Below are 57,108 nucleotides of genomic sequence, written 5' to 3'. Positions count from 1 at the left end.
CTGATCCCGTCGGCCGGTGCCCCCCAGCACCGGTGGCAAAGGACCGTCCGGCGGTCTCCCTCCCGCCGCCGGACGGTCCGTGCCGCATCTAGAGCCGCGTCACCTCGAAGGCGTCCAGGACGAACTCGGCCGTCCCGTCGTCCCCGGTCTTGCGCAGCCCGACCCATGCCTCGCCCGTCGCGGGCGCCGTGAACTCGTACGCGTGGACGGCCGGTTCGGTCGCCTCCGCGAGCGGCGCCCGGCTCAGTTCGCGGGTGGCCGCGCCCTCGTCGACGGCCGTGATCCAGGCGTACTGCCCGGCCTTCTCGCAGACGTGGCGGAAGGTCACGCGATAGCGCTTACCCGGGAGGAACCGGACAGTGAACGGCACGGTCCGGTAGACCAGACCCTCGTTCTCGCCGCGCGACTTGAGCGACTGGCCGCCGTCGACCACGTCGTCGACCGCTTTCCCGTTCCAGCCGCGCCGGGTGTACGGGGAGTGCCGCTGCGCGATGTGGGTGCGCGGGTCGGTGGCGCCGCCCGCGTCGCCCTTGACGAAGACGCCCCAGCCCTGCGGCACGTGCTCGAAGTCCTCGTACGCCACGGTCCCCGCCCTGGCCGTGGGCCGGGCCGGGACCACCCGGACGTTGTCGAAGCGCACCCGGGCCCGCCCCGCCGCCGCGCGCAGGGTCAGCCGGACCGGGCCGCCGCCCTCGGGGACCGTGAAGTGGGCGGACATCCGCTGGAAGCGGGTGCCGTGCTTGCGGTCGGCGGCCACGAAGTTGCCCGCCGTGGACGTCTCGGTCCAGGCCCGCGCGGTGACCCCGTCGGCGGTCTCGACCTCCAGGGCCGCCAGGCGCCGCTCGCCCGGCTCCTCCCCCACCTCGACCTGGACGGACGCCGCGTAGCTGCCGGGGGCCAGCCGGCGCAGCCGCTGGCCGACGGAGGCCGCCGCGCCCGCGCCGATCACCAGCTCGTGGTCGCCGAGACCGCTGCGGCGCACCGAGGCCGGTCCGGTGACCGTCCACCCGTCGAGGGAACCGGAGTGGAAGCCCGGGTCGTGCAGCGCGGTGCCCTGGCCCCAGCCGGGGCTCTGCGTCCGCGCCCGCGCGCGGACCACGACGTGGGGCACCCCGGCCGCCACGTCCTCGACGGTGACCGCGCCGGAGCGGACCGGCAGTTCGCCCGCCTCCGCCCGGCCCTGGTCGGTGAGCCGGTACAGGACCACCGAGCGGGCCCCCGACCAGCCGCGCGGCAGCCGCCAACTCGTGCTGCCGCCCCGGGGGTTGTAGTGGTAGAGCTTCGCCGGGTCGCCCGCGCGGCGGGGCTCCCAGGGCAGCAGATAGGCGCCCCCGTCGTAGACGAGCCGCCCGTCCGTGGTGATCCGGCGCACCCCGCCGGTGTCGGTGACGGCGGTGGCGTACGGCCCGAAGAAGGTGACCTCGTGGTCGCTCCAGCGCCGGATCGGATACGCCTGGAGGTACTTGGCGGGCAGCGAGTGCGTCCAGAGGAGGTCGTAGAAGGCGCTCCAGTCGGTCTTGCCGACCCAGCCCTCGAAGTTGCCCATCCGCGCGTGGCCCAGCAGGGTCGGCCACTTGTCGGCGAACACGTCCTTCTGGTGGTGGCGCACGAACCGGATCAGCCGGGAGTTGATGCCGCGCGAGGTGTCGCCGCCGTAGTCCGTCTCATTGGCCCAGTGCGACCAGAGCGAGGAGCGCTCCAGGCCGTGGCCCCACTCGGAGGTGACCAGCCAGCCCTGGTCGCGCAGGGCGCGCTGGAGGCGGTCGGAGGTCCAGCCGGACTCGCGGAAGACGTCGATGTACAGGGCGTTCAGCGCCGGGTCCGCTTCGCGCCGCAGCGCCGCGAAGCGCCGCACGATGTCGCCGGAGACCAGGTCGCGGCGCTGGTCGATGCGGTACGACTGGTCGAGCCAGTCCCACTGCCGGTCGTTCTTGTCGACCAGGGTCTCGGAGAAGGCGCGGGCGACCGGGTAGGACTCGGTGGCGTTGACGTGGACGGCGAAGTCGCTGTTCCACTTCCGGCCCTCGCGGACCAGGAAGTTGAGGTCGTCGAGGCCGCCCGCGCGCTCGTTGTAGTTGCCCGCGTAGTCGGGGTGGGCCGAGTCGTGGCCCTCGGACTGGTACCCCTTGAGGATCGTGTACTGGCGCAGCCCGTCGGTGGCCAGCGAGATCCGCTTGACGTCGTCGAGGGTGGCCAGGAACGGGTTGGTGGCCTGCGAGGCGAAGTTGAAGGGGATGTGGGGCACCACCCGCAGGTGCTGCTCGTCCGCGCCGAGCGGGTTCACCATGATGTCCCGGAACGCGATGGCCGCGTCCTGCCAGTCGACGGTGCCGTCCCCGTTGCGGTCACCGGTGACGATCACGGTGGCGTACGGGAGCGGCTCGGTGTCCTCGACGGCGGCGGTGGCGGCCCGGTGCGTCCACTGCCCCGGCGCCAGCCGCGCCTCGACGTATCCGTCCCGCTTCAGCGTCTGCCGCCACAGCCGCCCGTTCTCCCAGGTGGTTCCGGCCGCGCCGTCGGGCTTGTCGTAGCAGGTGTTGGTCTCCACGGCGCCGCCGAGGGCGTCGTGGGCGACGACGGCGTAGGCGCAGCCGGTGGGGCCCGGGTCGGCCGGGGTGTCCGGGGCGAGCGTGACCAGGGTGTCGCCGCTCTTCGCCTTGTCCAGCTGGATCCGGGCGGCGAGCAGGGCGGCGCCCGGCTGGTCGCTGCGGACGGAGAGGAGGGCGAGGCCGGGGATCTGGAGGGTGCCGACGCGGAGGGCGGGCGTGTCGTGGATGCGGGTCACCCGCCAGTCCACCTTCAGTCCGCCGACCCGGATCTCCACGTCCAGCTCGGTGCCGCCGTCCAGGGCGAGGGTGTACGCGGCCCGGTCGCGCCCGAACCGCGCGGTGACCCGGGGCGTGTGCGCGACCCCGTCGACCAGGACGGTGGTGACGGCGTCCTGCTGCCCGTACAGCACGGCGCCGCTCGCGCGGTGGGTGTACGAGACCACGCGCGGGAACGCGGTGGCGACCCGCACCGCGAGGTCGCGCGAGGCCAGGGTGTGCTCGGGCGCCCCGGCGGCCGAGGCGGCCCCGGGCACTCCGAGCGCGGCGGAGGCCCCGGCCAGCGCGGTGGCCGCGACCACCGTCCTCCGCTTCGGTCCGCGTACGTCAGCGTTCACGCCGGCATCCTCCTCGTGACGGGGTCCACTGCCAGGTCACGATGGGCCGCGCGGCACGGGCACGCCCATGGACGGAAGGGGGGCGGATGTTGGACTTAGCGTTCGCGCGCGGGACGGCGAGTGGCCTCCGGGGCGGGTCCCGGGCCCGGCGGCCCGCAAGCGTCCGCCAGCCGGCGGGTGCCCGCTCGGGCGGATCCCCGGCCCTGTCGCCCCATGCGTCCGCGAGCCGGCGAGTGGCCGCCCGCCCGGATCCCCTGGGCCAGGTCGCGCCGTCCGCCCCCTACCCGTCCGCCGACAGCGGCAGTGTCGCCAGTACCAGCCAGCCGCCCTCCGTCGCCGGTCCGGCCGTCAGTTCGCCGCCGAGCGCCGTCACCCGCTCCCCCAGCCCCGCGAGGCCGAAGCCCCCGCCGCGCGCCCCGGGCGCGAGCCGCACCCCGTGGGAGCCGTCGTCCGCGACCCGGACCTCCAGGCCGCCCGCGCCCAGCCGCAGCCCCACCCGTACCGCGCTCGCGTCCGCCGCGTGCTTGCGCACGTTCGTCAGCGCCTCGCGCACCACGTGGTGGGCCGCCGCCGCGACCTCGGCGGGCAGCGCGTCCTCCAGGCCCGCCTCGACGTAGAGCACGGCGGGCGGGCCGGTGAGCGAGAAGCGGTCGGTGAGTTCGCGCAGCTGGGCCAGGCCCGCGACCGGCTCGGTCTCGGCCTCGCCCTCGCGCAGCACCCGCACGAGACGGCGCATCGCGCTCAGCGCCTCCCCGCCCGCCCGCTCGATCCGGCCGAACGTCTCGGCGGCCCGGGGCCCCTCGGCGGCGGTGTAGCGGGCGGCGCTCGCCTGGACGACGATGCCGGTGACGTGGTGGGCGATCAGGTCGTGCAGCTCCCGGGCGAGCTCCAGGCGCTCGGCGGTGCGGACCGCCTGGAGGTCGCGCACCCGCTGCCAGGACTGGGCGCGCAGCAGCAGCGAGTACGCGCTGACGACGACGGTGAGCACCGCGAAGAGCAGGGTGAAGCGGCCGGGCGAGGCGTCCCGGACCGGCACCGCCATGCAGCCGAGGCCGAGGACGGGTCCGAGGACGGCCGCCGTGCGCGAGGGCGCCCGCAGCAGCACGGCCGCGAGCAGGACGAGCAGGGCCAGCGCCTCGCCCATCCCCCACACCACTTCGGGGCGGTCCAAGAACATCAGGCCGGTCGCGGCCCAGGTGACGGTGGCGGCGGTCCAGGCCCGTACCGTCAGGGGGATCCGGGGCCAGGGCAGCGCGCACAGGCAGACCAGCAGGCCCGAGGACCAGACGATGGCGTGCGGCAGGCTGGGCTGCCGGGCCAGTGCCAGGCCCTCGAAGACGACCAGGCCGACCAGGACGGCGGCGAGCGCCGCCCGACCGGTCTCCTGCCAGTGCGGATGGCCGCGGAGCCAGGTGCGCAGGGGGCTCACGGCGTCCCCGTGGCCAGTCCGCTCTCCCAGGCCCAGGCGGCGATCTCCACCCGGTTGCGGGCGCCGAGCTTGCCCTGCACGTTGGCGAGGTGGGTCTTGACGGTGGAGAGGGAGACATAGAGCTCGGCGGCGATCTCGGCGTTGGTGGCGCCGCGCGCCAGGCACCGTACGACGTCGCGCTCGCGGTCGGTGAGGGGTTCGGCGGGCCGCCCCGGGGACCCGGCGGGGCGGGCGCTCGCCAGCTCCCTGAGCAGCCGTACGGTGATGGCCGGGGAGACCAGCGAGTCCCCGGCCGCCGCCGCCCGGACCGCCTCGACCAGCATCTCGGGGCTGGCGTCCTTGAGGAGGAAGCCGGAGGCGCCGCCGTGCAGGGCGGCGTGGACGTACTCGTCGAGGTCGAAGGTGGTGACGATGACGACGCGGGGGCGGTCCCGGCCGGAGAGGCGGCGGGTCACTTCGAGGCCGTCGAGGCCCGGCATGCGGATGTCGAGGAGCAGGACGTCGGGGTCGAGCCGTTCGACGGCGTCGAGCGCGGCCGGGCCGTCGGCGACGTCGTCGAGGACGTCGACGTCGGGCCGGCTCTCCAGGATCAGGCGGAATCCGGTCCGGACCATCTCCTGGTCGTCCGCGATGACCACCGTGATCGACATGTCCCTATATGACCAGGTTGGGCCGGGCGCCCGCAAATCCCCGGACGCCCGGCCCGCCGCTGCGGCGCGCGGGTACTAGAGGGTGGCCGCGGCCCGGGCGATGTCGGCGGCGAAGGTCGAGACCTCGCTGTAGACGCCGGGGTAGCCGGGCTCGGCGCAGCCCTGGCCCCAGCTCACTATGCCGACCTGGATCCAGGCGTTGTCGTTGTCCTTGCGGAACATCGGGCCGCCGGAGTCGCCCTGGCAGGTGTCGACGCCGCCCTGCTGGACGTATCCGGCGCAGATCTCGTCGCCCGGCACGAGCTCGCTGCCGTACGCCTGCTGGCACTGGGCGTCGGAGACGAAGGGCACGGTCGCCTTGTAGAGGTAGCGCTGCTGGCCGCCGCCCTCGCTGCGGGCGCCCCAGCCGGCGATGGTGAAGGTGCCGTTGTTGAACTGGGTGGTGGTGGCGATCTTGAGGGTGGGCTGGTTGACCGGCTTGGCCAGCTTGATCAGCGCCCAGTCCTTGCCCTTGCCGTTGTAGCCGGGGGCCTGGAGGACCTTGGTCGACTTCACCTTGACCGCGCTGCCGCTCTGGAGGTCGACGACGCCGGCGGTCGCGGTGATGGAGGTGTTGTTGCCGGAGCCGTCCACGCAGTGGGCGGCGGTGAGCACGATCTGCTGGGTGTAGAAGGCGCCGCCGCAGCCCATGGAGAGGCGGACCATGAACGGGAACTCGCCCTGGGCGGCGCGGGTTCCGCCGACGACGGGCGCCGGGGAGGCCGAGGCGCCGGTGCCGGGCTGGAGCGTGAAGGCGGCGAGGGTGACCGCGGCGACGGCCACGCATCTCTTGAGCGCGCGCACGATGCTGTTGTTCAAGGGACTGCCCTTCGTGGGGGGTTGGGGTTCCGCACCCCGGTGCGCCGGGACGTCGGGGGCCTCTTCCATGACCCCCTCATGACATGGGCGCGTCAAGGTGCGTCCTCGGATTATCCGAAGCGGCCACCGGCGCTACAAGGGAGGGTTTCCGGCCAACCGCGCCGGGCGCCGCAAGGTCTGCGGGCCGTACAGTGGAGGCCGGTTCACCGTCGTACGGGGGTGCCAGCGTGACCCATGAGCGCACGGCCAAGGGCAGCCCGGTCGTCCACGGGTATCCGCACCTCGACACCGTGCGCGCGGCCCTCACCGCGCTGCACAAGCGGCTCTCGCCGGAGGCGCTGCGGGCGTACGCCACCAGCGTGCTCCCCGCCGACGTCGCCTTCGCCGACACCGACGACCTGCACCTGGGCGCCCAGCGGGTGGCGCACGCCCTGGTCCAGCACCTGCGGCTGCCGGACGCCCGGATGATCGTGGGCTTCCGCGAGATGCGGCACGCGGCATCGGTCGAACTGGCGGCGGGTCCCGAGTACTTCATCGAGCTCAACGACCGCTTCCGGGAGCACCGGCGGGACATCGGCGCGGCGCTGGCGCACGAGATCACCCATGTGCTGCTGCACCGGCTCGGCCTCGACTTCCCCGGCACCCGCGACAACGAGATCCTCACCGACACCGCCACCACGTATCTGGGGGCGGGCTGGCTGCTGCTCGACGCGTTCCGCGAGTCCGCGCTGACCAGCCAGAAGCTCGGCTATCTGACGCCCGAGGAGTTCGGGTACGTCCTGGCCAAGCGGGCGGCGCTGTTCGGGGAGGACCCCGCCCCGTGGTTCACCAGCCCGCAGGCGTACCCCGCGTACACCGCGGGCCTCGCGCTGGCCCGCGAGGACGCCCGGCGGCCCCCGCTAGCGGCGGCGGGGTGGGCCGGGCGGCGGCGGTACGCGAAGGACCGCCGCCGGGCGGCCGGGCGCGGCGGCACCTGGCCGGCGCCGGACGCGCCCTACGCCTTCGAGGCCGGGCCGGACGGCCCGCGCGTCACCTTCCCCTGCCCCACCTGCCACCAGCGGATCCGGGTCGGGGTGCGGGGACCGGTACGGGTGCGGTGCGCGCCGTGCGGGTCCGTACTGGAATGTGACACCTAGGGCCCAGGGACGGTCCGGCGGCGGTCGGTGACTGTTCCGGGTGGCGGCGAGTACGCGCCACCCCGGCCGAAAAGCACCCCCATCCGCCCTCCACTGGCATGCCCGCGGTCGCCCCCCGTTCACCGTCAGGCCACACGTCACCCCCGTAATGAAGGAGTTGTCTGTACAACAGTTGGCTGTACAACTCGCCCCCTCATGGAGCCCTCGTGACGACCGCCCCTCGTATACGCACCGCCGGCCTCGGCCTCGCGCTCACCGCCGCCGTCTTCTCGCTCGCCGCCTGCGGGGCGAAGAGCGACGACGCCAAGACCGTCGGGTCGGGCGGGAAGTCCATGGCGACCGCCGCCTCCGCCGCCGACGCCGGGGGGATGGACGCCCTGGTCGCCGCCGCCAAGAAGGAAGGCACCCTCAACGCCATCGCGATCCCGCGCGACTGGGCCAACTACGGCGCCCTCATCGACGGGTTCGAGAAGAAGTACGGCATCAAGGTCGCCGTCGAGAATCCCGACGGCACCAGCCAGGACGAGATCAACGCCGTCAAGACCCGCAAGGGCCAGGACCGCGCCCCCGACGTCCTCGACCTCGGCGCCTCCTTCGCGCAGGCCGCGGCCCAGCAGGGGCTGACCGCCCCGTACAAGGTGGCCTCGTACGACAAGATCCCCGAGGGCCAGAAGGCCGCGGACGCGCGCTGGTTCAACGACTACGGCGGCTACGTCTCCATCGGCTGCGACGCCAAGCGCGTCAAGCAGTGCCCGCAGACCTTCGCCGACCTCCTCAAGCCCCAGTACAAGGGCCAGGTCGCGCTCAACGGCAACCCCACCAAGTCCGGCTCGGCCTTCGCCGGGGTGTACGCGGCCTCCCTCGCGAACGGCGGCTCCTTCGACGACATCCAGCCCGGCCTCGACTTCTTCGGCAAGCTGAAGAAGAGCGGGAACTACAACCCCGTCGAGTCCACCCCGGCCACCGTCGAGAAGGGCGAGACCCCGATCTCCATCGACTGGGACTACCTCAACGCCGGTTACGGCGAGGAGTTCAAGTCCAAGGGCCTGGACTGGAAGGTCGCCGTGCCCACCGACGGCGTGTACGCGCAGTACTACTCCCAGGCCGTCAACAAGGACGCCCCGCACCCCGCCGCCGCCCGGCTGTGGCAGGAGTACCTCTACTCCGCCGACGGCCAGAACCTGTGGCTCAAGGGCCACGCCCGGCCCGTCCTGATGGGCGCCATGGCCGCCGACGGCTCCCTGGACAAGGCCGCCGCCGCACAGCTGCCGAACGTCGAGGGCACGCCGAAGTTCCCCACCGAGGCGCAGACCGCCAAGGCCAAGCAGACCCTCGCCGCCGGCTGGTCCAAGGCCGTCTCGGGCTGATCTGAACCATGACCCTGCTCACCTCCTCCTCGCCGGGGGCCGCGACCGCCCACGAGGCGCGCGGGCCCCGGCCCCGGGCCCGGTGGCGTCCCGGCCCCTGGCTGGCCGCCGTCCCGCTGCTCGCCTTCGTCGCCCTCGCCTTCGGACTGCCCGCGCTCGCCATGCTCAACGGGGCGCTCTCCAAGGGCGGTTCGTACGGCCTGGACAACCTCGGCGAGTCCGTCCAGGGCGCCTACCGCACCGCCCTCGTCGGCAGCCTCAAGCTCGCCGCCACCACCGCCGCCCTCGGCTCGGTGCTCGGGCTGCTGCTCGCCCAGGCCGTCGTCACCTCGCGCGGCCGGGCGCTGCGCGAGGCCGTGCTGACCGCCTCCGGCGTCCTCGCCAACTTCGGCGGCGTCCCGCTCGCCTTCGCCTTCGTGGCCACCCTCGGCAACGCCGGTGTGCTCACCACCCGGCTCGGCCTGGACCGGCACGGCTGGAGCCTCTACAGCTTCTGGGGGCTCGCGCTGACCTATCTGTACTTCCTGGTGCCGCTGATGGTGCTCACCGTCGCCCCCGCGCTCGACGGGCTGCGCCCGCAGTGGCGCGAGGCGGCCCTGAACAACGGCGCCAGCACCTGGCAGTACTGGCGGCACGTCGGCATCCCGGTGCTGCTGCCGACCCTGCTCGGCGGGTTCGTGCTGCTCTTCGGCAGCGCCTTCGCCGCCTACGCCACGGCCGCCGCGATCGTCGGCAGCTCGGTGCCGCTGGTGACCCTCCAGATCGCGGACGCGCTCTCCGGCAACGTGCTGATCGGCCAGGAGAACGTGGCGCTCGCCCTCAGCCTCGACATGGTGCTGGTCGCGGCGCTGGTCATGGCCGTCCATCTGCCGCTGCAGCGAAGGAGCGCCCGATGGCTCGCCTGATCCCCGCCGGACTCCGCCCCTGGCGCGGCGCCGTCCTCGGCATCGCCGCGCTCTACTTCCTGGTGCCGCTGCTGGCCGCCGCCGTCTTCACGGTGGACGTGCCCGGCCAGGGCCTCACCCTCGACTCCTACGCCCAGATCTTCGCGGCCGACGGCTTCACCACGGCGCTGCTGCTCTCGCTCGGGCTCGCCCTCACCACGGTCGCGCTCGCGCTGCTGCTGACCCTGCCCGCCGCCCTCGCGGTCCGGCTCTCCGGCTCGGGACGGCTGCGCGCGGTGCTCGAAGTGGTCTGCACCCTGCCGCTGGTGGTGCCGCCGGTGGCGCTGGTGGCCGGGATCGGGACGGTCCTGAAGTGGGGGCCGGACCATCTGTCCACCACCCCGCTCTACGACACCTTCGTGGCCGTGCAGAACCCCGGCTTCCCCCTCGTGCTGGTGCTCGCGTACGTGGTGATGGCGCTGCCGTTCGTCCACCGCTCGCTGGACGCGGGGCTGCGCGCCGTGGACGTCCGCACGCTGGTGGAGGCGGCCCGGGACCTGGGCGCCTCCTGGCCCCGGGCGATCTTCTCGGTGGTGCTGCCGAACCTGCGCACCGCGCTCCTGAACGCCTCGTTCCTGACGCTGGCGCTGGTGCTCGGCGAGTTCACGGTGGCGCAGCTGCTCGGCTTCCAGCCGTTCGCGGTGTGGATCGTGCAGGCGTCCGGCTCCAACGCCCAGCTGTCCGTGGCGGTCTCCCTGCTCAGCCTGGTGCTGACCTGGGTGCTGCTGCTCGTGCTGACCGCCGTCTTCCGTACCCGCGCCGACCGTTCGGCGCGTACCCCCCGCAGTGACAAGAAGAAGAAGGAGGCGGGCGCGTGACGATCACCGCTGCCGCTCCGCGCACCGGGACCGCCCTCCAGATCCGGGGGCTGCGCCGCACCTTCGGCTCCGCCGTGGCGCTGGACGGGCTGGACCTCGACGTCGCCCCGGGCGAACTGCTCGCCCTGCTGGGCCCGTCGGGCTGCGGCAAGACGACCGCGCTGCGGGTGCTGGCCGGGTTCGAGCGGCCGGACTCCGGCCGGGTGCTGCTCGACGGCGAGGACATCGTCGCGGTGCCCGCCAACCGGCGCGACACCGGGATGGTGTTCCAGTCGTACAGCCTCTTCCCGCACCTCACGGTCACCGACAACGTGGCCTTCGGGATGCGGATGCGCAAGGTCGCGGCGGCCGAACGCCGTTCGCGCGCCGCCGAGTTGCTGGAGCTGGTCGGCCTGCCCGAGCACGGCGGACGCTATCCGCACCAGCTCTCCGGCGGCCAGCAGCAGCGGGTCGCGCTGGCCCGCGCGCTCGCGCTGCGCCCCCGGCTGCTGCTGCTCGACGAGCCGCTGTCGGCGCTGGACGCCAAGGTGCGGGTGAACCTGCGCGAGGAGATCCGCCGCCTCCAGCTGGAGCTCGGGATCACCACCGTGTTCGTCACCCACGACCAGGAGGAGGCGCTGTCGATGGCCGACCGGGTCGCGGTGATGCGCGGCGGGCGGCTGGAACAGTGCGCGACCCCGGCCGAGCTGTACGACCGGCCCGCGACCCCGTTCGTGGCCTCCTTCATCGGCACCATGAACCGGATCCCGGGCCGCCCGGCCGGGGACGGCACTGCCGAGGTGCTCGGCGTGACCCTGCCGGTGGACGGGCCGGCGAGCGGCGCCACCGCCTTCCTGCTGCGCCCCGAGGCCCTGGACGTTTCGGCCGACGGGCCCGACGTGGTGACCGGCAGCTCCTTCCACGGGGCCAGCACCCGGCTGCGGATCCGGCTGGCGGACGGCACCGAGGTCAAGGCGGACCTGCCCTCGCACACGGCGGGCGCGTTCGGCACCGGCGCGGCCGTGACCGTACTGCCGCAGCGGCGTCCGGTGCTGGCGGCGGGTGAGGAGGCGTGAGCGCGCTGCGGGCGGTGCTGTTCGACATGGACGGCACCCTGGTCGACACCGAGGAGACCTGGGTCGAGGTCGTGGAGCGGGTCGCGGCCCGGCACGGCCACGCCCTGGTCGGCGCCGGGCGCCGGGCGGTGTACGGGCGGTCCGTCGAGGACACCGCCGAGATGCTGTACGAGCCGCTGGGCGCGGAGCGCGCGGCGCTCGCGGCCGAGCTGGGCGAGGGGTTCGCGGCCCGGCTCGCCGAGGGGGCCGAACCCCGGCCGGGGGCGCTGCGGCTGCTGTCCGCGCTGCGCCGCGACGGGGTGCCGACCGCGCTGGTGTCGGCCTCGCCGCGCGCGGTGGTCGACCGGGTCGCCGCCTCCCTGGACGGGCACCGCTTCGACGCGGTGTACGGCGCGGAGGACACCCCGCGCACCAAGCCCGCGCCCGACCCCTATCTGGCGGCGGCCCGCGCCCTCGGCGCCGAGCCCGCGCAGTGCGTGGCGGTCGAGGACACGGTGACGGGGGTGACGTCGGCGGAGGCGGCCGGCTGCGCGGTGCTGGCGGTGCCCTCGGTGGAACCGATCGCGCCCGCGAGGGGCCGCACGGTGCTGGCTAGTCTTGAGGAGGCGGATCTCGCACTGCTCCGCTCGCTGATCAGCGCCGGATAGAAGGCAGTTGAGGGGGAATCGGACGTGGCAGGCAAGGCGCCGCTGTACCGGAAGGTGGCCGGCGATCTGCGGGCCGCGATCACCGCGGGGGAGTACGGATCGGGGGCGCGGCTGCCCGCCGAGGACGAGCTCGCCCGGCGCTACGGCGTGTCCCGGGGGACCGTCCGCCAGGCGCTGGGCGCGCTGCGGGCCGACGGTCTGGTGACCTCGCGGCGCGGGGCGCGCCGGGTGGTGCTCGGCGGGGGCGGCGGGGCGCGGCTGCAGAGCTTCGAGGAGCTGCGCTCCTTCGCCCGGTGGGCCCGCTCGCAGGGCGAGGAGCCGGGCGGCCGGACGGTCGCGGTGGATCCGGCCGGGGCGGACGAGGAGGAGGCGTACTACCTCCAACTCCCGGTCGGCACCCGGGTGTTCCGGGTGCTGCGGGTGCGCACGCTGTCCGGTTCGCCGGTGATGGTGGAGCGGACGACCTATCCGGAGCGGGTGGGCGCGCTGGTGGCGGCGATGGACCCGGGCCTCGCCTCGCACGCCGACGAACTGGAGGCGCACGGCGTGCTGTTCACCGACGCCCACCACACCATCGACGTGGTCCCGGCGGACGCGGCCGACGCGGAGCTGCTCGGCTGCCGGGCCGGTGAGGCGCTGCTGCGCGAGCGGCGCCGCTCCACCGACCCGGCGGGGCTCCCGGTGGAGTGGTCCCAGGACCGCTATCTGCCGGGGACGGTGGCCTTCACCGTACGGAACTCGACGGGGTCGCGGGCGATGGGCCGCAGCCTCGGCGGCTAGAACCCATCGCCCCACGGCCGTCCGACGGCTTCAGCAGCCGAAGTCGATCAGGTCGAAGGTCGCGTAGTGGTCCCCGGTGTAGTAGTCCTCGTCGGCCTGCTGTCCGGTGACGATCCGGCGCGCGCCGCGCGTCGGGGAGCCGGGCGTCTTGACCGTGTACTCGTGGTAGTAGCCGTTCGGCTCCGACGGCAGGACGTGCTCGCGGTTCTGGAAGACGACGCCGTCCTGCGCGTACGGGAACGGGCCGCCCCGGGCGATCAGGTTCAGGGTGTCGTCCGCCTGCGGGGGCAGTGCGGAGTGGCAGATGGTGCCGGTGGTCTGCACGGTGGCGGCGGCCGGGAGCGCGGCGGGGCCCGCGAGCAGGGCGGCGGCGAGGGCGGCGGTACCGGCGAGCGTCATGACGCGTGGGGGGATTCTCATGCGCCACATGATGACGCGCGTAGATCGGACCCGGTCAACGCCAATTCCGTTGAATTTCCCATGAGTTCACCTTCCGCACCGGCGCGTAACGGAGGCGACTTCTCTACTTTGCCGTCTTGGGCGGAAATTGGCCATTCTTTCGTTTAAGCAAACTAAACGCCTTGGTACCCTCTCCCGCCATGGACCAGAGCATCGCTGCCGACCGCGCCAAGGCGGTCGAAGACCTTCTGGACGTGGCGCGCGAACACAGCGGCGCCACGGTCATGTTCCACACCGCCGTCGCCGCCCGGCAGGGGCTCGGCGCCTCGGAGACCAAGACGCTCGATCTCCTCGAACGGTTCGGCCCGCTCACGGCGAAGGAGCTGTCGCAGCACACCGGGCTCGCCCCCGCCTCGGTGACCGGCCTGGTCGACCGCCTGGAGGCCAAGGGGTTCGTGCGGCGCGCCAAGCACCCCACGGACAAACGGCGCGTGCTCATCGAGATCCGCTGGGAGAACGTGGCGGGCCTGAAGAGGTTCTTCGCGGACTGGTCGCACGAACTCGCCGCGCTGTGCGACGAGTTCACCACCGAGGAACTGGCCACGGTGATCCGGTTCCTGGCGGGCGCGAGCACGCTCCAGCGCAGGACGGCGGCGGGGTTGACCCCCTAGCGCCCACCCCCGCCTCACCCCGCCCCGTACACCGCCCCCGGCGCGGACGACCGTTCCACCAGCTTCCGTGCCGTCGCGCCCGCCTCCGCCGGGGTCCAGCGGGCGCCCTTGTCCGCCGTCGGGCCCGCGCGCCAGCCCTCCATCACGGTGATCCGGCCCGCCTCCGCCTCGAAGACGCGGCCCGTGACGCCCTCGCTGGCGGGCGAGCCGAGCCAGACGACCAGCGGCGACACGTCCTCGGGGGCGGCGGCGAGATCCGCGAAGGTCCGCTCGGTCATCCGGGTGCGGGCCGCCGGGGCGATGGCGTTGACCTGCACCCCGTACCGCGCGAGCTCCGCCGAGGCGACCAGGGTGAGGCCGACGATCCCGGCCTTGGCCGCCGCGTAGTTGCCCTGGCCCACGCTGCCGAGCAGCCCGGCCCCGGACGTCGTGTTGACGACCCGGGCCACCGGGCGGCGCCCCGCCCTGGACTCGGCGCGCCAGTGGGCCGCCGCCGCCCGCAACGGCAGGAAGTGGCCGGTGAGATGGACCCGCAGCACCGCGTCCCAGTCCTCCTCGCCCAGGTTGACGAGCATCCGGTCCCGCAGGAAGCCCGCGTTGTTCACCAGGGCGTCCAGCCGCCCGAAGGCGTCCAGGGCCGCCTCGACGAGGGAGGCCGCGCCCCGGGCGGTCGCGATGTCCCCGCCGTGGGCGACGGCCTCGCCGCCCGCCGCGCGGATCTCGGCCACCACCTCCTCGGCGGGGCTCCCGGCGCCCCCGGGGCCGCCGTCGAGGCCGACGCCCAGGTCGTTGACGACGACCCGGGCCCCCTCGGCCGCGAACGCCAGCGCGTGCGCGCGGCCCAGCCCGCGCCCGGCGCCGGTCACCACGACGACCCGGCCCGCGCCCATCCCGTTCGTCCCGCCCCCGCCGTCCCTGTCCGCGTCCACTGTCTGCCCCTACTCCCCGTCCCCGGACGGCTTGTTGACGGTCGCCGCGTCCAGGAAGGCGGGACGTTCTCCCCCGCCGTGGACGAGCAGCGACGCACCGGTGATGTACGCGGCCCGCGCCGAGGCGAGGAAGACGGCCGCCTCCCCCACGTCCGACGGCTCGGCGAGCCGCCCGAGCGGCACGGTCCGGGCCACGGCCGCGACGCCCTCCTCGTCCCCGTAGTGCAGCCCCGCCAGCTCCGTGCGGACCAGGCCGGGGACGAGGGTGTTGACCCGGACGAGGGGCGCCCACTCCACCGCCATCGAGCGGGCCAGGCTCTCCAGCCCGGCCTTGGCGGCGCCGTACGCGGCGGTGCCGGGCGAGGGGCGCGTACCGCTGACGCTGCCGATCATCACCACCGATCCGCCGGACGCCCGCAGGTGCGGGTACGCGGCGAGCGAGGCGGTCAGCGGCGCGGTGAGGTTGAGTGCGAGCACGCGCGCGTGGCGCTCGGCGCCGCACTCGCCGAGCAGCCGGTGGGGCGTGCCGCCCGCGTTGTTGACGAGCACGTCCAGGTGGCCGCGGTCGGCCGCGACCGCGTCGAAGAAGTCCTGGACCGCGTCCGGTTCGCGCAGGTCCAGCGGGTGGAACACGGCGGTGCGGCCCGCCGCGCGGACCGGTTCGCGCGGCGGCCTGCGGGCGCAGACCACCACGTCGGCGCCCGCGGCGAGGAACGCCCGCGCGATGCCCGCCCCGACGCCCCGGGTGCCTCCCGTGACGACCGCCGCCTTCCCGGCCAGCTCCATTCGCTGCTACCTTCCTGACCTAACAAACGTTTGGTGGAAAGGTAGCTGATCCGCCCATGGGTGTCTCCACCACCGGCCCCGAGAAGGGGATATCGCTCGTCACCGTCGACTTCCCGCCCGTCAACGCCCTGCCCGTACGGGGCTGGTTCGAGCTGGCCGACGCCGTGCGCGCGGCCGGGCGCGACCCGGCCGCGCGCTGTGTGGTGCTGGCCGCCGAGGGGCGCGGGTTCAACGCCGGGGTCGACATCAAGGAGCTGCGGCGCGACCCCGGCCACGACGCGCTCCTCGGCGCCAACCGGGGCTGCTACGAGGCGTTCGCTGCGGTGTACGAGTGCGAGGTCCCGGTGGTCGCGGCGGTGCACGGGTTCTGCCTCGGCGGCGGGGTGGGCCTGGCGGGCAACGCCGACGCGATCGTGGCGAGCGAGGACGCCGTCTTCGGGCTGCCCGAGCTCGACCGGGGCGCGCTCGGCGCCGCCACCCATCTGGCCCGGCTCGTCCCCCAGCACCTGATGCGCGCGCTGTACTACACCTCCCGCACGGTCACGGCCCGGGAGCTGCACGCGCACGGCTCGGTGTGGCGGGTGGTCCCGGGCGGCGATCCGCGCGCCGCCGCGCTGGAGCTGGCCGGGGAGATCGCCCGCAAGGACGGCTCGCTGCTCCGGCTCGCCAAGTCCGCCATCAACGGCATCGACCCCGTCGACGTGCGCCGCAGCTACCGCTACGAGCAGGGCTTCACCTTCGAGGCCAACCTCAGCGGGGTGGCGGACCGGGTCCGCGCCGCCTTCGGCGACGGGCCCGCGAAGGAACGGCAGGGGGAGGTACCGGCATGAGCGACAAGACCATGACGCCCGAGGACGTGGTGGCGCGGCTGCGCAGCGGAATGACCGTCGGCATCGGCGGCTGGGGATCGCGCCGCAAGCCGATGGCGCTGGTCAGAGCGGTGCTGCGGTCGTCCGTGACCGATCTGACGGTCGTCTCCTACGGCGGCCCGGACGTGGGGCTGCTGGCCGCCGCCGGACGGATCGGGCGGCTCGTCGCCCCGTTCGCCACGCTCGACTCGATCCCGCTGGAGCCGCGTTTCCGGGCGGCGCGCGAGGCCGGGGCGTTCGCGTTCACCGAGCTCGACGAGGCGATGTTCATGTGGGGACTGCACGCCGCCGCCAACCGGCTGCCGTTCCTGCCGGTGCGGGCCGGGCTCGGCTCGGACGTCATGCGGGTCAACCCCGGACTGCGCACGGTGACCTCGCCGTACGAGGACGGGGAGACGTTCGTGGCGGTGCCCGCGCTGCGCCTGGACGCGGCGCTGGTCCACCTCAACCGCGCGGACCGCCTCGGCAACGCCCAGTACCTGGGCCCCGACCCGTACTTCGACGACCTGTTCTGCGAGGCCGCCGACGCCGCCTATGTCTCCTGCGAGCGGCTGGTGGACGGCTTCGCGGACGCGGCGGTGCAGACCCTGCTGGTCGGGCGGCACTCGGTCACGGGGGTCGTCGAGGCGCCCAACGGGGCGCACTTCACCTCCTGCGCGCCGGACTACGGGCGCGACGAGCCGTTCCAGAAGCTGTACGCGAGCACGCCCTGGCCCGAGTTCGCCGCGCGCTTCCTCTCCGGGCCCGACGAGAAGTCCTACCAGTCGGCGGTCCACGCCTGGCACGAGGAGACCGAGTGATCAGCCGCGCCGAGTACTGTGTGATCGCCTGCGCCGAGGCGTGGCGGGGCGACGGGGAGGTGCTGGCGAGCCCGATGGGGCTGATCCCGGGGATCGGCGCCCGGCTCGCCCGGCACACCTTCTCCCCCGACCTGCTGCTCACCGACGGCGAGGCGACCCTGGTCGGCCCGGACGGTACGGCCGAGGGCTGGCTCCCGTACCGCAGGCATCTGACCCTGGTCACCGGCGGACGGCGGCACGTGATGATGGGGGCGAGCCAGCTCGACCGGTTCGGCAACCAGAACATCTCCTGCGTCGGCGACTGGGCGGCGCCCGCCCGCCAGCTCCTCGGGGTGCGGGGCGCGCCCGTCAACACCCTGAACAATCCGGTGAGTTACTGGGTGCCCCGGCACTCGCCCCGGGTGTTCGTCGAGCGGGTCGACATGGTGTGCGGGGTCGGCTACGACCGGGCGGCCGGGATCGGCGCCCGCTACCACCGCATCCCGCGCGTCGTCAGCGACCTCGGCGTCTTCGACTTCGCCACCCCGGACCACTCGATGCGCCTGGTGTCGCTGCACCCGGGCGTGAGCGTGGAGCGGGTGCGGGCGGCGACCGGGTTCGAGCTGGCGGTGGCGGACCGGGTGCCCCTCACCCGGGACCCCACCGGGGAGGAACTCCGGCTGATCCGCGAGGTGCTGGACCCCCGGGGACAGCGCGAGCGGGAGGTGCCGGCCTGATGGAGACCGCGCTGACCCGGCTGACCGGGGTGCGCCACCCGGTCGTGCAGACCGGGATGGGCTGGGTGGCCGGGCCGCGCCTGGTGTCGGCCACCGCCCGCGCCGGGGCGCTCGGCATCCTCGCCTCGGCGACGATGAGCCCGCAGGCGCTGCGCTCGGCGGTGCGGGAGGTCAAGTCCCGTACGGACGCGCCGTTCGGGGTGAACCTGCGGGCGGACGCGGGCGACGCGCGGGAGCGGGTGCGGATCATCGTGGCGGAGGGGGTGCGGGTGGCGTCGTTCGCGCTCGCCCCCTCCCGGGAGCTGATCGCCGAGCTGAAGGACGCGGGCGTGGTGGTCGTGCCGTCCGTCGGGGCGCGGCGGCACGCCGAGAAGGTGGCGGCGTGGGGCGCGGACGCGGTGATCGTGCAGGGCGGCGAGGGCGGCGGGCACACCGGCGACGTGGCGACGACGGTCCTGCTGCCGCAGGTGGTGGACGCGGTGGACATCCCGGTGATCGCGGCCGGGGGCTTCCACGACGGGCGCGGCCTGGTGGCGGCGCTGGCCTACGGGGCGGCCGGGGTCGCCATGGGCACCCGGTTCCTGCTCACGGCGGACTCGACGGTGCCGGACGCGGTGAAGGCCCGCTATCTGGCGGCGACCGTCAAGGACGTGACGGTGACCCGGGCGGTGGACGGCCTGCCGCACCGGATGCTGCGCACCGAGCTGGTGGACGCGCTGGAACGGGCGGGCCGGGTACGGGCGCTGGCGCGGGCGGTGCGGCACGCGGCGGCGTTCCGCTCGCTGTCGGGGCTGTCCTGGCCCCGGATGCTGCGGGACGGGCGGGCGATGAGGCACGGCAAGGACCTGACGTGGAGTCAGGTGCTGCTCGCGGCCAACACCCCGATGCTCCTGAAGGCGTCCATGGTGGACGGCCGCACCGACCTCGGCGTGATGGCCGGCGGCCAGGTGGCGGGCGTCATCGAGGACCTGCCCAGCTGCGCCGAGCTGGTGGAGCGGGTGATGCGCGAGGCGGAGGAGGTCCTGGCGGCCCTGCGGGCCCCGCTGTGACCTCCGCCCGCGCCCCGGTGGACGGGCTCGTGCGAGCCCGTCCACCGGGTGAGGACCTGCCTAGGCGGTCGCGCCCCGGCGGCCGCCGCCCTGGGGACGGCCGCCGCGCCGGGCGCCGCCGCCCGCCGCGCGGGCACCCTGCGGCTGACCGGACCGGCTGCCCTGGGCCCCGCCCTGGGCGCGCGCGCCCTGCGACTGGCCGGAGCGGGAGGCGGACTGCGTCCGGGTGCCCTGGGACTGGCCGGAGCGGGCCGGGGCGCCGGACTGCGTGCGGGCGCCCTGCGACTGGCCGGAGCGGCCCGAGGAGCCGCGCGCGCCCGAGGAGCGCGAGCCACGGCCGCGGCCACGGCCGCCGCCCGAGGCGGGAGCCTGCTGCTGGACCGGGACCTCGACGACGACCGGGACGCCGGACGGCTCGCGCGCGCCCGTGACCCGTACGAGCTCCTCGTCGCTCGACTTGACCTCGGCGGTGCGCGGACGGATGCCCGCGAACGACATCAGCCGGCTCATCTCGCGCTTCTGCTCGGGCAGGACCAGCGTGACCACGCTGCCGGACTCGCCCGCGCGGGCGGTGCGCCCGCCGCGGTGGAGGTAGTCCTTGTGGTCGGTCGGCGGGTCCACGTTGACGACCAGGTCGAGGTCGTCGACGTGGATGCCGCGGGCCGCCACGTTCGTCGCGATCAACGCGGTGACCTGGCCGTTCTTGAACTGCTCCAGGGTGCGGTTGCGCTGCGGCTGGGAGCGTCCGCCGTGCAGGCCCGCGGCCAGGACGCCGCTCGCGAGCAGGCGCTTGACGAGGCGGTCCACCGAGCGCTTGGTGTCCATGAACATGATCACGCGGCCGTCGCGCGCCGCGATGCGGGCGGTGACGGCCTTCTTGTCGGTCTCGTCCTGGACGTAGAGCACGTGGTGCTCCATCGTCGTGACCGCGCCCGCCGAGGGGTCGACCGAGTGGACCACCGGGTCGGTCAGGAACATCCGGACCAGCCGGTCGATGTTCTTGTCCAGGGTCGCCGAGAACAGCATCCGCTGGCCGTCCGGCTCGACCTGCTTGAGCAGCGCCGTGACCTGCGGCATGAAGCCCATGTCGGCCATCTGGTCGGCCTCGTCGAGGACCGTGACGCGGACCCGGCCCAGGTCGCAGTCGCCGCGGTCTATGAGGTCCTTGAGGCGGCCGGGGGTGGCCACCAGGACCTCGGCGCCGCGCCGCAGCGCACCGGCCTGCTTGGTGAGCGAGAGGCCGCCGACGACGGTGGTGAGCCGCAGGTTGACGGCGGTCGCGTACGGCGTGAGCGCGTCGGTGACCTGCTGCGCCAGCTCCCGCGTCGGCACCAGCACCAGCGCGAGCGGCGCCTTCGGCTCGGCGCGGTGCCCGGCGGTGCGGGCGAGCAGCGCGAGGCCGAAGGCGAGGGTCTTGCCGGAACCGGTGCGGCCCCGGCCGAGGATGTCGCGGCCGGCCAGCGAGTTCGGCAGGGTGGCCGCCTGGATCGGGAACGGCTCGGTGACGCCCTGCGCGGCCAGCGTCTTCAGCAGCCCGGCGGGCATGTCGAGGTCGGCGAAGGCGGCCACGGCGGGGAGCGCGGGCGTCACGGTCTCGGGCAGGGTGAACTCACCCTGCGGCTGTACGGTCCGGCCGCGCGCGGGCTTTGCCGAGGGCTTGGCGGAGTTGGAGCTGGAGCGCTTGCGGGAGGTCGTGCGCGTCATGAGGAAGTGCCTTCCTGGGCCCGGGGGACGGACAGCACGCAAGCCGGGACCCGCACCTCGCGGTGCGGGCCCCGGCTGCGGAATTCGCCGAAGATCAGGCGGGAACGATGTTCTCCGCCTGCAGGCCCTTCTGGCCCTGGGTGACCTCGAAGGAGACCTTCTGGCCCTCCAGGAGCTCACGGAAGCCGGAGGAGGCGATGTTCGAGTAGTGGGCGAAGACGTCCGGGCCGCCGCCGTCCTGCTCGATGAAGCCGAAGCCCTTTTCCGAGTTGAACCACTTCACGGTGCCAGTAGCCATGTCATTCTCCTGAATAGGTAGGGGCCCCATCCGGAGAAAGCCGGAAAAACAATAATGCGCCTGAGTCGGAACATTCCGGTCAGGCGCACATAAAGTCTATGGGTACCACAACTGCAACGCCCAAACTGTACCACGTCCCTCATCCGGCCTGCTCAGAGCCGCTCTATGACCGTGACGTTCGCCTGGCCGCCGCCCTCGCACATGGTCTGGAGCCCATACCTTCCGCCGGTGCGCTCCAGCTCGTGCAGCAGCGTCGTCATCAGCCGCACCCCGGTGGCGCCCAGCGGGTGGCCGAGCGCGATGGCGCCGCCGTTGACGTTGACCCGGTCCGGGTCGGCGCCGGTCTCGCGCAGCCAGGCGAGCACCACCGGCGCGAACGCCTCGTTGATCTCGACGAGGTCGATGTCGTCGATGGACAGACCGGTCCGGCGCAGCGCGTGCGCGGTCGCCGGGATCGGGGCCGACAGCATCCGGATGGGGTCCTCGCCGCGCACCGAGAGGTGGTGGATCCGGGCGCGCGGGGTGAGCCCGTGCTCGCGCACCGCCCGCTCGCTCGCCAGCAGCATCGCGGCGGCGCCGTCCGAGATCTGGGAGGAGCAGGCGGCCGTGATCGTGCCGCCCGCCACGACCGGCTCGAGCGCCGCCATCTTCGCCGCGCTGGTGTCGCGGCGCGGCCCCTCGTCCGCGTCCACCTCGCCGTAGGCCACGCTCTCGCGGGCGAAGCGGCCCTCGTCGAGTGCGCGCAGGGCCCGCCGGTGGGAGCGGAGCGCGAACTCCTCCTGGGCCTCGCGGGTGATCCCCCACCGCTCGGCGATCAGCTCGGCGCCGTGGAACTGGTCGACGGGCCGGTCCCCGTACCGCGCCCGCCAGCCCGCCGAGCCCGCGAAGGGGCCCTCGGTCAGGCCGAGCGGTTCGGCGGCCCGCCGGGAGGCGAAGGCGATGGGGACCATCGACATGTTCTGGGTGCCGCCCGCGACCACCAGGTCCTGGGTGCCGGAGAGCACGCCCTGCGCGGCGAAGTGCACGGCCTGCTGGGACGAGCCGCACTGGCGGTCGACGGTGACGCCGGGCACCTCCTGCGGCAGCCCGGCCGCCAGCCACGCGGTGCGGGCGATGTCGCCGGCCTGCGGCCCGACCGCGTCCAGGCAGCCGAAGACGACGTCGTCGACGGCGGCCGGGTCGATCCCGGTGCGGGCCATGAGCGCGGTGAGGACGTGCGCCCCCAGGTCGGCCGGGTGGACCCGTGCGAGTCCGCCCCCGCGCCGCCCCACCGGGGTGCGGACCGCTTCGACCACGTATGCCTCGGACATTCCGGCTCCTTCGCGTGCGGGCTGGCTACTCGCGTACGGCGATTCCGTCCAGGACCATCGAGAGGTACTGGCGGGCGATCTCCTCCGGGCCGTGCTGGCCACCGGGCCGGTACCAGGACGCGGCCACCCACACCGTGTCCCGCACGAACCGGTAGGTGAGGCGGACGTCCAGGTCCGCCCGGAAGGCCCCGGCGGCCACCCCGCGCTCCAGCGTCCCGAGCCAGGCCCGCTCGAACCTGCGCTGCGAGTCGGCGAGATAGTGGAAGCGGGGCAGCGCGGCGAGGTGGCGGGACTCCTTCTGGTAGATCGCGACGGCGGCCCGGTGCCGGTCGATCTCCCGGAACGACTCGGTGACCAGCGCCTCGATCGTCTCCCTGGGCCCCAGCCCGGCGGCGAGCACGGCGTCGTACCCGTCCCACAGCTCGGTCAGGAAGGTCGAGAGGATCTCGTCGAGCATCGATTCCTTGGAATCGAAGTGGTAGTAGAGGCTGCCCGCGAGCATGCCCGCCTCGTCCGCGATACGGCGGACGGTGGTGGCGTTGTAGCCCTGGGCGGCGAACACCTCGGCCGCGGTGGCCAGGAGTTCGTCGCGCCGCTCGGCGGCGGCGGTCACCTGCTGCTTCTTGTTCTTCGGCACGGGCCCATTGTCGTCAACGCCCGGCGCTAGGGGTGCTGGCTGCTGACCGAGACGACCTCTCCGGTCAGATACGAGGAGTAGCCGCTGGCCAGGAAGACGATCACGTTGGCCACCTCCCAGGGTTCGGCGGGCCGGCCGAACGCCTCCCCCGCGGCGAGCTCCGCCAGGAGTTCGGCGGAGGTGACCTTGGCCAGGTGGGGGTGCAGGGCGAGGGAGGGCGCGACCGCGTTGACCCGCACCCCGTACGCGGCGGCCTCCACGGCCGCGCACCGGGTGAGCGCCATGACGCCCGCCTTGGCGGCGGCGTAGTGGGCCTGCCCGGCCTGGGCGCGCCAGCCGACGACGGACGCGTTGTTGACGATCACGCCGCCGCGCCCGGAGTCCCGGAAGGCGCGCAGGGCCGCCCGGGTGCAGCGGAAGGTGCCGCCCAGGGTGGTGTCCAGGACCTTGTCCCACTGCTCGTCGCTCATGTCGACGAGGGCCGCGGTGCCGCCGAGGCCCGCGTTGTTGACGACGACGTCGAGGCCGCCGTGCAGCCGTACGGCCTCCGCGAACACCGCGCCCACCTGGCGCTCGTCGGTGACGTCGCAGGGCAGCGCGGCCACGGCCGCGGCCCCGAACTCCTCGGCGAGGGCCCGTTCGCTCTCCTTGAGGCGGCGGGCGTGGGCGTCGCTCAGCAGGACGCGCGCGCCCTCCTCCAGGAGGCGGCGGGCGGTCGCGCCGCCGATCCCGGCCCCGGCGGCGGCGGTGACGACGGCGGTGCGGCCGGCGAGCAGGCCGTGCCCGGGGACGTACGGAACCTTGTTGTCGGTCACCCTCGGAGGCTAACCTACCAAACACTTGTTAGGGAAGGTCGACGGAGGGCGGACCGCGCCATGGACCTGGACCGCACGGCCGAGGACGAGGCGTTCCGCGCCGAGGCGCGGCGGTGGCTGGCCGCACACGTGCCCGCCGCGCCGCTGCCGTCGCTGGAGACGGCGGAGGGCTTCGCCGCCCACCGGGCCTGGGAGGCCGAACTGCACGCGGCGCGCTGGGCGGTGGTCTCCTGGCCGCGGCGGTACGGGGGGCGGGACGCCGACATCTTCCGGTGGCTGGCCTTCGAGGAGGAGTACTGGGCGGCGGGCGCGCCCGGCCGGGTCACCCAGAACGGGATCAGCCTGCTCGCCCCCACCCTCTTCGACCACGGCACGCCCGAGCAGCGGGCCCGGGTGCTGCCGGACATGGCGAGCGGTGCGGTGGTGTGGGCGCAGGCGTGGTCGGAGCCGGAGTCGGGGTCCGACCTCGCCTCGCTGCGCTCGCGCGCGGTGCGCACGGCGGGCGGCTGGCTGCTGTCGGGCCAGAAGACCTGGTCGTCGCGGGCCGCCTTCGCCGACCGGGCCTTCGGGATCTTCCGCACCGACCCGGCGGCGGCCCGGCCGCACCAGGGCCTGACGTATCTGATGTTCGACCTGCGGGCCCCCGGGGTGACGGTCCGCCCGATCGGCCGCCTGGACGGCCGACCGGCCTTCGCCGAGCTCTTCCTGGACGAGGTGTTCGTACCCGACGAGGACGTGATCGGGGACCCCGGGCAGGGCTGGCGCATCGCCATGTCCACCACCGGCAACGAGCGCGGGCTGACGCTGCGCTCCCCCGGCCGCTTCCTCGCCTCGGCCGACCGGCTGGTGCGGCTGTGGCGCGGGCGCGGGGCGGACCGGGGCGTGCGCGACCGGGTCGCGGACGCGGTGATCGGGGCGCGGGCCTACCAGCTGTTCACCTTCGCGCACGCCTCGCGCTTCGCGGCGGGCGGCGAGATCGGCGCGGAGTCCAGCCTGAACAAGGTGTTCTGGTCCGAGTACGACATCGCGCTGCACGAGACCGCGCTCGAACTGCTGGGCGCCGACGGCGAGCTGGCGCACGACGGGGACGGCTGGGCCGAGGGGTACGTCTTCGCCCTCGCCGGGCCGATCTACGCGGGCACCAACGAGATCCAGCGCGACATCGTCGCCGAGCGCCTGCTCGGCCTGCCCAGGGGCCGCGCGCCCCGGGCCCCCGGGGACGGGCGCGCCGAGGGGAGGACGGCATGAGGTTCCTGGCGACCGCCGAGCAGCGCGACTTCACCCGCGCGCTGGACGCGCTCCTGACGGCGGCGGACACCCCGTCGGCGGTACGGGCCTGGTCCGCCGGGGACCACGGCCCGGGCCGGGCGCTCTGGCACCGGCTGGGCGGGGCGGGCACGTGGTCCCTGGCGGCCCCGGAGGCGTACGGGGGTCCCGGCCGCCTCCCGGTCGAACTCGCCTTCGCCCACCGCGAGTTGGGCCGTCACGCGGTGCCCGGCCCGGTGGTGGAGACGGCCGCGGCCACGGCGCTGCTGACCCGGCTCGCCGAGCTGGGCGAGCCGGGCCCGGCCGCACGCCTGCTGCCCGCGCTGCTCACCGGCGAGGCCGTGGTCACCCTGGGCCTCGCGGCGAGCGGACCCCGGGTGCTCGACCCGGACGCGGCCGACGCCGTGCTGGTGGCCGACGCGGCCGGGCTCCGCCTCGCCCCGGGCCACGGCCCCCTGCGCGCCTCGTCCGACCCGGCCCGGCGCCTCGCGGAGCCGGATCCGGGCGGCGAACTGCTCGCCAAGGGGCCGCAGTTGGCCGAGGCGGTGGCGTACGCCGTGCGCTGGGCCAGACTGGCGGCGGCGGCGCAGGCGCTCGGGGTCGCCGAGGAGCTGCTGGGGCGGACCGTGGCGCATGTGAAGCGGCGCACCCAGTTCGGCGTCCCCATCGGCTCGTTCCAGGCGGTCAAGCACCGCCTCGCCGACACCCTGCTGGCCGTCGAGTTCGCCCGGCCGCTGGTGTACGGGGCGGCGCTCACCCTCGCCCCGGGCGACCTGGCGGCGGCGAAGACGGCCGCGGGCGAGTGCGCCTACCGGGCCGCCCGCACGGCCCTCCAGCTCCACGGCGCCGTGGGCTACACGGAGGAACTCCCCCTGGCCCTGTGGCTGCGCAAGGCCCGCCCCCTCCGCGACGCCTGGGGCACTCCGGCGGTGTGCCGGGCGGAGGTGCTGGCACACCACGGCGGGCTGCCCGGCTGACGGGGCGCCGCCGACGCCCCGCCGACACCGGCGGGGCGCTCCGGATCCTACCCGTGGTCCTGGAACGCCTCCAGCGCCAGGATGCGCTCCTTCGCCTCGTCGTCCATCAGCTCGACCAGGGGCAGGACCAGGTCCCACAGGTCGCGCTTGTCGACCTCCTGGGCCAGGGCGTCCAGATCGGGCTCCGGGAGGGCGCCCGCCGCCCCGGCCACCGCCGTGCGGGAGCGGTCGGGCAGGAGGTGCAGCAGGGGCAGGAACTCCGCCCACAGCCCCGTCGCCACCACCGCCGGGACGATGCCGGTCAGCACCTCCGGGTCGTCCAGGGAGGGCAGCCGGGCCACGGTCCGCAGGTCGTCCGGGGGCAGCAGGGCCACCAGCGGGAGCAGCGACTCCCACAGCTCCTCGGCCGCCACCGTCCTCACCAGCGCGTCCAGCCGGTCGGACGGCAGGCGCGCCGCCAGTACGGCGATGCGCTCGCGGTGCTCGCCGGTGACCAGCGCGGCCACCGTCAGCGCCTGCGGCCACAGGCCGTCGGCCGCCGCGGCCACCACCCGCGCCAGGCGCTCCTCGCCCATCAGGTCGAGGATGCGGCCCAGTTGGCCGGGCTGGTCGATCGCGGCGCCGGTGCGCAGCACCACCGCGTCGTCGATCTGCGGCAGGATCCGCTCCAGGGCGGAGTCGCGCAGATGGCCGACGAACCGGCCCATGGTGAGGTGGTCGCCGCGTTCGGCGAGCGCGACCGAGACCCGTACCAGCAGGTTCTCGTCCAGCCGGTCGACGATGCCGGGGATGCGCCGGGGGTCGAGATGGGCGCAGGACTCGGCGGTGAAGGAGACCGGCAGCTTGTCGATGATGTCGGCGGCCCGGCCCGGCTCCAGCTTGCCCGCGACGGCGGCGGCCAGGCGCGGCCCGAGGGCCTTCTGCGAGATGGCGGCGGCGACCCCGGCGGGCACCAGTTTGGTGGCGCGGGCGATCCGGTCGAGCATCTCGGGGGTGCCGTCGAAGAGGGCGGCGACGGTCTGCTCCCGCAGCCGTCGCAGGTCGGCCGGGGGCAGCGCGGCCAGGAACGCCAGGTCCCCGGGGTCGCGGCCGAGCAGGCGGGCGGTCTTCTGGGTCTCGGCGCGGCCGAGCAGCTTGTCCATGGCGGTCACCGGCTCACTTGAAGAGGATGCGGCGGACGGGGCCCCGGGCGAGCGCGGGGACGAGCTTCAGCGCCTCCTCGGCGGCCTCTTCGAGACCGGCGGCGCGCGCCGCCTTCTCGGCGAGCAACGCGCCGAGGAGCGCCTTGAGTTGATCGTCCGTCAGCTCCGCCAGGGCGGCGGGCGGCGGCGCGCCCAGTTCCGTACCCAGCCGTGACAGCTCTTCGGTGCTCATGGAACCTCCCGGGACGGTGGCGGTGGCCATGGGCGACGGCCGCGGCGCCGGCGACGACTGCCGCGGCGGCCCGGTCCCGAGACTGGAGCGGATTTGACTTTTAGTCAATAGAGTCGGCCCAGTGCGCGCGCAGCACCTCCTCGGCCGGCTTCCCGTGCGGGGTGTACGCCAGCCGCGCCGGGGTCTCGCCGCTGTCCGGCCAGTCGTCCCACATCCACCAGCACACCCCGGCCCACCAGGCCCGGCCCGCGAAGGTGTCGAGGAGCGCCCGGTAGGCGGCGGCCTGCTCGTCGGCGCCGTCCTTCTTGCTGACCGTCCAGGAGTAGGGCGCGGTGGTCGAGCCGCGCTGGCTGGTGTAGCCGGCCTCGGTGAACAGCACCGGCCGGTGCCGGCTCGCGGAGAACGCGGCGAGTTCGTCGGCGATCGGCCGCCAGGCCCGCGCCAGCGCGCCCGCGTCCGTCGTCGGCTTCTCGGCCAGCGGCCAGTACGCGTCCACCCCGATGACGTCGAGGTCCTGCCAGAACGCGACCTTGGCGTACTCGTCGTAGTTGGCGGCGTACGTCAGCGGCCCCCGGTAGTGCGAGCGGACCGCCGCCACCACCCGGTGCCAGGCCGCCCCGTCGGCCGAGACGCCCGCCAGCTCCGTGCCGACCACGAACCGCTCGGCGCCCGTCTCGCGCGCCAGGTCCGCGTAGTGGGTGATGAACCGCTCGTACGAGGTGAACCAGGCGGCCCGGTCGGCGGGGCGGATCTCCGCCCGGTCCGTGCCGTCCACCAGGTCCACGTGCGGCTTGAGCATCACCTTGAGCCCGGCCGCGCGCGCCAGGGCGCTGATCCCCCGCAGGCTCGCGTCGCTCGCCGTCTCCTCGGTGGGGCGCTGCCCGGACTCCTCGGTGTTCTTCTGGTACCAGGTCGGCGTGAAGACGACCCAGCGGGCGCCGGTGTGCGCGATGTCCGCCAGGTACTGCCGCGCGCGCGGACCGCCGTAGTCGTCCACCGCCCAGGACGGCAGGGTCATCCCGCGCACCCGCCCGTCGTCGTGCGGCGCGCCCGAGCCGCCGGAGCGGGACGGGCCCGGCCCCGGTCCGGTGCCGCTCCCGCCCGAGCAGCCCGCGAGCACGAGAGCGGCGGCCGCGGCGACAGCCGCGACCGCCCTCGTGCGGGTACGTGTCACAGGGCCGCGGGGCTGACGAAGGTGTAGCCCAGGGCCTTGATGCCGTTGATCGTGTCGATCAGCGGCTGGAGCGGATAGTAGGGGTGGTAGAAGAAGCTCGCGAAGCCGTCCCGGACCGCGAGGTTGGCCTTGGCCGAGGCGACCAGGTCGGCCGGGAGCCGCGGCGGATGGTTGTTGATTTCCACGGGCTCATAGTTCCCGATGTTCTCCGGCAGCACCTTGGTCCCGTACACGTCGTTGACGACGTACGGGAAGAACTGGCCGATGAACCGGTTCGGGTCCGCCGTACCACCGGTGAGCGTCCCGGCGAAGTACAGCGAACGTTCCAGCCGGGCCCCGAAGTTCTGGCCGAAGACGCGGTAGTCCGTGGCGGACGCGGCGTAGTGCGGCGTCGTCCACAGCAGTGGCCGCGGCAGACCGGCCAGGGTGAACGCGGTGAGTCCGGCGGTGACCCGGGACTGCGCCCACAGCGCGGAGTCCTCGGCCACCGGGCCGTCGTAGACCACGTTGTTCCCCGCGTCCACATGGGCCCGGTAGAACTCGAAGTCGTCACCCGTCACCCCGGTGTAGGGGTTGTCGACCGAGCCGTACTGGTGCGTGTAGCCGTGCTCCATCAGCACCGCGCCGCGCGCCAGCATGTACCGCAGCGCCGAGACGACCTGCGGGCGCTGCGCCAGCGTCACCGTCTGCGCGGTCCCGCCGTTGTAGACGCCCTTGGGGTCGGTGTAGACGGGGATGACGTTGATCCCGTACGGGATGTGCTGCGAGTAGAGGTAGTCGGCCATGGTCTTGAGCTGGGCCGGGTCGGAGTCGGGGCTGATGTCCTCCAGCCGGACCATGGCCCGGTGCTGGGTGGCGGTGCCGGGCGCGAGCGCGTCGAAGAGCATGTCCTCGAAGGCGATGACCCGGTCGCTCTCGGAGACGTAGGCGAACGGGATCTCACCCAGATAGGTGAGGTTGGCCGAGCGCACCGCCCAGGGGAAGGTCTTGCCCGTCGAGGAGTCGAGCGCCTCCGCGACCGTGGTCACCGGCGGATACCCGGCCCCGGTGAGGACGTTGGGGCGCAGCACGCCGCCGTCCTGCCCGTCCGGGATCTTCCGGGTGAGGGCCTGGCCCCCGTAGGTCACCTGGGTGACGGTCCCGATGGAGCCGCCGTCCGAGAAGTACGAGGTGGTCGGGTCCCAGCCGTACTTCTGGGTGAACTGGGCCACGCCGACCGCGTTGCCCATGTTCCAGATGTTGTCCCCGGCCCAGACCACCGGCTTGGTGGAGGCCAGGACGTCCTGGTAGAGGGCGGGCGGCACGGCGTCCGGGAGGTCGCCGCCGTAGTACGTGGAGCCCAGGTAGACGGTCGCGGTGTACTGGCCGAGCATGCCCGCGGTGTACTGGGAGACCGGCTTGGCGGTTACGGTGCCGAAGTGACCGCCGAGGTTGGCGGTGGCCATGGCGTACAGCTCGCCGAGGTATCCGTAGGGTCCCGCCGTGTCGTAGAGCACGAGCGTGGAGGTGGAGGCGGGCGCCGCCGCCTGGAGGAGCCGGCGCACGGTGTCCGTGACGCCCGACAGGATCTTGCCGACCGGCCCCGGCGGTGTGGTGCGGCGCCGGGTGTCGGCCGTGAGCTGCGCCTTCGCCCAGTCGGCCAGGCCGACCTTGTTCAGTCCGGCGACGGGCACGGTGAGGTCGGGACGGGGTGGCGGCTGGCCCGCCGGGGCGGCCGAGGCCGCGAGCACGGTGCCGAAGAGCGCCGTGAGCAGGGCGAGGACGACGGTGAGCCGCCGCCGTCCCCGGGCACGGCGCAGCCGCGCCTTTCTCAGGGATTTCACGAGTCTTTCCCCCCTCTTTGCCGGTCGGCGAAAACAGACCGGATTCCCCGTTCCCGTAATAGCGGGAACGGGGATCTTGAGCGAATGAGGCACACGATTCTTCTGGCGGATCACAAAGGCTGTCAATGGGGCCGAGGGTCCCTCGATCGGGGCAATGTCCGGCCCCGCGAAGTGAACCTGTGAACTTTCATCCTCCGCACTCGCGGCGCCCACCGAATCTGCTACGTTCGCCGTCTCACGCGGTGACGTGTGGGTAAAAATGGGGGGGAACCCATGTACGGAAAACCTGCCTTGGGCACAGTGCTGCCACTGGCGGGGATGGCGGCGGCACCCGAGGCCGTACCCGGCCTACCTTTGGCCAAAGCTCTGCAGGCCACGGCCGGTGCGGGCTTCGTTCTCTACTGCCTGACCGCCTGCATCCTCTTACTGATCAGAATTCGACTGCGCCGGTCGCCCGGACCGGAAGAACAGCGAATGGACCTGGGGCAGAAATGATCGTCGACCTGCTTCTCTGGTCCAGTATTTCCCTCATCCTGATGGCGGGGTGCTACAACACCAGTCTCTTTCTTCTCTCCAGGCGCCGGGCACCCCGCAGAAAAGGACCGCGCAAAGAGCGGCTCTATGTATTTCTGCTCGCCTGCCTCAATGAAGAGAAGGTGCTCGCCGAGAGCCTGGCGCGGATCACCTCGCTCCCCGCCGGGAATTTCCTGGCCCTGGTCATCGACGACGCGTCCGACGACCGTACGTCGCAGATCGCCCTGGCCGCGGGCTCCGACCGGGTCCGCCTCCACCGGCGCGAACTTCCCGACGCCAGGCGCGGCAAAGGGGCCGCGCTCAACGACGGCATCCGTCATCTCACCGAATCCGGGGTGCTGGACGGATACGACCCCGACGACGTCATCCTCTGCGTGGTCGACGCGGACGGCCGGCTCGACGGCCATGTCGTGCAGTCCGTCGACCCGTTCTTCGACGACCCGCGCACCGGCGCCACCCAGATCTGCGTCCGCATGTACAACCGGTGCAGCGGACTCCTGGCCCGGCTCCAGGACATGGAGTTCGTGGTGTACGGCGATGTCTTCCAGAGCGGACGCCGCTTCATCGGCAGCGTCGGCATGGGCGGCAACGGCCAGTTCATGCGGCTCTCCGCCCTGCGCACCCTGGGCCCCGACGGCCCCTGGAGCGACAGCCTCACCGAGGACCTCGACCTCGGGGTCCGGCTGATCGCCCGGGGCTGGGTCAACCAGCACTGCACCACCGCGGCCGTCTCCCAGCAGGCCGTGCTCGACCTGCGGCGCCTGGTACGGCAGCGATCCCGCTGGTTCCAGGGCCACTTGCAGTCCGCCGGGCTCGTGCCGCTCATCCTGCGGTCCGTCCCGACGAGGGCCGCGCTCGATCTGCTCTACCACCTGTCGAGCCCGGTGCTCATCCTGCTCACCTCGATGCTGCCGCTCTCCTTCCTGGTCGCGGCGGGCGGCACCGCCGTCGCCTCCGCCGAGGCGGGCCGGGCCCTGGTCTCACCGATGTGGCTGCTCGGCCCGTATCTGCTCTCCTTCACCACCGCGTACGCGTACGGCTTCGTGTACGCCCGGCGCGAGCGCGAACTCGGCCTGGTGCGGTCCGTGCTGATCGCCCATGTCTTCGTCCTGTACGGCTACATCTGGTTCGCGGCCGGCTGGTGGGGGCTGTGGCGGATGGTCACCGGAAAGCGCACCTGGCTGAAGACCGCGCGCACCTGAGCGCCCGAGCGCGCTGCCGCGCGCACCTGAGCTCCGCTCCTGCCTTCTCTCTTCCTTCCTTTCCTCATCCGCTCGACCCTGCCCTAGGGGGACCCATGTCCACGTGTCCGTCCGGCGTGCCCGTACGCGCCATGCTGGTGCTCGGCACCCGGCCCGAAGCCATCAAGCTGGCGCCGCTGGCCCGGGCCCTGGCCGACGACACCCAGTTCGAACCGGTCGTCGTCACCACCGGCCAGCACCGCGAGATGCTCCAGCAGATGCTGGGGCTGCTGCGGGTCGACGTCAGGGTCGCCCTCGACGTCATGCGCGAACGCCAGCAGCTGTCCGATCTGACCGCCCGTCTGGTGGCGGGCCTCGGCACCCTGCTGCGCACCCAGCGGCCCGACCTCGTCGTCGTCCAGGGCGACACGACGACCGCGCTGGCCGGGGCGCTGGCCGCGTTCTACGAGCGCATCCCCGTCGCCCACGTCGAGGCGGGCCTGCGCACCGGCGTCCCCGACAACCCCTTCCCCGAGGAGCTCAACCGCTGCCTCATCGGCCGGATGGCGCGCTGGCACTTCGCCCCCACCGAACGCGCCGCCCGGCACCTGGCGGCCGAGGGCATCGCGACCGGCCAGATCTTCACCACCGGCAACACCGTCGTCGACAACCTCCAGTGGGCGCTCGCCGAAGGGCTCGGCCGCTGCGCCTTCCAGACCTCCCACCGCCGCGTCCTGGTCACCCTGCACCGCCGGGAGAACCAGGGCGACCGGATGCGGGCCATGGGCCGGGCGCTGTGTCTGCTGGCCGCCCGCGGCGACGTGGAGATCGTGCTGCCGCTGCACCGCAGCCCGGCCGTGCGCGAGGCCCTGCTGCCGCTGGCCGGACAGCCGGGCATCCACCTCGTCGAGCCGCTGGACTACCCGGACTTCACCGCCACCCTGGCCGGCTGCGACCTGGTGCTGACCGACTCCGGCGGCATCCAGGAGGAGGCGCCCAGCCTCGGCAAGCCCGCGCTGGTGCTGCGCACCACCACCGAACGGCCGGAGGCGGTCGAGGCCGGGGCGGCCCGGCTGATCGGCACCGACCCGGACACCATCGCGGGCGCCGCCGCCGCCCTGCTCGACGACCCGGAGGCGTACCGGCGGATGGCCACGGCGGGCAATCCGTTCGGGGACGGCGGCGCGGCCGGACGGATCCTCACCCAGCTCGCCGAGGACTTCGCGGCGGAACCCTCCCTCGACGCGCTCCAGGCGCGCCCCACGAGTGCCGGACCGGGGCCATACTCGACCCCATGACGACAGCCCCGCGCCTGCGGCGTCCGGTTCCGCCCGGCCGGCCCGGAAGCCGCAGGCGCACGGCCGTCACCCTGGCCCTGGCCGCGGCCCTACTGGCGGCCGGGGTGTTCGGCCTCACCCGGTGCGCGGCCGGTTCCGGACCGGCGGCGCACGAGCCCTGGGCCGACGGCAGCACGCACGGCGTCTGGCGGTCCGTCTTCAACGGTCAGGGCAGCAACACCGGGAGCGACTCCGCCCTGGAGCTGACGCCGCGCCGGGCCACCGCCGCGGACGTCACGCACGCCGGACTGGTCGTCAGCCGCGCCTCGTACGCGGACGTCCGCTACCAGGCGCGGCTGCGCACGGTCCGGCAGCTGCGCACCCCGGCGCCCAACACCTGGGAGGTGGCCTGGCTGGTCTGGGCGTACACCGACCCGGAGCACTTCTACTACCTCGCCCTCAAGCCCAACGGCTGGGAGCTGGGCAAACGCGATCCCGCCTACCCGGGCGGCCAGCGCTTCCTGGCCACCGGGGAGCAGCGGTTCCCGGTGGGCGCCCGGTACACGGTCCGGGTCGAGCAGCGCGGCGCCCGGCTCGCGGTCGCGGTGGACACGGCGGGCCTCGCCGACTTCACCGACGTCGAACGCCCCTATCTCCAGGGCGGCGTGGGCGCGTACACGGAGGACGCCCAGGTGCGCTTCACGGATCTGACGGTCCATCGGCTCGACCAATAGTCCCGACCGCCGGACCGCGCTCCCGCCCCTTCTGAAATCATCTGGGGGCAGCGGGAGCAAAGGGGTTGGGGATGGGCGGCGCGGCCGGCACGGATGGTGCCCGGGGCGGGGACGACGGCACCACGGGAGCCCGGCGGGCGCTGGTCCTCGGGGTCCCCGAGACCCGGTTCCTGCGCCAGGATCCGGCGCTCGCGGACCGGTTCCCGGCGCTGGAGTGCGTGGAGCGCGACATCGAGGCGGTCTCCAAGGCGCTGGAGCAGTCCGCGTACGCGGTCGCCGGGGCCGACCCCGGGGACGGGGAGCTGACCCGGAGTCTGCTGCTGCGCCGCCTGCGCGAGTTCTTCCGCTCCTGCGCGCCCGGCGACCTCGCGGTCGTCTACCTCTCCTGCCACGGCGAGTCGCTCGGCGAACGCGACTACCTGGTCCCGGCCGACGCCCAGCCCGGCGACGAACTCCCGGGCGGCGGACGGGCGCTGCTGGTGGACACGCTGCTGCCCGCGGACCCCGAGAAGCTGCTGGGCGGGCTGCGCCCGGACGTCACCGCGGTGATCTGCCTGGACATCTGCCGCACCGCGGGCCCCGGCCCGGCCGAGCGCGCCACCGCCCGCACCGACGGGTACGACAACGTGCTGTGGCTGTACGGCTCGGCGCCCGGCGCGCCCTCGTACGCCGACCCGGTGGAGGGCAGCTACTTCGGCCGCGCGCTGGCCGAGGCGCTGGCCCCGACCTCGCACCCCACCACGTTCGGCGAGGTCGTCGCCTACACCAGGACGGCGGTGCGGCGGCTGACCCGGCGGCTCACCGTGCCGCCGCCCGCCGTCACCCCCTCCGTCGCCCATCTGCGCCAGGGCTGGGCGTTCGAACTGCCGCTGTGCACCGGCTCCCGGGAGGCCCTCGCCTGGACCGACTCGGTGCTCGGCTCCGGGCTGTGGGAGCACACCTCGGGCAGCCCCGAGACCCATCGGCGGATCAAGGACAAGCTGAGCGACCTGGCCCGGCTGACCGCCGAGAGCCGGGCGGGCAGCGGCGCCCACACCCTCGACCCGTGGGGCGACCCGCGCTCGCCGGTCCGGATCGAGAGACAGCTCTCCGCCCTCGTACGGGAGGCGCGGCTGTGCGGCAGCGAGCGGCTCTCCCCCGCCGAGACCGCCGCGCTGCTCGCCGCGCCCCTGGTCCACGAGGGGCTGGTCGCCGTCGCGCTCGACGAGCTCGCGGAGCTGCTGCCCGACCGGCTCGACCCGGAACACGCGCCCAGGGTGTGCGGGGACCATGCCGCCGAGGTGCGCGACGCCGCCCGCGACGTGTGCCGGGCCCACTCCCAGGTGGGGATCGCCGCCGAGACCCTGCGGCGGCGCCACCTCGACGACGCGGCGAGCGCCGCCGACCACTGGCTGCGGCACCGCTTCATCGCCGACTGGGACCGGCTGTGGGAGAGCGACGGGCAGTACGAGGCGATGGCCCGGCTGCTGGCCCTGGCGGCGGAGGCGGTCGCGGCGGGCGCCGAGGACTCCTCGGCCGCGCCCGCCCCCGACGCGCGGCGGCTGATCGGCCACCAGCTCCGGCAGGTCCTCGCCCATCTCACGGTGGCGCCCGGCGGCAGCCCCCGGATCAACGAGACCGACGACCCGGACCAGTGGAGCACCTTCCGCGCGGTGCGGGGCAACCAGTGGCGCGGCGAGGAGCTGGCCCATCTGCTGTGGACGGCCGGGCTGCTGGCCGCCGACCCGCGCCGGATGTCCAGCGTCCTGGTCGACCACCTGGGCGCGCACCGGCCGCTGGTGCCGCGCGGCATGGTGGCGGCCCTCTCGGAGAACTTCGACTACGAGACGGTGGACCGGGAGGCGGGCGCCACCGGGGAGTACGGCCTGGCGGTGTCCTTCCGCTGCCCGCACCCCGCCCTGCACGCGGCCGTCGAGGAGCTGGCCGCCACCGCCGACGCCTGGCTGCACGCGCTGCGCCGCCGCTGGAAGGGCGGCGCGCCCCCGCCGCTGCTGCGCGGGCTCCCGGCGGCGGTGACCACGGAGTACCTGGTGCCGCAGGACGGCCGGTACACCAAGCCGCTGGAGCGGTTCCGGCTGGCCGAGGACGAGATCCGCCCGCTCCTGATGGGCACCCAGCTGTACGGCGACAAGATGCTGGCGGTGCGCGAGCTCTACCAGAACGCCCTGGACGCCTGCCGCCACCGGAGCCTGCGCGTGGAGTACCGCCGCGCGCTCGGCGGCAGCGACTCCGGCTGGACCCCGAGGATCTCCTTCGCCCAGGGCTGGGACCCGGAGGGCCGCCCGTACATCGAGTGCGAGGACAACGGCACGGGGATGAGCTGGGCCAAGCTCACCTCGATGTTCGCGCGGGCGGGCAAGCGCTACGAGCAGGACCCCGACTTCGTCCAGGAGCGGCGCAACTGGCGCCGCGCCAAGATCGCGGACATCGGGATGAACAGCCGGTTCGGCATCGGCGTGTTCAGCTACTTCATGCTCGCGGAGGAGGTGGTGGTCTGGACGGCCCCGGTCGACCAGCACGGCCTGCGCCTCGTCGACCGCCCGCACCAGGCCGAGATCCAGTCCGGCTCGGGCCTCCTGCAGATCCGTGAGACCGACGACGCGCCCGCCCGCGGCGGCACCCGCGTCCGGCTCTACCTCAGCGCCCAGGACGGCGAACCCCCGTCCCTGGTCGAGGCGTTGAAGTCGCTGCTGTGGGTGAGCGACCACCCGGTCTCGGCGGTCGAGTACGGCCGGGACGGGGCGAAGGGGCGCAGCGGCGAGTGGGAGCCCGGGGTGCTGGGCGGGGCGGCCCCGGACCGGCTCGCGACCGCGCTCCCGGCGGGTCCGGACGCCTGGGTGGTGCAGGGGGCGGGACAGTTGCTGCTGGACGGGGTGGTCATCAAGGACGCCCCCGAGGTGTTCGGCCACGTCTTCAACCTCCGCGAGAAGCACAGCCCCGTACCGAGCGTGGACCGCAACCGTCTGCTGTCGTGCGACGAGGACCTCGTCATGGACACCCTGCTCGCCGCGGCGGGCGAGGCGGTCGCCGACTGCGAGGAGGTGCCGCTGCGCTGGCTGTGGGAGCTCGCCGAGAAGACACCGCGGCTGGCGCTCGCGGTCCTGGAGGGGCTGCCTCGGGAGGCGGTGGGGATCCTCAAGTCGGAGTACGACGACTACGACCTCTCCTCCAGCCGGGTCCCGCTCGCCCGGGCCGGGTGCCTGCCGCTGGACAAGGTGCTCATCAAGCGCAGGCACTACCTCCGCAGGCTGCTGGACATGCCGACGTACGAACGGGAGCTGCTGCACGAGTGGCGGTGGGGCCACCTCGGCATCACCGGCAAGTGGGGCGCCCTGGACGTCCGGCCCGCCGGCTACCCCGAGCCCGTCGGCCTGGACTCCCTGCTGCTGCGCACGCCCCAGCGCGGCCCCTGGTACCCGGCCCTGACGGCCGCCGCCGAGAGCCGGCTGCCGCTCGACGTGGCCCTGCGCCACCAGCGCCGCTACGCGATCGCCGGGGTGGCGGTGCCGCCCGTGCCGGACGGGGTGTCCCTGGCGGACATCCCGGTGACCGGGCTGATGGCCGCGCTCGCCGCGGCCTACCACGACGCCGCCCGCTCGGCCCGTACGACCCCCGCCCTCCACGCCCCGCTCCTGGCCGTCGCCGCCCAGGAGGGGGTCTCCCTCGCCGAGGCCGCGGCGGCCCTGCGGGTGCTCAACTCCCTCGCCCCGGCCCTGCCGGCCGCTCCGGACCTCGACGGCCCCCTCGGTGACGAACACCCCTCCATCAAGGAGGCGAACCTGCTGGGCGCCCAGTTCATCAACGTGCTGGAACCCGAGGAGTACCTGTGGCGGGACGGGCGGGTGAACCCCGTCGAACTGCTGCTGCGCGCGCCGAGTGCCGCCGAGCACGCCCAACTGGTGCGGCGGATCGAGCAGTTGGCGCCGCTGGGCTTCTCGCTCGCGCGTCCACGGCCCGACCCCCTGCCCCACCGGCGGCTCAGCGGGCAGGACCGCCGGCTGCTCGGCCTCGACTCCCCCCTGCACTTCTCCTGGAACCGCGGAGCCGTCGGCCCCCTCCATCTGCTGCGGCTCTCGGCCGACAGCCAGGTCCCCGTCGGCGTGCTGCTCGACACCTGGCACGAGCTGGCACCGGCCGTCGGGGCGGGGCCGCTGGACCTGCCGGAGGAGGTACGGGCGTGGACCGCGCCGCGCTGGTTCGACGACGCGTGCCACCTGGTGGCCGATCCCGGGCAGCCGCTGGGCCCCTGGACCCTGGTGGCCGCGCTGTGGCAGACGTCCCAGGACGTCGACGCCTCCCGGCTCAAGGAGGACCTGCGGCTGCTGGAGCTGTGCGGGGTGCTGAGCGAGGACTGCGTGCGCCAGCTCGACGGCGTGGAGCGGCAGTGGTCCGACCGGAGCCGGCTGCTGACGACGCTGCTCATCTCGGACCTGGTGACCCAGAACCGCGTCGCGCGGGCCCGGCACGTGTCGGTCCTGGACGCCTCGGGCCTGCAGGCCGCCCAGCTGCTGCAGATCAGCGCGCGGGAGCGGATGCCGCTGGGGCAGCTGCTGCGACTGCTGTACGACACCGAGCAGCACGTCGCCCTGGCGGTCCCCGACATCCCGTCGGCCAGCGAGGTCCTCACGGCCACCGCCCAGGACGTCCTCGCGCTGACGGACAGCGCGGCGCCCGCCGGGTTCCGCACACGCCTGACGATCCATCAGCTCTTCCGGCACGCCCGCAACAGCGGCCAGTCCCTCGGCGAGACCGTCCGGGCCCTCTCCCGCTTCACCCCGCTCGGCGCCCCGCCCGTCCCCGGCGACTTCTCCGGTCCGGACGCCGCCGCGCTCGAAGACCTGCGGCCCGCCCTCTTCGACTTCGCCGCCTTCGACCCGGGGCTGCTCGGGCCGGGGCTGCTGGGTCCGCTCGAACTCGTCCTGGTGGCCGGGCGGTTCGGCTGGACGCTCGGGCGGGCGTACGAGCGGTACGCGCCGTTCCGGTGCCTGGGCCTCGACGTCACCGTCCGGGAGCCGGACGCCCGGGTGCGGGAGACCGTGCCCGACTGGCGGGACGTCATCGTCCTCACCACCGGGCTCACCGGCCGCGCCCCCGCCGTCGCCGGTGCGGTGGACCCGGACCACCTGGCCCGCTGCGCCGCCGGGACCGACCTCGCCGAGGACGGCGTACGGGAGCGGCTGACGCACTACGCCGAGCTGTTCGGCCTCACCCTCCCTCCCACAGAAAGTCCTGACGCATGAGTCCAGCCGTCGCCTACAACGCCGACGTCGAACATCCGACGCCCCTGACCGGGTTCACCTGGGTACGGCTGCGGGACGGGCAGGAGCGGTACGAGGTGAGCGGGATCTGCCCGGTCTGCCGCTGCTCGATGACCAAGCGCTGGCCCGTCGGGCAGCACGCCGTGCCCAAGGGCGGGTTCCCCGGCCGGCGCCAGGCGGTGCCGCCGCCGCCCTGGTACACCACGTGCACCTGCGCCTCGGTCCATCTGGGCCGGCCCCCCGGGGACACCGGCTGCGGCGCGGGCCTCTACCTCGACTGGCCCGCGTCGGGGCTGCCGCGGTGAGCGCCTTCACCCCGCGCCAGCTGCGGGACGCCGACCGGCGGGCCGAGGAGATGGCCTTCCCCCGGCGGCAGCTGGAGGTGGCCCGGGCGCAGGCCGAGGGGTACCGCAACTTCCTCGCCTCGCTCACCGGGCTGCTCACCACCGTCTTCGTGCTCAAGGGCCAGGAGAACCTGAGCAAGCTGCCGCACGGCCACCGGATGTGGGTGGTCGCTCTGCTGATCACCGGGTTCGCGGCGCTGATCACCGCCTCCTGGCTGGCCGTCTCGGCGGTGCACGGCCGGCCGGGCGAGACGCTGGTGCTGGGGGCGACCCCGGTGCTGCACTACGAGGTGGCCCGCACCCGGCGGATCTGGGTGCTGGTGGAGTGGGCCCGCTGGCTGGCGCTGGCCGGGGTGGTGAGCGTGGCGGGCGCGGTGGTGGTCACCTGGCTGGCCCCGGCGGCGAAGGGCTGACGTCCCGCGCCGCGCCCGGCCGCGACACCGGGCGCGAAAGCATCGCGGCGCCCGCCCAGTCGTCCGGTCGGGGACAGTGGGGCAGGCGCCGCGCTCAGTTCCGTACGCCGTTGTACGGGACGTTCTGGTGGAGCGGACTCAGACCGTCAGGGCCCGGTCCGTCGGGCGGATCGGGGCGGGCAGCGCGCTCCTCCCCGTAAGGTACCGGTCCACGCCCCGGGCCGCCGAACGGCCCTCCGCGATCGCCCAGACGATCAGGGACTGACCGCGCCCCGCGTCACCGGCCACGTACACGCCGTCGACGTTGGTGGCGAAGTCGGCGTCGCGGGCGATGTTGCCGCGCTCGTCGAGCTCCAGGCCGAACTGCGCCACCAGGCCGTTGGCCTGGTCGGTGCCGGTGAAGCCCATGGCGAGGGTGACCAGCTGGGCGGGGATCCTCCGCTCGGTGCCCGGCTTCTGGGTGAGCTTGCCGTCGGCGAACTCGACCTCGACGAGGTGCAGGAACTGGACGTTGCCGTCCTCGTCGCCCTCGAAGTGGGTGGTGGAGACGGAGTAGACCCGCTCACCGCCCTCCTCGTGGGCCGAGGTGACCTTGTAGAGCATCGGGAAGGTCGGCCAGGGCTGGTGCCCGGGGCGGTCCTCGCCGGGCCGGGGCATGATCTCCAGCTGGGTGACCGAGGCCGCGCCCTGGCGGTGGGCGGTGCCCACGCAGTCCGCGCCGGTGTCGCCGCCGCCGATGACCACGACGTGCTTGCCCTCGGCGGTCAGCGGGGGCGCCACGAAGTCGCCCTCCTGCACCTTGTTGGCGAGCGGCAGGTACTCCATGGCGAAGTGGATGCCGTTCAGCTCGCGGCCGGGGACCGGCAGGTCGCGGGAGACCGTGGCGCCGGCCGCGACGACCACCGCGTCGTAGCGGCGGCGCAGCTTGGCGGCGTCGATGTCCCGGCCGATCTCGACCTCGGTGCGGAACTTGGTGCCCTCCGCGCGCATCTGCTCGATGCGGCGGTTGATGTGCACCTTCTCCATCTTGAACTCGGGGATGCCGTAGCGCAGCAGTCCGCCGATGCGGTCGGCGCGCTCGTACACCGCGACCGTGTGACCGGCCCGGGTCAGCTGCTGGGCGGCGGCGAGGCCCGCCGGGCCCGAGCCGATGACGGCGACGGTCTTGCCGGAGAGGCGCTCCGGGGGCTGCGGGGTGACGTCGCCGCTGTCCCACGCCTTGTCGATGATCGAGACTTCGACGTTCTTGATGGTGACGGCGGGCTGGTTGATGCCGAGCACGCACGCCGACTCGCAGGGGGCCGGGCACAGCCGCCCGGTGAACTCCGGGAAGTTGTTGGTGGCGTGCAGCCGCTCGGAGGCGGCCGACCAGTCCTCGCGGTAGGCGTAGTCGTTCCACTCGGGGATCAGGTTGCCCAGCGGACAGCCGTTGTGGCAGAAGGGGATGCCGCAGTCCATGCAGCGCCCGGCCTGCTTGCTGATGATCGGCAGCAGCGAGCCGGGAACGTAGACCTCGTTCCAGTCCTTGACGCGCTCGGCCACGGGGCGGGTCCGCGCGACCTCGCGGCCGGTGGTGAGAAAGCCCTTGGGGTCAGCCATTGGTCGCCGCCTCCATCATCTTCTCGGTGGTCTCCTGCTCGGAGAGACCGGCGAGCTCAGCGGCTTCCTTGGCGGCGAGCACTGCCTTGTACGTGGACGGGATGATCTTGCTGAAGCGGGCCGCCGCGGCCGGCCAGTCGGCGAGCAGCTTCTCGGCGACGGTGGAGCCGGTCTCCTCCTGGTGGCGGCGCACGACGTCGTGCAGCCACTGCCCGTCGGCCTCGGTGAGGGGCTCGACGGCGGCCAGGTTGCCGGAGTTGACGTGGTGGAGGTCGAGGTCGACGACGTACGCGATGCCGCCCGACATGCCGGCCGCGAAGTTGCGCCCGGTCTCGCCCAGGACCACCGCGTGGCCGCCGGTCATGTACTCGCAGCCGTGGTCGCCCACGCCCTCCGAGACCACCAGGGCGCCGGAGTTGCGGACGCAGAACCGCTCGCCGGTCCGGCCGCGCAGGAACAGCTCGCCGCCGGTGGCGCCGTAGGCGATGGTGTTGCCCGCGATGGTGGAGTACTCGGCGAGGTGCTCGGCGCCCCGGTCCGGGCGGACGATCACCCGGCCGCCGGAGAGGCCCTTGCCGACGTAGTCGTTGGCGTCGCCCTCCAGGCGCAGCGTGATGCCGCGCGGCACGAAGGCGCCGAAGGACTGGCCCGCCGAGCCGGTGAAGGTGATGTCGACGGTGTCGTCGGGCAGGCCCGCGCCGCCGAACTTCCGGGTCACCTCGTGGCCGAGCATGGTGCCGACCGTCCGGTTGACGTTGCGGATCGCGACCTGGGCGCGGACCGGCTGGGCGGCCTCGGCGGTGGCGGCCTGCAGGGCGTCGGCGGCGAGCTTGATCAGCTCGTTGTCGAGCGCCTTCTCCAGGCCGTGGTCCTGCGCGACCCGGGCGTGGCGCACCGCGCCCTCGGGCAGCTCGGGGACGTGGAAGAGCGCGTCCAGGTCGAGGCCCTGCGCCTTCCAGTGGCGCACCGCGCGGCCGGTGTCCAGCAGCTCGGCGTGGCCGACGGCCTCCTCGATGGTGCGGAAGCCCAGCTCGGCGAGGAGCTCGCGGACCTCCTCGGCGATGAACTCGAAGAAGTTGACGACGAACTCGGGCTTGCCGGAGAAGCGGTCGCGCAGCACCGGGTTCTGGGTGGCGATGCCCACCGGGCAGGTGTCCAGGTGGCAGACGCGCATCATGACGCAGCCGGAGACGACGAGCGGCGCGGTCGCGAAACCGAACTCCTCGGCGCCCAGCAGCGCGGCGATGACGACGTCGCGGCCGGTCTTGAGCTGGCCGTCGGTCTGCACCACGATCCGGTCGCGCAACCCGTTGAGCAGCAGCGTCTGCTGGGTCTCGGCGAGGCCCAGCTCCCAGGGGCCGCCCGCGTGCTTGAGCGAGGTCAGCGGGGAGGCGCCCGTTCCGCCGTCGTGGCCGGAGATCAGGACGACGTCCGCGTGGGCCTTGGAGACACCGGCGGCGACCGTGCCCACGCCGACCTCGGAGACGAGCTTCACGTGGATGCGCGCGGCCGGGTTGGCGTTCTTGAGGTCGTGGATCAGCTGCGCCAGGTCCTCGATGGAGTAGATGTCGTGGTGCGGCGGCGGCGAGATCAGGCCGACGCCGGGCGTCGAGTGACGCGTCTTGGCGACCCACGGGTAGACCTTGTGGCCGGGCAGCTGGCCGCCCTCGCCGGGCTTGGCGCCCTGCGCCATTTTGATCTGGATGTCGTCCGCGTTGACCAGGTACTCGGAGGTGACGCCGAAGCGGCCGGAGGCGACCTGCTTGATGGACGAGCGGCGCGCCGGGTCGTACAGGCGGTCCGGGTCCTCGCCGCCCTCACCGGTGTTGGACTTGCCGCCCAGCTGGTTCATGGCGATGGCGAGCGTCTCGTGCGCCTCGCGCGAGATCGAGCCGTACGACATGGCGCCGGTGGAGAAGCGCTTGACGATCTCGGCGACCGGCTCGACCTCGTCGAGCGGGACCGACGGCCGGTCGGAGGAGAAGCCGAAGAGCCCGCGCAGCGTCATCAGGCGCTCGGACTGCTCGTTCACGCGCTCGGTGTACTTCTTGAAGATGTCGTACCGGCGGCTGCGGGTGGCGTGCTGGAGGCGGAAGACCGTCTCCGGGTCGAACAGGTGCGGCTCGCCCTCGCGGCGCCACTGGTACTCGCCGCCGATCTCCAGCGCGCGGTGCGCCGAGGCGATGCCGGAGACGGGGTACGCCTTGGCGTGCCGGGCGGCGACCTCCTTGGCCACGACGTCCAGGCCCGCGCCGCCGATCTTGGTGGCGGTGCCGTTGAAGTACTTCTGGACGAAGGACTCCTCCAGGCCGACGGCCTCGAAGACCTGGGCGCCCCGGTAGGAGGCGACGGTCGAGATGCCCATCTTGGACATCACCTTGAGGACGCCCTTGCCGAGCGCGTGGATCAGGTTGCGCAGCGCCTGCTCGGGCTCCAGGCCCTCGATGAAGGTGCCCGCGCGGACCAGGTCCTCGACGGACTCCATCGCCAGGTACGGGTTGACGGCGGCGGCGCCGTAGCCGATCAGCAGCGCGACGTGGTGCACCTCGCGCACGTCGCCCGCCTCCACCAGCAGCCCCACCTGGGTGCGCTGCTTGGTGCGGATGAGGTGGTGGTGGACGGCGGCGGTGAGCAGCAGCGACGGGATCGGCGCGTGCTCGGCGTCGGAGTGCCGGTCGGACAGGACGATCAGCCGGGCGCCGTCCTCGATGGCGGCGTCCGTCTCGTCGCAGATGGCGTCGATCCGGGCGGCGAGGGCGTCGCCGCCGCCGGAGACCCGGTACAGGCCGGAGAGCGTGGCGGCCTTCATGCCCGGCATGTCGCCGTCGGCGTTGATGTGTATCAGCTTGGCCAGCTCGTCGTTGTCGATCACCGGGAACGGCAGGGTGACGGAGCGGCAGGACGCGGCGGTCGGGTCGAGCAGATTGCCCTGCGGGCCCAGCGAGGAGCGCAGCGAGGTGACCAGCTCCTCGCGGATGGCGTCCAGCGGCGGGTTGGTGACCTGCGCGAACAGCTGGGTGAAGTAGTCGAAGAGCAGCCGGGGGCGCTCGGAGAGGGCCGCGATCGGCGAGTCCGTGCCCATCGAGCCGAGCGGCTCGCCGCCGGTGCGGGCCATCGGGGCGAGGATGACGCGGAGCTCTTCCTCGGTGTAGCCGAAGGTCTGCTGGCGGCGGGTGACCGAGGCGTGGGTGTGCACGATGTGCTCGCGCTCGGGCAGGTCCTCCAGCTCGATCTCACCGGCCTCCAGCCACTCGGCGTACGGGGCCTCGGCGGCGAGCTGCGCCTTGATCTCGTCGTCCTCGATGATGCGGTGCTCGGCGGTGTCGACGAGGAACATCTTGCCGGGCTGGAGGCGGCCCTTGCGGACGACCTTGGCGGGGTCGATGTCCAGGACGCCGACCTCGGAGGAGAGCACGACCAGACCGTCGTCGGTGACCCAGTAGCGGCCGGGGCGCAGCCCGTTGCGGTCGAGGACCGCGCCGACCTGGGTGCCGTCGGTGAAGGTGACGCAGGCCGGGCCGTCCCAGGGCTCCATCATCGTGGAGTGGTACTGGTAGAAGGCGCGCCGGGCCGGGTCCATCGAGTCGTGGTTCTCCCACGCCTCGGGAACCATCATCAGGACGCTGTGCGGCAGCGAGCGCCCGCCGAGGTGGAGGAGCTCCAGCACCTCGTCGAAGGAGGCGGAGTCGGAGGCGTCCGGGGTGCAGACGGGGAAGATGCGGTCGATCTTCCCGGCGCCCGAGTTGAAGAGGCCGGTGCTCAGCTGCGACTCGCGGGCCACCATCCAGTTGCGGTTGCCCTTGACCGTGTTGATCTCGCCGTTGTGGGCGACGAACCGGTACGGGTGGGCCAGCGGCCAGCTCGGGAAGGTGTTGGTCGAGAAGCGCGAGTGGACGAGCGCGACGGCGGTGGTGAACCGGCGGTCGGAGAGGTCCGGGAAGAACGGCTCCAGCTGTCCGGTGGTGAGCATGCCCTTGTAGACGAGCGTGCGGGCGGAGAGCGAGGGGAAGTACACCCCGGCCTCGCGCTCGGCGCGCTTGCGCAGCACGAACGCCTTGCGGTCCAGCGCGATGCCGCTGCTGGCGCCGTCGGTGACGAAGACCTGGCGGAAGGCGGGCATGGTGGCGCGGGCGCCGTTGCCGAGCAGCTCGGGGGTGACGGGGACCTCGCGCCAGCCGAGGACGGTCAGGCCCTCCTCGGCCGCGATGGCCTCGATGGCGGCGACGGCGTCGGCGTTCTCGTCCGGCGGCAGGAAGGCGGTGCCGACGGCGTAGGCGCCCGCCTCGGGCAGGTCGAAACCGGTGACCTCGCGCAGGAACGCGTCCGGCACCTGGAGCAGGATGCCCGCGCCGTCGCCCGAGTCCGGCTCGGAGCCGGTGGCGCCGCGGTGTTCGAGATTGCGCAGTACGGTCAGCGCCTGCTCGACCAGCTCGTGGCTGGCCTCACCGGTCAGGGTGGCCACGAACCCGACACCGCAGGCGTCGTGTTCGTTACGGGGGTCGTACATCCCCTGCGGAGCAGGTCGACCGTCCATGGGCGACCAGGCGTCGGAACGCATCGGCTCTCCCGTCGTCGTCGTGGCATGTGCTGTGCCGAGGGACGACGTTGGCCCTCTGCGAAATTTCGTGCAGGTTACATGATGGGATGGATCTCGGGAACCGGATAGTCCATTCCAGCATGCGGACACTCGGGCGGCGATCGCCGTGCCGTTCGGGGCAGGCTTCATTGCCTGCGGCGGCGGAGTGTGTACGGCCTATGCCCGCCCGCCACAGAGGCGAAACCGTAGAGTAACGATTAGTTATTCGGGCCTTTGCATACTCCCGCATAGTACGGGTCTCGGGGCGGTCCCGTGCAGGGACATAGGTCACATGGTGGCCCGGGACCCTCCCGGGCGCACGGCGAAGGCCCGCCCGGACGGGGGTGCGTCCGGACGGGCCTTGCGGGCGGGAGGGGCGGGGGAGCCCCGGAGGCGGCCGTTATCCGACCGCCGTGCCGAACAGGGTGCCCAGGCCGAAGGTGAGGGCCGCCGCCGCGCCGCCCAGGGCCAGCTGGCGCAGCCCGCTGAACCACCACGAGCGGGCGGTGACCTTGGCGACCACGGCGCCGCACGCGAAGAGCCCGATCAGCGCCAGCAGCACGGCGGGCCACAGCGCGCTCGCGCCGAGCAGGTACGGCAGTACGGGCAGGATCGCCCCGAGCGCGAAGGAGCCGAACGAGGAGACGGCGGCGACGGCGGGCGAGGGCAGGTCGTCCGGGTCGATGCCGAGCTCCTCGCGGGCGTGTATCTCCAGCGCCTGCTCGGGGTCGCGGGAGAGCTGCATGGCCACCTCGCGGGCGAGCGCGGGCTCGACGCCGCGCGACACGTACAGCTCGGCCAGCTCCTCCATCTCGTCCACCGGGTGCTTGCGCAACTGCTGGCGCTCCACGTCGAGTTCGGCCTCGACCAGCTCGCGCTGCGAGGCGACCGAGGTGTACTCGCCGGCCGCCATCGAGAAGGCGCCGGCGGCCAGGCCCGCGAGGCCGGTGACGACGATGGTGTGCTGCGAGACGGCGCCGCCCGCCACACCGGTCATCAGGGCGAGGTTGGAGACGAGTCCGTCCATCGCGCCGAAGACGGCGGGGCGCAGCCAGCCGCCGTTGACGTCCCGGTGCGTGTGGTTGTCGCGGTGCGCTTCGTGCAGCGCGGCCTCGGTGTTGATGACGGACACGGCTCTCCCCTTGCGTTCGGCGGCGGAGCTTGCGCCCCGCTCCCCCTCGTCGCCCTCGAAAGTACGCTCGATGTAAGCCCCGCGCTAGCAAGGCAGGCCGTACTTACCCAGGTCAGAGGGGTGTTGTGCTCATCCGTGTCCACTTCCGCACACCTGTGGCGGGAGGGTGACGTGAGGACTTCCGAATCGTTCGGCGTGGCAGAGATCAAGCGAACTGCCAGCCGATGCGAAAGGCCCTCCCATGGAGTTGACCGCCGGCGCCCCGGGAACGGCCGAGGCGCTCCGCGAGCGGGGCCGCGGCGCGCTCCTGGGGCTCGCGGTGGGGGACGCGCTGGGCGCCCCCGCCGAGAACATGAAACCGTCCGAGATCCGGGCCCGCTGGGGGCGCATCGAAGGCTTCGTCTCGGACGACCCGGCGGGCACCGACGACACCGAGTACGCCATCTTCTCCGGGCTGCTGCTCGCCCGGCACGGCTCGGCGCTCACCGTCACCCACGTCGAACACGCCTGGCACGACTGGATCGCCGACCGCGACGAGGGGCCGTTCCGGGGCGCCGGCTTCAGCGAGCGCGGCACCCTGGAGAACCTGCGCCGGGGCCTGGCGGCGCCGATCTCCGCCCAGCACCGGCACGCCTGGAGCGACGGCCTGGCGATGCGGGCGGCCCCGTTCGGGGTGTTCGCGGCGGGCGCCCCCCGGGAGGCGGCCCGGCTGGTGGCGATCGACGGGTGCGTCAGCCACGAGGGCGAGGGCATCTACGGCGGCCAGGCGGTGGCGGCCGGGGTCGCGGTCGCGATGACCGGCGCCCACCCGACCTCGGTGATCGCGGCGGCCCTCTCCGTCATCCCGATGGACTCCTGGACCGCGCGCTCGCTGCGCCGCGCGGTGGCCGTGGCCGACCAGGGCGAGCGGGCGGTGCGCTCGGCGGTGGTGATCGGCGGCTACCCCTGGACGGATCTGGCGCCCGAGGCGGTGGCCCTGGCCTTCGGCGCCTTCGCCACGGCCCGGGGCGACTTCACCGGATCGGTCCTCACCGCCGTGAACATGGGCCGCGACGCGGACACCACGGCGGCGGTGGCGGGCGCCCTGGCCGGCGCCCACGGCGGCGCGGGTGCGGTCCCCGGCGCCTGGGCCGCCGCGATCGGCCCGGTCCGGGGCTCCTGTCTGCCCGAGATGCGGGGCTACCACGTCCTGGACATCGCGGACCTGCTGACGCCGGACCCGGAGGAGGAGCAGTGAGCGGCATGAGAGTCGACGACCTGTCGTACACGGACGAGCGGGCGCGGGTCGCGGAGCGCCCGGGGTCGGTGGGCACCGGCGCCCCCGGCGGCCGGGACGGCCACCGCTCCCGGGTCGAGGGGCTGCTGCTGGGGCTCGCCTCGGGGGACGCCGCGGGCTGGCCCGCCGCCCGGCACCGCGCGGCGCGGATGCCCGAGTGGACCCGGCGGCTCACCCGTGAACTGGACACGTTCGCCGAGCAGAACGCCACCACCACGCTGCCCGTCCCCATCGCCCTCAACCAGCCGCCCGAGCCCCTGCGGCTCGGCCCCTCCGACGACGCCGAGTGGGCCGCGTTCGCCGCCGAGACCGTCCTCACCTCGGCCGAGCCGCTGCTGGCCCACCTCTCCCCCGCCCGCCGGGTGCGGGCCGCGGTCGACCGGGCCTGGAACCTGCTGGCCGCCGAGGTCGCGGCGGCGGCCGAGCGGGCCCCCGAGGTGGAGTCGGCGGTGCTCCCGCTGCGCGCCCGCATCTCGGTACGGGCCGGGCTCGGCAACCTCGCCGCCGGACTGCGCCCGCCCGCCACCGGCCACGACAACCCCCACTACTTCGACGACGCCGCCTGTGTGCGCGCCGCCGTCCTCGCCGTCGTCCACCCCGGCGAGCCGGGGGCCGCCGCCGAACTCGCCGAGTTCGACGCCCGCTACACCCAGGACGGCGACGGGGTGCACGGCGCCCGCGCGATCGCCGCGGCCGTCGCGGCGGCGCTCGGCGGCGCGGAGGTCCACGACGCCGTCGGGGCCGCCCTCGCCGAGCTCCCGCCCGACACCGAGATCGGCCGCAACGCCCAGCTCGCCGTCAAGCTGGCGCACGACTTCGCGGACGGCCCGGGCGGCGCGTTCGCCCTCGTACCGCTCCTCGAACACCAGATCGTGGACCACGTCTACAGCTACGGGATCGCCGCCGCCGAGACCGTCCCGGTCGCCCTCGCCCTGGCCACCGCCGCGCGCGGCACGGTCGCCGAGGCCGTCCCGGCGGCGGCCTGTCTGTCCCGGGTCGCGGACTCGGCGCCCGCTCTCGCCGGGGCGCTCACCGGGGCGCTGGGCGGCCGGGCCGCGATCCCCGGCCCCTGGCTGGACGCCTGCCGCACCCTGTCCGGCTGCGCCCTGCCACGGCTGGCCGGGACCGATCTGGTGGAGCTCGCCGGGCTGCTGGCCGGGGGCGCACCGCACCACCCGCGCGGCTGACCTTTGCGCCACCACCGGGGGAAAGTGCCGCGAACCACCCCGAACTAAACGTCCGGGGTGGACAATTCCGGCATGACGCTCACGACGTCGTACACGACGCTCACCCTTGAGGACCGCATCACCGGCGCCTTGGTCGGCGCCGCCGTGGGCGACGCCCTCGGCGGCCCGGTCGAGGGCTACACCCCCGAGCAGATCCTGGACCGGCACGGCGGCCGGGTCCACGGCGTCGTCGGCCCCTGGCACGGCGACGACTGGCGCACCGCGCGGCCCATCGCGCCGTACCACAAGGGCGACGGACACGTCACCGACGACACCTTGATGACGCACGCCCTGGTCCGGGTCTACGAGACCGTGCGCGACCACCTCGACGCGTACGCGGTCGCGGACCACCTGGTGCCCGACCTGATCTCCCACCCGCGCTGGATCCCCGAACTGGAGGCGGAGGCCCTGCCGCTGCACCGGCTCTTCCTCGCCGAGAAGTGGATCGTGTCCCGGCTGCACTACGGCCACGCCGACCCGCGCGAGGCGGGCAGCGGCAACATCGTCAACTGCGGCGCCGCGATGTACATGGCACCGGTCGGCCTGGTCAACGCGGCCAACCCGGCGGCTGCCTACGCCGAGGCGCTGGAGGTCGCGGCCCCGCACCAGTCCTCCTACGGGCGGGAGGCGGCGGGCGTCTTCGCCGCCGGGGTGGCCGCCGCCTGCACGCCCGGCGCCACCGCGCGGACGGTGGTGGACGACTGCCTGGCGCTGGCCAAGGACGGCACGCGCGCGGCCATCGAGGCGGTGGCCGAAGTCGCCGCCGGACACACCGACTTCGAGTCGGCGCTGGCCCCGCTGAGAGCGGCCGTCGCCCCCTTCGACACGGTCGGCCCCGACTACCGCGCCCCCTCCCTCGCCGCCCGCCGCCCCTCCCGGCTGCACGCCATCGAGGAGCTCCCCGTCGCCCTCGGCATGCTCCTGGTCGCCGACGGGGACTACCGCACCTCGGTCCTGGGAGCCGTCAACTACGGCCGGGACTGCGACTCGATCGCCACCATGGCGGGCGCGCTGGCGGGCGCGCTGCGGGGCGAGGGGCCGGTCCCGGCCGCCTGGTCCAAGACGGTGGCCGAGGCCAGCCGCCTCGACCTGCACGCCCCGGCCGACGCGCTGGCGGCGGTGGCCCGCGAGGTGCACACCAAGGACCGCGCCCGCCAGGCCGCCCACCACGCCGCCTTCGAGGCGCTGACCCGGTGAGCGGCGTACGGCTGACCTGGGTGCAGCCGGAGGACCTGCTGCCCCACGAGCTGCGCCAGGCGGCCGAGGACGGCCGGGACGCGGCGGCGGTCGCGGCGCGCTGGACGGCGGCGGGCGGCAGCCTCCGCCCCGGCGCGGGCGGCGCGTCCCCGGTCCCGGCGCCGCCGCACCTGCGCGCCCTGGCCCGCCGCCTGCTGGACGAACTGGCCGCGCTCGCACCGCCGTCGGCGGACCGCGAGCCGACCGGGCTCGCCGCCATCGCGCGGGCGTGCGCGCCCGCCCGGCCCCCGGAGCCGCCGGCGCGCGGCCCGGGGAGGTCCGCCCTGCACGCCGCCTGGCTCGGCCGGGCCGTGGGCTGCCTGCTGGGCAAGCCCGTCGAGAAGCTGCCCCTGGACGGCATCCGCCGGATCGCCCGCGCCACCGGCAACTGGCCCCTGCACACCTGGTTCACCGCCCGGGGGCTGCCCGCCGACATCGCCGCCGCGCACCCGTGGAACCGCCGCTCGGCCCCCACCTCCCTCGCCGAGAACATCGACGGCATGCCCGAGGACGACGACCTCAACTACCCGCTGCTCGGGCTGCTCCTGCTCCAGCGGCACGGCCCGGCGTTCACCACGGACGACGTCGCCCGGCTGTGGCTGGACGAGCTCCCGGCCGGGCGCACGTTCACCGCCGAGCGGGTCGCCTACCGCAATCTGCTCGACGGCGTCGAGCCGCCGCACACCGCCACCCACCGCAACCCGTTCCGCGAGTGGATCGGCGCCGCCATCCGCGCCGACGTGCACGGCTGGACCCACCCGGGCGACCCCTGGGCCGCCGCCGCGCAGGCCCACCGCGACGCCGTCCTCACCCACACCGCCAACGGCGTGTACGGGGCGATGTTCAACGCAGCCGCGATCGCCCTGGCCGCCGGGGGCGCGCACGACGTGCACGGCTGCCTCGACGGCGCGCTCGCCGTCATCCCGCCGCGCTCCCGGCTCGCCGACGCCGTCCGCCTCGGCATCGCGCTGGCCCGCGCGGAGCCCGGCTTCGACACCGTGGTGGACCGGCTGCACACGGCGCTCGGCGCCTACCACTGGGTGCACGCCGTCCCCAACGCCGCCCTGCTCGCCGCCGCCCTCACCCACGCCGACGGCGACTTCTCCGGCTCCATCTGCCGTGCGGTGTCCGGTGGTTGGGACACCGACTCCAACGGCGCCACCGCCGGATCGCTGGCCGGACTGCTCGCCGGGCACCCCGACGCGCTCCCCGGGCGGTGGACCGCCCCCCTCAAGAACCGCCTCGCCACCTCCGTCACCGGCTTCGACGGCGTCGGCTTCGACACCCTCGCGGAACTCACCGCACGACTCACCCCCCAGCAGCCCCACCCGCACACCCCACAGGAGGTACGGAGCGCATGACGCGTATCGCGGTGCTCGGCAGCACCAACATGGACCTGGTCGCCTACGTGACGGCCGCCCCGCGCCGCGGCGAGACCGTCACCGGCCTCGCATTCCGTACGGTCCCCGGCGGCAAGGGCGCCAACCAGGCCGTCGCGGCGGCCCGCGCGGGCGGCGACGTGGCGATGATCGGGGCCGTCGGCACCGACGAGTTCGGCCCCCGGCTGCGCACCTCCCTCGACAGCTCCGGCGTCGACACCGACCTCCTGCGCACCACCGAGGGCCCCTCGGGCACCGCCCACATCGTGGTCGACGCGCAGGGCGGCAACGCCATCGTCGTCATCCCCGGCGCCAACGCCTCCGTCACCCACCTCGGCCCGGGCGACGAGGCCGCCATCGCCGCCGCCGAGGCCCTGCTGCTCCAGCTGGAGCTGCCGATGGCCACCGTGGTCGAGGGCGCCTCGGCGGCCCGGCGGCACGGCGTGCGCACGGTCCTCACCCCCTCCCCCGTCCAGCCCCTGCCGCCCGAACTCCTGGCCGCCACCGACCTGTTGGTGGCCAACGAGTACGAGGCGACCACCCTGACCGGGGCCGCGGACGCCAAGGCCGCCGTCCGCGCCCTGCTCGACCTGGTCCCGGCGGCCGTGGTGACCCTGGGCGCGCGCGGCAGCATGTACGCGGCGCGCGGCGGCGAACCGCTCGCGGTCGCCGCCCCCGAGGTCACCGCCGTCGACACCACGGGCGCGGGCGACACCTTCGTGGGCGCCCTCGCCGTCGCCCTCGGCGAGGGCCGGACCACGCCCGACGCGCTGGCCTGGGCGTCGGCCGCCGCCGCGCTCTCGGTCCAGCGGCCCGGCGCCGCCACCTCCATGCCGTACCGCGCCGAGATCGACGCGGAGTCGGCCCGGGACGACGGGGCCGGACGATGACACCGCCGCTCGGGGAGCTGCGCGTCCTGGACCTCGCCACCCTCTTCGCCGGGCCGCTGGCCGCCACCATGCTGGGCGACTTCGGCGCCGAGGTCATCAAGGTCGAGCACCCCCACCGCCCCGACCCCTCGCGCGGCCACGGCCCCGCCAAGGACGGGGTGGGCCTGTGGTGGAAGCTGCTCGGCCGCAACAAACGGACCATCACCCTCGACCTGTCCACCCCCGGCGGCCGGGACGTCCTGCTGCGACTGGCCGCCTCCACCGATGTGATCATCGAGAACTTCCGGCCCGGCACCCTGGAGCGCTGGGGCCTGGGCTGGCCCGAACTCTCCGCCGCCAACGGCGCGTTGGTCCTGGCCCGGGTCACCGGCTTCGGCCAGGACGGCCCGTACGCGCACCGGCCCGGCTTCGGCACCCTCGCCGAGGCGATGAGCGGCTTCGCGGCCGTCACCGGCGAGCCGGACGGGCCCCCGACCCTGCCGCCGTTCGGCCTCGCCGACTCGATCGCCGCGCTGGCCACCGCGTACGCCGTGCTCACCGCGCTCACCGCGCGCGCCGCCACCGGGCGCGGCCAGGTGATCGACATGGCGATCATCGAGCCGATCCTGACAGTCCTCGGCCCCCAGCCCATCTGGTACGACCAGCTCGGCTACGTCCAGCCGCGCACGGGCAACCGCTCCCGCAACAACGCCCCGCGCAACACCTACCGCACGGCGGACGGGAGTTGGCTGGCCGTCTCCACCTCGGCCCAGTCGGTCGCCGAGCGCGTGATGCGCCTGGTGGGCCGCCCGGAGCTGATCGGCGAACCGTGGTTCGCCAGCGGGGCGGGCCGGGCCGAGCACGCCGACCTCCTGGACCGGGCGGTCGGGGACTGGATCGGGCGGCGCACCCGCGAGGAGGCGCTGACCGCCTTCGAGAAGGCGGAGGCGGCGATCGCACCGGTCTACGACATCCGGGACGTGATGGCCGACCCCCAGTACCGGGCGCTGGACACGCTCACCACGGTCGAGGATCCGGAGCTCGGGCCGGTGCGGATGCAGAACGTACTGTTCCGGCTCTCCGAGACACCGGGCGCGATCCGCTGGGCCGGGCGCCCGCACGGCGCGGACACGGACGCGGTCCTCAGCGAACTGGGGCTCTCCGCGCCCGAGATCGGCGCCCTGCGCCGGGCGGGCGTCCTGTGACGGCGATCGCGCCGACGGCGATCCCGCTGACCTGGCTGTACGTCCCCGGCGACCGGCCACAGGTGATCGAGAAGGCGCTGTCGGCGGGGGCGGACGTGGTCATCGTGGACCTGGAGGACGCGGTCGCGCCGGACCGCAAGGCGTACGCGCGGGCGGCGGCGGCCGAGCTGCTCGCCGACCCGCTGTCCACCCCCGTCCACGTCCGGGTGGCCGTCGAGGACGACGTACTGGCCGTGGCCGGGCTGCCGGGCCTCGCGGGCCTGCGCCTGCCGAAGATCACCGATGCCCGCCAGGTCCGGCGGGTCGCGGGGCTCGCCCCCGGCGTCGGCCTCCATCCTCTCCTGGAGAGCGCGCTGGGCGTGGAGCACGCGTACGCGATCGCCACCGCGCATCCGGCGGTACGGGGCATCGCGCTGGGCGAGGCGGACCTCTGCGCGGACCTCGGCGTACGCGACGAGTCGGGCCTGGACTGGCCGCGCAGCCGGATCGTGGTGGCGGCCCGGGCGGCGGGCCTGGCCCCGCCCGTACAGTCCGTGTACCGGCACATCAGCGATCTGGCCGGGCTCGCGGCGTCGTGCGCGCGCGGGCGTTCGCTGGGGTTCCTGGGGCGGGCGGCGATCCATCCGGCGCAGCTGCCGGTGATCGAACGGGCCTATCTGCCGCCGCCGGCCGAGGTGGCCGCGGCGGAGGAGGTGCTGTCGGCGGCGCCCACGGACACGGGGGCGCTGGCGCTGGCGGACGGGCGGTTCGTGGACGCGGCAGTGGTGGAGGCCGCCCGCCGCACCCTGGCCCTGTCCCGAAGAGACCCCCCACCCCACCCGGTCCCTTGAACCTCCGGGGGCGGGGGGGCCGGGTGTTCACCTGCGGACCGGTGGGGCTGACCTCGCGGGGCGCTGGGCGTTCACCTGCGGGCCGGTGGAGGGCTGGTCGCGCAGTTCCCCGCGCCCCTGAAAAACCAGTGGCTGTGCGGAACACCCGACTGCGGCCTACCCCCCCCCCAGGGGCGCGGGGAACTGCGCGAGAAGCGAGCACGGTCCGCGGACGAACGAGGGTTTGAAGGGGCGCGGGGAACGGCGCGACCAGCCCCGTACGGCCCGCAGACAAACGCACCCCCAGGGGCGCGGGGAACTGCGCGGCCAGCCCCGTACGGCCCGCGGGCGAGCGTCGGGCCCGCCCCGCCTCAGCCCTTGCTGGGCGACCCGTTCTCGGACGGCACCGACTTCTCCGCCCCCGGCTCGCCCTCCGAGGCGTCCTTGGCGGGCGCATCCACGGACGGCGCATCCACAGACGCCGCGTCCGCAGACGGCACGTCCCCGGCGGACGGCGCGTCCTCCGACTGCGCGTCCCCGGACGGCGCCTCCGGCTCCACGACCTCTTCCCGCCCCGGCCGCACCCGCGAAGAAATCACGATGTACGTCACGGCGAGCACGAACACCGTGATCGCGGTCCAGTCGTTGAGGCGCAGCCCCAGCACATGGTGGGCCTCGTCCACGCGCATGTACTCGATCCAGCCGCGCCCCACGCAGTACGCCGCGACGTACAGCGCGAACGCCCGCCCGTGGCCCAGCTTGAAGCGGCGGTCGGCCCAGATGACGAGGAAGCCGACGCCGATGCACCACAGGGACTCGTAGAGGAACGTCGGGTGGTAGGTGCCCGCGACCCGGTTGGTGCCCTCGGAGATCTTCAGCGCCCACGGCACATCGGTGGGCTTGCCGTACAGCTCCTGGTTGAACCAGTTGCCCCAGCGGCCTGCGGCCTGGGCGAAGGCGATGCCGGGGGCCAGGGCGTCGGCCCAGGCCGGGAGCGGGATGCCCCGGCGGCGGCAGCCGATCCACGCGCCGACCGCGCCGAACGCGATCGCGCCCCAGATGCCGAGCCCGCCCTGCCAGATCTTGAAGGCGTCGACCCAGTCCTCACCGTCGCTGAAGTACAGCTGGTAGTCGGTGATGACGTGGTAGAGACGGCCGCCGACTAGGCCGAAGGGCACCGCCCAGACGGCGATGTCGGCCACCGTGCCGGCTCTGCCGCCACGGGCGATCCAGCGCTTGTTGCCGTACCAGACGGCGATGAAGACACCGATGATGATGCAGAAGGCGTAGCCGCGCAGCGGGATCGGTCCGAGGTGGATCACGCCGGTCGACGGGCTGGGAATGAAGGCGAGGTTCATGGCAGGGTCGACGCTACCTTGCCGGGCGAGCGGGCGGACCACCCGCCCGGCAACTTATGGGTAACGAGCGCCGCGAAGCGGCTTACGGGGCCACCTGGACGGGAGCCCCCGCACCGGCCGGGGCGCCCGCCCCGCCGTGGCCCGGCACCCTCTTGGGCGCGGCTCCCGGCGCGTGGGTCACGCCCGCGCCGTGCGCCGCCTTGGAGTCCCCGGCCACCGCGCCGGCGCCGCCCTTGCCGGTCCCCGGGGCCGCGCCGG

47 protein-coding genes are annotated in these 57,108 nt (G+C 74.2%); 27 read left to right on the top strand and 20 right to left on the bottom strand.

Annotated elements, in window-relative coordinates:
- Positions 1-88 precede the first annotated feature (88 nt).
- From AB5J87_RS26195 to AB5J87_RS26180, 4 genes are all read right to left on the bottom strand, one after another.
- The gene (locus tag AB5J87_RS26195; protein WP_369379815.1) at positions 89-3,163 is read right to left on the bottom strand and encodes an endo-alpha-N-acetylgalactosaminidase family protein; all 3,075 of its coding nucleotides are present in this window, start codon (positions 3,161-3,163) and stop codon (positions 89-91) included.
- 280 nt (positions 3,164-3,443) lie between these two features.
- Entirely contained in the window at positions 3,444-4,592 is a 1,149-nt protein-coding gene (locus tag AB5J87_RS26190; RefSeq protein ID WP_369379813.1) for a sensor histidine kinase, read from the bottom strand.
- Positions 4,589-5,242: a response regulator gene (locus tag AB5J87_RS26185; RefSeq protein ID WP_369379810.1), complete on the bottom strand. Its 654-nt coding sequence runs from the start codon at positions 5,240-5,242 to the stop codon at positions 4,589-4,591. The genes AB5J87_RS26190 and AB5J87_RS26185 overlap by 4 nt, the downstream gene beginning before the upstream one ends.
- A gap of 75 nt (positions 5,243-5,317) precedes the next feature.
- Positions 5,318-6,100: a trypsin-like serine protease gene (locus tag AB5J87_RS26180; RefSeq protein WP_369379808.1), complete on the bottom strand. Its 783-nt coding sequence runs from the start codon at positions 6,098-6,100 to the stop codon at positions 5,318-5,320.
- Positions 6,101-6,327: 227 nt separating this feature from the next.
- Here AB5J87_RS26180 and AB5J87_RS26175 point away from each other — a divergent pair, with 227 nt between their 5' ends.
- The 7 genes from AB5J87_RS26175 (at position 6,328) to AB5J87_RS26145 (ending at position 12,847) form a co-directional block, all read left to right on the top strand.
- Positions 6,328-7,236 carry a hypothetical protein gene (locus AB5J87_RS26175; protein WP_369379805.1) on the top strand — a complete coding sequence of 303 codons (909 nt, stop codon included), beginning with the start codon at positions 6,328-6,330 and terminating at the stop codon, positions 7,234-7,236.
- A 206-nt stretch (positions 7,237-7,442) separates the two neighbouring features.
- A complete protein-coding gene (locus AB5J87_RS26170) occupies positions 7,443-8,603 on the top strand; it encodes an ABC transporter substrate-binding protein (protein WP_369379803.1) in 1,161 nt (386 codons plus the stop codon).
- An 8-nt stretch (positions 8,604-8,611) separates the two neighbouring features.
- Positions 8,612-9,508, top strand: coding sequence for an ABC transporter permease (locus tag AB5J87_RS26165; RefSeq protein WP_369379801.1), 897 nt, complete (start codon positions 8,612-8,614; stop codon positions 9,506-9,508).
- Positions 9,496-10,365, top strand: coding sequence for an ABC transporter permease (locus AB5J87_RS26160; RefSeq protein WP_369379798.1), 870 nt, complete (start codon positions 9,496-9,498; stop codon positions 10,363-10,365). Before AB5J87_RS26165 ends, AB5J87_RS26160 begins: the two co-directional genes overlap by 13 nt.
- On the top strand, positions 10,362-11,420 hold the full coding sequence (locus AB5J87_RS26155) for an ABC transporter ATP-binding protein (RefSeq protein ID WP_369379795.1): 1,059 nt from the start codon (positions 10,362-10,364) through the stop codon (positions 11,418-11,420). The genes AB5J87_RS26160 and AB5J87_RS26155 overlap by 4 nt, the downstream gene beginning before the upstream one ends.
- Positions 11,417-12,067 (top strand): HAD family hydrolase, encoded by a 651-nt coding sequence (locus tag AB5J87_RS26150; RefSeq protein ID WP_369379793.1) that lies wholly within the window; start codon positions 11,417-11,419, stop codon positions 12,065-12,067. Before AB5J87_RS26155 ends, AB5J87_RS26150 begins: the two co-directional genes overlap by 4 nt.
- Positions 12,068-12,091: 24 nt before the next feature.
- Positions 12,092-12,847, top strand: coding sequence for a GntR family transcriptional regulator (locus tag AB5J87_RS26145; RefSeq protein ID WP_369379791.1), 756 nt, complete (start codon positions 12,092-12,094; stop codon positions 12,845-12,847).
- 30 nt (positions 12,848-12,877) lie between these two features.
- On the opposite strand, the gene AB5J87_RS26140 is transcribed toward AB5J87_RS26145, so the two are convergent.
- On the bottom strand, positions 12,878-13,267 hold the full coding sequence (locus tag AB5J87_RS26140; RefSeq protein ID WP_369379788.1) for a ribonuclease: 390 nt from the start codon (positions 13,265-13,267) through the stop codon (positions 12,878-12,880).
- A gap of 179 nt (positions 13,268-13,446) precedes the next feature.
- On the opposite strand from AB5J87_RS26140, the gene AB5J87_RS26135 reads away from it, so the two are divergent.
- Positions 13,447-13,917 (top strand): MarR family winged helix-turn-helix transcriptional regulator, encoded by a 471-nt coding sequence (locus AB5J87_RS26135; RefSeq protein ID WP_369379787.1) that lies wholly within the window; start codon positions 13,447-13,449, stop codon positions 13,915-13,917.
- Between the two features lie 14 nt (positions 13,918-13,931).
- On the opposite strand, the gene AB5J87_RS26130 is transcribed toward AB5J87_RS26135, so the two are convergent.
- Positions 13,932-14,807, bottom strand: a complete 876-nt coding sequence (locus AB5J87_RS26130; protein ID WP_369383675.1) for an SDR family oxidoreductase — start codon at positions 14,805-14,807, stop codon at positions 13,932-13,934.
- 48 nt (positions 14,808-14,855) lie between these two features.
- The gene (locus AB5J87_RS26125) at positions 14,856-15,632 is read right to left on the bottom strand and encodes an SDR family oxidoreductase (RefSeq protein ID WP_369379784.1); all 777 of its coding nucleotides are present in this window, start codon (positions 15,630-15,632) and stop codon (positions 14,856-14,858) included.
- A gap of 56 nt (positions 15,633-15,688) precedes the next feature.
- Here AB5J87_RS26125 and AB5J87_RS26120 point away from each other — a divergent pair, with 56 nt between their 5' ends.
- Genes AB5J87_RS26120 through AB5J87_RS26105 form a run of 4 tightly spaced genes read left to right on the top strand, consistent with a single transcriptional unit; the run spans position 15,689 to position 19,066 of the window.
- Positions 15,689-16,462 carry an enoyl-CoA hydratase family protein gene (locus AB5J87_RS26120; RefSeq protein ID WP_369379782.1) on the top strand — a complete coding sequence of 258 codons (774 nt, stop codon included), beginning with the start codon at positions 15,689-15,691 and terminating at the stop codon, positions 16,460-16,462.
- Positions 16,459-17,301 carry a CoA transferase subunit A gene (locus AB5J87_RS26115; protein WP_369379780.1) on the top strand — a complete coding sequence of 281 codons (843 nt, stop codon included), beginning with the start codon at positions 16,459-16,461 and terminating at the stop codon, positions 17,299-17,301. The genes AB5J87_RS26120 and AB5J87_RS26115 overlap by 4 nt, the downstream gene beginning before the upstream one ends.
- Positions 17,298-18,017: a CoA-transferase subunit beta gene (locus tag AB5J87_RS26110; protein ID WP_369379778.1), complete on the top strand. Its 720-nt coding sequence runs from the start codon at positions 17,298-17,300 to the stop codon at positions 18,015-18,017. Before AB5J87_RS26115 ends, AB5J87_RS26110 begins: the two co-directional genes overlap by 4 nt.
- Positions 18,017-19,066, top strand: coding sequence for an NAD(P)H-dependent flavin oxidoreductase (locus AB5J87_RS26105; RefSeq protein ID WP_369379776.1), 1,050 nt, complete (start codon positions 18,017-18,019; stop codon positions 19,064-19,066). The genes AB5J87_RS26110 and AB5J87_RS26105 overlap by 1 nt, the downstream gene beginning before the upstream one ends.
- A gap of 60 nt (positions 19,067-19,126) precedes the next feature.
- On the opposite strand, the gene AB5J87_RS26100 is transcribed toward AB5J87_RS26105, so the two are convergent.
- The 5 genes from AB5J87_RS26100 to AB5J87_RS26080 all read right to left on the bottom strand — a co-directional run bounded on the left by AB5J87_RS26100 (position 19,127) and on the right by AB5J87_RS26080 (position 23,830).
- Positions 19,127-20,770: a DEAD/DEAH box helicase gene (locus tag AB5J87_RS26100; RefSeq protein WP_369379774.1), complete on the bottom strand. Its 1,644-nt coding sequence runs from the start codon at positions 20,768-20,770 to the stop codon at positions 19,127-19,129.
- Positions 20,771-20,864: 94 nt separating this feature from the next.
- Positions 20,865-21,068 carry a cold-shock protein gene (locus AB5J87_RS26095; RefSeq protein WP_030362889.1) on the bottom strand — a complete coding sequence of 68 codons (204 nt, stop codon included), beginning with the start codon at positions 21,066-21,068 and terminating at the stop codon, positions 20,865-20,867.
- A gap of 152 nt (positions 21,069-21,220) precedes the next feature.
- The gene (locus tag AB5J87_RS26090; RefSeq protein WP_369379771.1) at positions 21,221-22,378 is read right to left on the bottom strand and encodes an acetyl-CoA C-acetyltransferase; all 1,158 of its coding nucleotides are present in this window, start codon (positions 22,376-22,378) and stop codon (positions 21,221-21,223) included.
- A gap of 25 nt (positions 22,379-22,403) precedes the next feature.
- The gene (locus AB5J87_RS26085; RefSeq protein ID WP_369379768.1) at positions 22,404-23,015 is read right to left on the bottom strand and encodes a TetR/AcrR family transcriptional regulator; all 612 of its coding nucleotides are present in this window, start codon (positions 23,013-23,015) and stop codon (positions 22,404-22,406) included.
- A gap of 26 nt (positions 23,016-23,041) precedes the next feature.
- A complete protein-coding gene (locus AB5J87_RS26080; RefSeq protein WP_369379766.1) occupies positions 23,042-23,830 on the bottom strand; it encodes an SDR family oxidoreductase in 789 nt (262 codons plus the stop codon).
- A 60-nt stretch (positions 23,831-23,890) separates the two neighbouring features.
- Here AB5J87_RS26080 and AB5J87_RS26075 point away from each other — a divergent pair, with 60 nt between their 5' ends.
- Together AB5J87_RS26075 and AB5J87_RS26070 are read left to right on the top strand one after the other, a co-directional pair.
- On the top strand, positions 23,891-25,078 hold the full coding sequence (locus AB5J87_RS26075) for an acyl-CoA dehydrogenase family protein (RefSeq protein ID WP_369379764.1): 1,188 nt from the start codon (positions 23,891-23,893) through the stop codon (positions 25,076-25,078).
- Entirely contained in the window at positions 25,075-26,073 is a 999-nt protein-coding gene (locus tag AB5J87_RS26070) for an acyl-CoA dehydrogenase family protein (protein WP_369379762.1), read from the top strand. Before AB5J87_RS26075 ends, AB5J87_RS26070 begins: the two co-directional genes overlap by 4 nt.
- 47 nt (positions 26,074-26,120) lie before the next feature.
- Here the strand turns inward: AB5J87_RS26070 and AB5J87_RS26065 are convergent, their stop codons facing one another.
- The 4 genes from AB5J87_RS26065 to AB5J87_RS26050 form a co-directional block, all read right to left on the bottom strand.
- Positions 26,121-27,215 carry a hypothetical protein gene (locus tag AB5J87_RS26065; RefSeq protein WP_369383674.1) on the bottom strand — a complete coding sequence of 365 codons (1,095 nt, stop codon included), beginning with the start codon at positions 27,213-27,215 and terminating at the stop codon, positions 26,121-26,123.
- 13 nt (positions 27,216-27,228) lie between these two features.
- Entirely contained in the window at positions 27,229-27,447 is a 219-nt protein-coding gene (locus AB5J87_RS26060; RefSeq protein ID WP_369379759.1) for a hypothetical protein, read from the bottom strand.
- A 100-nt stretch (positions 27,448-27,547) separates the two neighbouring features.
- Positions 27,548-28,621, bottom strand: coding sequence for a hypothetical protein (locus AB5J87_RS26055; protein WP_369379758.1), 1,074 nt, complete (start codon positions 28,619-28,621; stop codon positions 27,548-27,550).
- Positions 28,618-30,444 carry a DUF2334 domain-containing protein gene (locus tag AB5J87_RS26050; protein ID WP_369379755.1) on the bottom strand — a complete coding sequence of 609 codons (1,827 nt, stop codon included), beginning with the start codon at positions 30,442-30,444 and terminating at the stop codon, positions 28,618-28,620. Before AB5J87_RS26050 ends, AB5J87_RS26055 begins: the two co-directional genes overlap by 4 nt.
- Positions 30,445-30,935: 491 nt before the next feature.
- Between AB5J87_RS26050 and AB5J87_RS26045 the strand changes: the two genes are divergently transcribed.
- From AB5J87_RS26045 to AB5J87_RS26020, 6 genes are all read left to right on the top strand, one after another.
- Positions 30,936-32,180, top strand: coding sequence for a glycosyltransferase family 2 protein (locus AB5J87_RS26045; protein ID WP_369379753.1), 1,245 nt, complete (start codon positions 30,936-30,938; stop codon positions 32,178-32,180).
- Between the two features lie 95 nt (positions 32,181-32,275).
- Positions 32,276-33,457, top strand: a complete 1,182-nt coding sequence (gene wecB / locus AB5J87_RS26040) for a non-hydrolyzing UDP-N-acetylglucosamine 2-epimerase (RefSeq protein WP_369379752.1) — start codon at positions 32,276-32,278, stop codon at positions 33,455-33,457.
- Positions 33,454-34,170 (top strand): calcium-binding protein, encoded by a 717-nt coding sequence (locus AB5J87_RS26035; protein ID WP_369379750.1) that lies wholly within the window; start codon positions 33,454-33,456, stop codon positions 34,168-34,170. The genes wecB and AB5J87_RS26035 overlap by 4 nt, the downstream gene beginning before the upstream one ends.
- 71 nt (positions 34,171-34,241) lie before the next feature.
- Positions 34,242-39,410, top strand: coding sequence for a caspase family protein (locus AB5J87_RS26030; protein ID WP_369379748.1), 5,169 nt, complete (start codon positions 34,242-34,244; stop codon positions 39,408-39,410).
- Positions 39,407-39,733, top strand: coding sequence for a hypothetical protein (locus tag AB5J87_RS26025; protein WP_369379747.1), 327 nt, complete (start codon positions 39,407-39,409; stop codon positions 39,731-39,733). The genes AB5J87_RS26030 and AB5J87_RS26025 overlap by 4 nt, the downstream gene beginning before the upstream one ends.
- Positions 39,730-40,185, top strand: a complete 456-nt coding sequence (locus AB5J87_RS26020; protein WP_369379744.1) for a hypothetical protein — start codon at positions 39,730-39,732, stop codon at positions 40,183-40,185. The genes AB5J87_RS26025 and AB5J87_RS26020 overlap by 4 nt, the downstream gene beginning before the upstream one ends.
- Before the next feature lie 138 nt (positions 40,186-40,323).
- Here AB5J87_RS26020 and AB5J87_RS26015 read toward each other — a convergent pair whose 3' ends face one another.
- From AB5J87_RS26015 to AB5J87_RS26005, 3 genes are all read right to left on the bottom strand, one after another.
- A complete protein-coding gene (locus AB5J87_RS26015) occupies positions 40,324-41,784 on the bottom strand; it encodes a glutamate synthase subunit beta (RefSeq protein ID WP_369379743.1) in 1,461 nt (486 codons plus the stop codon).
- Positions 41,777-46,342 carry a glutamate synthase large subunit gene (gltB, locus tag AB5J87_RS26010; RefSeq protein WP_369379740.1) on the bottom strand — a complete coding sequence of 1,522 codons (4,566 nt, stop codon included), beginning with the start codon at positions 46,340-46,342 and terminating at the stop codon, positions 41,777-41,779. Before gltB ends, AB5J87_RS26015 begins: the two co-directional genes overlap by 8 nt.
- Before the next feature lie 418 nt (positions 46,343-46,760).
- On the bottom strand, positions 46,761-47,492 hold the full coding sequence (locus AB5J87_RS26005) for a VIT1/CCC1 transporter family protein (protein ID WP_369379739.1): 732 nt from the start codon (positions 47,490-47,492) through the stop codon (positions 46,761-46,763).
- 241 nt (positions 47,493-47,733) lie between these two features.
- Between AB5J87_RS26005 and AB5J87_RS26000 the strand changes: the two genes are divergently transcribed.
- The 7 genes from AB5J87_RS26000 to AB5J87_RS25970 all read left to right on the top strand — a co-directional run bounded on the left by AB5J87_RS26000 (position 47,734) and on the right by AB5J87_RS25970 (position 55,513).
- Positions 47,734-48,729: an ADP-ribosylglycohydrolase family protein gene (locus tag AB5J87_RS26000; RefSeq protein WP_369379738.1), complete on the top strand. Its 996-nt coding sequence runs from the start codon at positions 47,734-47,736 to the stop codon at positions 48,727-48,729.
- A gap of 5 nt (positions 48,730-48,734) precedes the next feature.
- Entirely contained in the window at positions 48,735-49,955 is a 1,221-nt protein-coding gene (locus AB5J87_RS25995) for an ADP-ribosylglycohydrolase family protein (RefSeq protein WP_369383673.1), read from the top strand.
- A gap of 72 nt (positions 49,956-50,027) precedes the next feature.
- Positions 50,028-51,191 carry an ADP-ribosylglycohydrolase family protein gene (locus tag AB5J87_RS25990; RefSeq protein WP_369379735.1) on the top strand — a complete coding sequence of 388 codons (1,164 nt, stop codon included), beginning with the start codon at positions 50,028-50,030 and terminating at the stop codon, positions 51,189-51,191.
- On the top strand, positions 51,188-52,591 hold the full coding sequence (locus AB5J87_RS25985; protein WP_369379733.1) for an ADP-ribosylglycohydrolase family protein: 1,404 nt from the start codon (positions 51,188-51,190) through the stop codon (positions 52,589-52,591). Before AB5J87_RS25990 ends, AB5J87_RS25985 begins: the two co-directional genes overlap by 4 nt.
- Positions 52,588-53,499 (top strand): ribokinase, encoded by a 912-nt coding sequence (locus AB5J87_RS25980; protein ID WP_369379731.1) that lies wholly within the window; start codon positions 52,588-52,590, stop codon positions 53,497-53,499. Before AB5J87_RS25985 ends, AB5J87_RS25980 begins: the two co-directional genes overlap by 4 nt.
- Complete coding sequence (locus AB5J87_RS25975; RefSeq protein ID WP_369379729.1) at positions 53,496-54,683, top strand: CaiB/BaiF CoA transferase family protein; 1,188 nt, start codon at positions 53,496-53,498, stop codon at positions 54,681-54,683. Before AB5J87_RS25980 ends, AB5J87_RS25975 begins: the two co-directional genes overlap by 4 nt.
- Positions 54,680-55,513 carry a CoA ester lyase gene (locus AB5J87_RS25970; protein ID WP_369379727.1) on the top strand — a complete coding sequence of 278 codons (834 nt, stop codon included), beginning with the start codon at positions 54,680-54,682 and terminating at the stop codon, positions 55,511-55,513. Before AB5J87_RS25975 ends, AB5J87_RS25970 begins: the two co-directional genes overlap by 4 nt.
- Positions 55,514-55,863: 350 nt before the next feature.
- Here AB5J87_RS25970 and lgt read toward each other — a convergent pair whose 3' ends face one another.
- Positions 55,864-56,850, bottom strand: a complete 987-nt coding sequence (gene lgt, locus AB5J87_RS25965) for a prolipoprotein diacylglyceryl transferase (RefSeq protein ID WP_369379726.1) — start codon at positions 56,848-56,850, stop codon at positions 55,864-55,866.
- Between the last annotated feature and the right edge of the window lie 258 nt (positions 56,851-57,108).

This window comes from Streptomyces sp. cg36, from assembly GCF_041080675.1.
In the GTDB taxonomy this organism is placed as follows: Bacteria; Actinomycetota; Actinomycetes; order Streptomycetales; family Streptomycetaceae; genus Streptomyces.
Note: the sequence above shows the minus strand (reverse complement) of the source record. Positions and strands in the feature narration are given on the sequence as shown.

Coding starts and splice junctions, on each gene's coding strand:
- AB5J87_RS25980 (WP_369379731.1), top strand. CDS start 52,588: ATGACGCGTATCGCGGTGCTCGGCAGCACCAACATGGACCTGGTCGCC.
- AB5J87_RS26140 (WP_369379788.1), bottom strand. CDS start 13,267: ATGAGAATCCCCCCACGCGTCATGACGCTCGCCGGTACCGCCGCCCTC.
- AB5J87_RS26115 (WP_369379780.1), top strand. CDS start 16,459: ATGAGCGACAAGACCATGACGCCCGAGGACGTGGTGGCGCGGCTGCGC.
- AB5J87_RS26165 (WP_369379801.1), top strand. CDS start 8,612: ATGACCCTGCTCACCTCCTCCTCGCCGGGGGCCGCGACCGCCCACGAG.
- AB5J87_RS26185 (WP_369379810.1), bottom strand. CDS start 5,242: ATGTCGATCACGGTGGTCATCGCGGACGACCAGGAGATGGTCCGGACC.
- AB5J87_RS26065 (WP_369383674.1), bottom strand. CDS start 27,215: ATGGACAAGCTGCTCGGCCGCGCCGAGACCCAGAAGACCGCCCGCCTG.
- AB5J87_RS26030 (WP_369379748.1), top strand. CDS start 34,242: ATGGGCGGCGCGGCCGGCACGGATGGTGCCCGGGGCGGGGACGACGGC.
- lgt (WP_369379726.1), bottom strand. CDS start 56,850: ATGAACCTCGCCTTCATTCCCAGCCCGTCGACCGGCGTGATCCACCTC.
- AB5J87_RS26160 (WP_369379798.1), top strand. CDS start 9,496: ATGGCTCGCCTGATCCCCGCCGGACTCCGCCCCTGGCGCGGCGCCGTC.
- AB5J87_RS26060 (WP_369379759.1), bottom strand. CDS start 27,447: ATGAGCACCGAAGAGCTGTCACGGCTGGGTACGGAACTGGGCGCGCCG.
- AB5J87_RS26100 (WP_369379774.1), bottom strand. CDS start 20,770: ATGACGCGCACGACCTCCCGCAAGCGCTCCAGCTCCAACTCCGCCAAG.
- gltB (WP_369379740.1), bottom strand. CDS start 46,342: ATGCGTTCCGACGCCTGGTCGCCCATGGACGGTCGACCTGCTCCGCAG.
- AB5J87_RS26135 (WP_369379787.1), top strand. CDS start 13,447: ATGGACCAGAGCATCGCTGCCGACCGCGCCAAGGCGGTCGAAGACCTT.
- AB5J87_RS25990 (WP_369379735.1), top strand. CDS start 50,028: ATGACGCTCACGACGTCGTACACGACGCTCACCCTTGAGGACCGCATC.
- AB5J87_RS26105 (WP_369379776.1), top strand. CDS start 18,017: ATGGAGACCGCGCTGACCCGGCTGACCGGGGTGCGCCACCCGGTCGTG.
- AB5J87_RS26130 (WP_369383675.1), bottom strand. CDS start 14,807: ATGGGCGCGGGCCGGGTCGTCGTGGTGACCGGCGCCGGGCGCGGGCTG.
- AB5J87_RS26090 (WP_369379771.1), bottom strand. CDS start 22,378: ATGTCCGAGGCATACGTGGTCGAAGCGGTCCGCACCCCGGTGGGGCGG.
- AB5J87_RS26125 (WP_369379784.1), bottom strand. CDS start 15,632: ATGGAGCTGGCCGGGAAGGCGGCGGTCGTCACGGGAGGCACCCGGGGC.
- AB5J87_RS26075 (WP_369379764.1), top strand. CDS start 23,891: ATGGACCTGGACCGCACGGCCGAGGACGAGGCGTTCCGCGCCGAGGCG.
- AB5J87_RS26120 (WP_369379782.1), top strand. CDS start 15,689: ATGGGTGTCTCCACCACCGGCCCCGAGAAGGGGATATCGCTCGTCACC.
- AB5J87_RS25995 (WP_369383673.1), top strand. CDS start 48,735: ATGAGAGTCGACGACCTGTCGTACACGGACGAGCGGGCGCGGGTCGCG.
- AB5J87_RS25975 (WP_369379729.1), top strand. CDS start 53,496: ATGACACCGCCGCTCGGGGAGCTGCGCGTCCTGGACCTCGCCACCCTC.
- AB5J87_RS26070 (WP_369379762.1), top strand. CDS start 25,075: ATGAGGTTCCTGGCGACCGCCGAGCAGCGCGACTTCACCCGCGCGCTG.
- AB5J87_RS26025 (WP_369379747.1), top strand. CDS start 39,407: ATGAGTCCAGCCGTCGCCTACAACGCCGACGTCGAACATCCGACGCCC.
- AB5J87_RS26015 (WP_369379743.1), bottom strand. CDS start 41,784: ATGGCTGACCCCAAGGGCTTTCTCACCACCGGCCGCGAGGTCGCGCGG.
- AB5J87_RS26000 (WP_369379738.1), top strand. CDS start 47,734: ATGGAGTTGACCGCCGGCGCCCCGGGAACGGCCGAGGCGCTCCGCGAG.
- AB5J87_RS26045 (WP_369379753.1), top strand. CDS start 30,936: ATGATCGTCGACCTGCTTCTCTGGTCCAGTATTTCCCTCATCCTGATG.
- wecB (WP_369379752.1), top strand. CDS start 32,276: ATGTCCACGTGTCCGTCCGGCGTGCCCGTACGCGCCATGCTGGTGCTC.
- AB5J87_RS26095 (WP_030362889.1), bottom strand. CDS start 21,068: ATGGCTACTGGCACCGTGAAGTGGTTCAACTCGGAAAAGGGCTTCGGC.
- AB5J87_RS26035 (WP_369379750.1), top strand. CDS start 33,454: ATGACGACAGCCCCGCGCCTGCGGCGTCCGGTTCCGCCCGGCCGGCCC.